The 57671-nt window shown below is 40.6% G+C and carries 47 protein-coding genes, 1 tRNA gene and 3 pseudogenes (1 of these 51 running past the window's edge); 29 read left to right on the top strand and 22 right to left on the bottom strand.

Translation table 11 applies throughout. The features are described from left to right. Positions 1-246, bottom strand: partial view of a tyrosine-type recombinase/integrase gene (locus BACCOP_RS06160; protein WP_040311884.1) — the 5' end (the start) only. It extends 636 nt beyond the left edge of the window; only the first 246 of its 882 coding nucleotides appear in the window; its start codon is at positions 244-246; the stop codon falls past the left edge of the window. A gap of 75 nt (positions 247-321) precedes the next feature. Continuing rightward, on the bottom strand, positions 322-513 hold the full coding sequence (gene rpsU / locus BACCOP_RS06155; protein ID WP_007567316.1) for a 30S ribosomal protein S21: 192 nt from the start codon (positions 511-513) through the stop codon (positions 322-324). Positions 514-683: 170 nt separating this feature from the next. Between rpsU and BACCOP_RS06150 the strand changes: the two genes are divergently transcribed. Both BACCOP_RS06150 and BACCOP_RS06145 read left to right on the top strand, forming a co-directional pair. Beyond that, on the top strand, positions 684-2462 hold the full coding sequence (locus BACCOP_RS06150; RefSeq protein ID WP_007567314.1) for an aminopeptidase P family protein: 1779 nt from the start codon (positions 684-686) through the stop codon (positions 2460-2462). A gap of 23 nt (positions 2463-2485) precedes the next feature. Continuing rightward, positions 2486-3001, top strand: coding sequence for a gamma carbonic anhydrase family protein (locus BACCOP_RS06145; RefSeq protein WP_007567313.1), 516 nt, complete (start codon positions 2486-2488; stop codon positions 2999-3001). 56 nt (positions 3002-3057) lie between these two features. Here BACCOP_RS06145 and BACCOP_RS06140 read toward each other — a convergent pair whose 3' ends face one another. Next, positions 3058-4305, bottom strand: a complete 1248-nt coding sequence (locus BACCOP_RS06140; protein ID WP_007567312.1) for a PepSY-like domain-containing protein — start codon at positions 4303-4305, stop codon at positions 3058-3060. A gap of 121 nt (positions 4306-4426) precedes the next feature. After that, entirely contained in the window at positions 4427-5179 is a 753-nt protein-coding gene (locus BACCOP_RS06135) for a response regulator transcription factor (protein ID WP_007567311.1), read from the bottom strand. Between the two features lie 109 nt (positions 5180-5288). Between BACCOP_RS06135 and BACCOP_RS06130 the strand changes: the two genes are divergently transcribed. Continuing rightward, complete coding sequence (locus tag BACCOP_RS06130) at positions 5289-5936, top strand: DUF1349 domain-containing protein (protein WP_007567310.1); 648 nt, start codon at positions 5289-5291, stop codon at positions 5934-5936. A gap of 41 nt (positions 5937-5977) precedes the next feature. Here BACCOP_RS06130 and BACCOP_RS06125 read toward each other — a convergent pair. The 4 genes and pseudogenes from BACCOP_RS06125 to BACCOP_RS06110 all read right to left on the bottom strand — a co-directional run. Then, a pseudogene (locus BACCOP_RS06125) lies at positions 5978-6391 on the bottom strand (helix-turn-helix domain-containing protein); the annotation flags it as partial. A 32-nt stretch (positions 6392-6423) separates the two neighbouring features. Continuing rightward, positions 6424-7587, bottom strand: coding sequence for an IS4 family transposase (locus tag BACCOP_RS06120; RefSeq protein ID WP_007564783.1), 1164 nt, complete (start codon positions 7585-7587; stop codon positions 6424-6426). A gap of 126 nt (positions 7588-7713) precedes the next feature. Continuing rightward, positions 7714-8022 (bottom strand): annotated as a pseudogene (locus BACCOP_RS06115) (response regulator transcription factor); the annotation flags it as partial. Positions 8023-8036: 14 nt separating this feature from the next. Next, entirely contained in the window at positions 8037-9410 is a 1374-nt protein-coding gene (locus BACCOP_RS06110; protein ID WP_007567307.1) for a sensor histidine kinase, read from the bottom strand. A gap of 107 nt (positions 9411-9517) precedes the next feature. On the opposite strand from BACCOP_RS06110, the gene BACCOP_RS06105 reads away from it, so the two are divergent. Continuing rightward, positions 9518-11803 carry an outer membrane beta-barrel family protein gene (locus tag BACCOP_RS06105; RefSeq protein ID WP_040311881.1) on the top strand — a complete coding sequence of 762 codons (2286 nt, stop codon included), beginning with the start codon at positions 9518-9520 and terminating at the stop codon, positions 11801-11803. A 163-nt stretch (positions 11804-11966) separates the two neighbouring features. On the opposite strand, the gene BACCOP_RS06100 is transcribed toward BACCOP_RS06105, so the two are convergent. Next, positions 11967-13190 (bottom strand): 3-deoxy-D-manno-octulosonic acid transferase, encoded by a 1224-nt coding sequence (locus BACCOP_RS06100; protein ID WP_007567305.1) that lies wholly within the window; start codon positions 13188-13190, stop codon positions 11967-11969. Between the two features lie 8 nt (positions 13191-13198). After that, positions 13199-14716, bottom strand: a complete 1518-nt coding sequence (gltX, locus tag BACCOP_RS06095; protein ID WP_007567304.1) for a glutamate--tRNA ligase — start codon at positions 14714-14716, stop codon at positions 13199-13201. 84 nt (positions 14717-14800) lie between these two features. Here gltX and BACCOP_RS06090 point away from each other — a divergent pair, with 84 nt between their 5' ends. Together BACCOP_RS06090 and pelA are read left to right on the top strand one after the other, a co-directional pair. Beyond that, positions 14801-16858 carry an HD family phosphohydrolase gene (locus BACCOP_RS06090; RefSeq protein ID WP_007567302.1) on the top strand — a complete coding sequence of 686 codons (2058 nt, stop codon included), beginning with the start codon at positions 14801-14803 and terminating at the stop codon, positions 16856-16858. Between the two features lie 100 nt (positions 16859-16958). Then, positions 16959-18080 (top strand): pectate lyase, encoded by a 1122-nt coding sequence (pelA, locus tag BACCOP_RS06085; RefSeq protein WP_007567300.1) that lies wholly within the window; start codon positions 16959-16961, stop codon positions 18078-18080. A gap of 249 nt (positions 18081-18329) precedes the next feature. Here pelA and BACCOP_RS06080 read toward each other — a convergent pair whose 3' ends face one another. From BACCOP_RS06080 to priA, 3 genes are read right to left on the bottom strand one after another with little or no spacing between them, the layout of a single operon-like run. Then, the gene (locus BACCOP_RS06080; RefSeq protein WP_007567298.1) at positions 18330-18800 is read right to left on the bottom strand and encodes a low molecular weight protein-tyrosine-phosphatase; all 471 of its coding nucleotides are present in this window, start codon (positions 18798-18800) and stop codon (positions 18330-18332) included. Continuing rightward, positions 18797-19513: a phosphatase gene (locus BACCOP_RS06075; RefSeq protein WP_007567296.1), complete on the bottom strand. Its 717-nt coding sequence runs from the start codon at positions 19511-19513 to the stop codon at positions 18797-18799. The genes BACCOP_RS06080 and BACCOP_RS06075 overlap by 4 nt, the downstream gene beginning before the upstream one ends. A gap of 11 nt (positions 19514-19524) precedes the next feature. Then, complete coding sequence (gene priA, locus BACCOP_RS06070; RefSeq protein WP_007567294.1) at positions 19525-21987, bottom strand: replication restart helicase PriA; 2463 nt, start codon at positions 21985-21987, stop codon at positions 19525-19527. Between the two features lie 90 nt (positions 21988-22077). Between priA and BACCOP_RS06065 the strand changes: the two genes are divergently transcribed. Beyond that, positions 22078-23055 carry a Gfo/Idh/MocA family protein gene (locus BACCOP_RS06065; RefSeq protein WP_007567292.1) on the top strand — a complete coding sequence of 326 codons (978 nt, stop codon included), beginning with the start codon at positions 22078-22080 and terminating at the stop codon, positions 23053-23055. Between the two features lie 93 nt (positions 23056-23148). On the opposite strand, the gene BACCOP_RS06060 is transcribed toward BACCOP_RS06065, so the two are convergent. Continuing rightward, complete coding sequence (locus BACCOP_RS06060) at positions 23149-23733, bottom strand: porin family protein (protein WP_007567291.1); 585 nt, start codon at positions 23731-23733, stop codon at positions 23149-23151. Between the two features lie 304 nt (positions 23734-24037). Between BACCOP_RS06060 and BACCOP_RS06055 the strand changes: the two genes are divergently transcribed. The 8 genes from BACCOP_RS06055 to BACCOP_RS06020 all read left to right on the top strand — a co-directional run bounded on the left by BACCOP_RS06055 (position 24038) and on the right by BACCOP_RS06020 (position 34610). Further along, positions 24038-24466 carry an Hsp20/alpha crystallin family protein gene (locus tag BACCOP_RS06055; RefSeq protein WP_007567289.1) on the top strand — a complete coding sequence of 143 codons (429 nt, stop codon included), beginning with the start codon at positions 24038-24040 and terminating at the stop codon, positions 24464-24466. A gap of 65 nt (positions 24467-24531) precedes the next feature. Next, positions 24532-25296, top strand: coding sequence for an arginase family protein (locus BACCOP_RS06050; RefSeq protein ID WP_007567286.1), 765 nt, complete (start codon positions 24532-24534; stop codon positions 25294-25296). A 207-nt stretch (positions 25297-25503) separates the two neighbouring features. Beyond that, positions 25504-26079: an RNA polymerase sigma factor gene (locus tag BACCOP_RS06045; protein ID WP_007567284.1), complete on the top strand. Its 576-nt coding sequence runs from the start codon at positions 25504-25506 to the stop codon at positions 26077-26079. A gap of 82 nt (positions 26080-26161) precedes the next feature. Continuing rightward, positions 26162-27154, top strand: a complete 993-nt coding sequence (locus BACCOP_RS06040; protein WP_040311865.1) for a FecR family protein — start codon at positions 26162-26164, stop codon at positions 27152-27154. Between the two features lie 166 nt (positions 27155-27320). Further along, positions 27321-30656, top strand: a complete 3336-nt coding sequence (locus BACCOP_RS06035; protein WP_007567280.1) for a TonB-dependent receptor — start codon at positions 27321-27323, stop codon at positions 30654-30656. An 18-nt stretch (positions 30657-30674) separates the two neighbouring features. Continuing rightward, a complete protein-coding gene (locus BACCOP_RS06030) occupies positions 30675-32297 on the top strand; it encodes a RagB/SusD family nutrient uptake outer membrane protein (protein ID WP_007567279.1) in 1623 nt (540 codons plus the stop codon). Positions 32298-32324: 27 nt separating this feature from the next. Next, the gene (locus BACCOP_RS06025; RefSeq protein ID WP_007567277.1) at positions 32325-33422 is read left to right on the top strand and encodes an endo-beta-N-acetylglucosaminidase family protein; all 1098 of its coding nucleotides are present in this window, start codon (positions 32325-32327) and stop codon (positions 33420-33422) included. A gap of 24 nt (positions 33423-33446) precedes the next feature. Further along, the gene (locus BACCOP_RS06020) at positions 33447-34610 is read left to right on the top strand and encodes a DUF1735 and LamG domain-containing protein (protein WP_007567275.1); all 1164 of its coding nucleotides are present in this window, start codon (positions 33447-33449) and stop codon (positions 34608-34610) included. Between the two features lie 246 nt (positions 34611-34856). On the opposite strand, the gene BACCOP_RS06015 is transcribed toward BACCOP_RS06020, so the two are convergent. Further along, a tRNA-Ile gene (locus tag BACCOP_RS06015) sits at positions 34857-34930 on the bottom strand. Positions 34931-35089: 159 nt separating this feature from the next. Here BACCOP_RS06015 and BACCOP_RS06010 point away from each other — a divergent pair. Genes BACCOP_RS06010 through BACCOP_RS06000 form a run of 3 tightly spaced genes read left to right on the top strand, consistent with a single transcriptional unit; the run spans position 35090 to position 39294 of the window. Next, complete coding sequence (locus BACCOP_RS06010; protein WP_007567272.1) at positions 35090-37717, top strand: calcium-translocating P-type ATPase, PMCA-type; 2628 nt, start codon at positions 35090-35092, stop codon at positions 37715-37717. A 27-nt stretch (positions 37718-37744) separates the two neighbouring features. Beyond that, positions 37745-38359, top strand: coding sequence for an HAD family hydrolase (locus tag BACCOP_RS06005; protein ID WP_007567271.1), 615 nt, complete (start codon positions 37745-37747; stop codon positions 38357-38359). 8 nt (positions 38360-38367) lie between these two features. Further along, on the top strand, positions 38368-39294 hold the full coding sequence (locus BACCOP_RS06000; protein ID WP_007567269.1) for a bifunctional riboflavin kinase/FAD synthetase: 927 nt from the start codon (positions 38368-38370) through the stop codon (positions 39292-39294). Positions 39295-39381: 87 nt separating this feature from the next. On the opposite strand, the gene BACCOP_RS05995 is transcribed toward BACCOP_RS06000, so the two are convergent. Next, entirely contained in the window at positions 39382-41490 is a 2109-nt protein-coding gene (locus tag BACCOP_RS05995) for a glycoside hydrolase family 97 protein (RefSeq protein WP_007567266.1), read from the bottom strand. Between the two features lie 282 nt (positions 41491-41772). Here BACCOP_RS05995 and BACCOP_RS05990 point away from each other — a divergent pair, with 282 nt between their 5' ends. From BACCOP_RS05990 to BACCOP_RS05965, 6 genes are all read left to right on the top strand, one after another. Further along, complete coding sequence (locus BACCOP_RS05990; RefSeq protein WP_007567263.1) at positions 41773-42213, top strand: DUF3836 domain-containing protein; 441 nt, start codon at positions 41773-41775, stop codon at positions 42211-42213. 16 nt (positions 42214-42229) lie between these two features. Then, positions 42230-43045, top strand: coding sequence for a CPBP family intramembrane glutamic endopeptidase (locus BACCOP_RS05985; RefSeq protein ID WP_007567261.1), 816 nt, complete (start codon positions 42230-42232; stop codon positions 43043-43045). Positions 43046-43057: 12 nt separating this feature from the next. Continuing rightward, complete coding sequence (locus tag BACCOP_RS05980; RefSeq protein WP_007567259.1) at positions 43058-43696, top strand: DUF2975 domain-containing protein; 639 nt, start codon at positions 43058-43060, stop codon at positions 43694-43696. Between the two features lie 13 nt (positions 43697-43709). Next, positions 43710-43943, top strand: coding sequence for a hypothetical protein (locus BACCOP_RS05975; RefSeq protein ID WP_022126127.1), 234 nt, complete (start codon positions 43710-43712; stop codon positions 43941-43943). Between the two features lie 5 nt (positions 43944-43948). Next, positions 43949-44158 (top strand): helix-turn-helix domain-containing protein, encoded by a 210-nt coding sequence (locus BACCOP_RS05970; RefSeq protein ID WP_022126128.1) that lies wholly within the window; start codon positions 43949-43951, stop codon positions 44156-44158. Positions 44159-44265: 107 nt separating this feature from the next. Further along, the gene (locus BACCOP_RS05965; RefSeq protein WP_007567255.1) at positions 44266-46179 is read left to right on the top strand and encodes a DEAD/DEAH box helicase; all 1914 of its coding nucleotides are present in this window, start codon (positions 44266-44268) and stop codon (positions 46177-46179) included. A gap of 81 nt (positions 46180-46260) precedes the next feature. On the opposite strand, the gene BACCOP_RS05960 is transcribed toward BACCOP_RS05965, so the two are convergent. The 3 genes from BACCOP_RS05960 to ruvB are packed head-to-tail and all read right to left on the bottom strand — an operon-like array spanning position 46261 to position 50198. Further along, on the bottom strand, positions 46261-47613 hold the full coding sequence (locus BACCOP_RS05960; protein ID WP_007567253.1) for a TIGR00341 family protein: 1353 nt from the start codon (positions 47611-47613) through the stop codon (positions 46261-46263). Positions 47614-47629: 16 nt separating this feature from the next. Next, positions 47630-49120, bottom strand: a complete 1491-nt coding sequence (locus BACCOP_RS05955; protein ID WP_007567250.1) for an oligosaccharide flippase family protein — start codon at positions 49118-49120, stop codon at positions 47630-47632. A 49-nt stretch (positions 49121-49169) separates the two neighbouring features. Then, positions 49170-50198 (bottom strand): Holliday junction branch migration DNA helicase RuvB, encoded by a 1029-nt coding sequence (ruvB, locus tag BACCOP_RS05950; RefSeq protein WP_007567249.1) that lies wholly within the window; start codon positions 50196-50198, stop codon positions 49170-49172. 93 nt (positions 50199-50291) lie between these two features. Here ruvB and BACCOP_RS05945 point away from each other — a divergent pair, with 93 nt between their 5' ends. Then, a complete protein-coding gene (locus tag BACCOP_RS05945; RefSeq protein WP_040311879.1) occupies positions 50292-51158 on the top strand; it encodes a 4Fe-4S binding protein in 867 nt (288 codons plus the stop codon). A 46-nt stretch (positions 51159-51204) separates the two neighbouring features. Further along, positions 51205-52329 (top strand): tRNA 2-thiouridine(34) synthase MnmA, encoded by a 1125-nt coding sequence (gene mnmA / locus BACCOP_RS05940; RefSeq protein WP_007567245.1) that lies wholly within the window; start codon positions 51205-51207, stop codon positions 52327-52329. A 173-nt stretch (positions 52330-52502) separates the two neighbouring features. Here the strand turns inward: mnmA and BACCOP_RS05935 are convergent, their stop codons facing one another. Genes BACCOP_RS05935 through BACCOP_RS05925 form a run of 3 tightly spaced genes read right to left on the bottom strand, consistent with a single transcriptional unit; the run spans position 52503 to position 54597 of the window. Continuing rightward, entirely contained in the window at positions 52503-53423 is a 921-nt protein-coding gene (locus BACCOP_RS05935) for a carbohydrate kinase family protein (RefSeq protein ID WP_007567243.1), read from the bottom strand. Between the two features lie 14 nt (positions 53424-53437). Continuing rightward, positions 53438-54040 carry an SIS domain-containing protein gene (locus tag BACCOP_RS05930; protein WP_007567241.1) on the bottom strand — a complete coding sequence of 201 codons (603 nt, stop codon included), beginning with the start codon at positions 54038-54040 and terminating at the stop codon, positions 53438-53440. Between the two features lie 20 nt (positions 54041-54060). Then, positions 54061-54597 (bottom strand): LOG family protein, encoded by a 537-nt coding sequence (locus tag BACCOP_RS05925; protein ID WP_007567239.1) that lies wholly within the window; start codon positions 54595-54597, stop codon positions 54061-54063. A gap of 158 nt (positions 54598-54755) precedes the next feature. Between BACCOP_RS05925 and BACCOP_RS05920 the strand changes: the two genes are divergently transcribed. The 3 genes and pseudogenes from BACCOP_RS05920 to BACCOP_RS20400 form a co-directional block, all read left to right on the top strand. Further along, on the top strand, positions 54756-55979 hold the full coding sequence (locus BACCOP_RS05920) for a M16 family metallopeptidase (protein ID WP_040311863.1): 1224 nt from the start codon (positions 54756-54758) through the stop codon (positions 55977-55979). A gap of 708 nt (positions 55980-56687) precedes the next feature. Then, positions 56688-57251 (top strand): helix-turn-helix domain-containing protein, encoded by a 564-nt coding sequence (locus BACCOP_RS19650; RefSeq protein ID WP_083779553.1) that lies wholly within the window; start codon positions 56688-56690, stop codon positions 57249-57251. 278 nt (positions 57252-57529) lie between these two features. Beyond that, a pseudogene (locus tag BACCOP_RS20400) lies at positions 57530-57671 on the top strand (IS1380 family transposase); the annotation flags it as partial.

Below are 57671 nucleotides of genomic sequence, written 5' to 3'. Positions count from 1 at the left end.
GTAGCGATAAAAAGAACGAAGTGAACTTAACTTTCGATTTACCGAAGTAGCCGTATACCCTTCTTCCATCAATGAGAGAACCCATCCACGAATCAGATCAACATCTACAACAGTAAAATCCAAGCATTCATCCACCGTTTTAAAATACTCTTCAAACTTTTCAAGATCTATACCATAACTAACAATCGTTTTATCGGAATAGTTCTTCTCAAATTGAAGATATTTCAAAAAAGAATCTTTCAGCATAAAAAGCATCGCCTTTATTATTCAGCAACGAATTTATGAAAAAGAATTCAATAATTCAAAGTTTTTACGGAATTATTATTCTTCTACTTGGTGCATTTTCTGAACGTAAACAGCACGTTCCATTTTCAGTCTTTTCAAAACAGACGGTTTGTCATACTGCTGTCTGCTTCTCAATTCTTTTACAACACCTGTTTTTTCAAATTTTCTTTTGAACTTCTTCAGCGCTTTTTCAATGTTTTCGCCTTCTTTTACTGGTACTACAATCATGTTTTTAAAATTAAAGTATGTTGTTATTAAATTATTCGATAGTCGAATTGCGGCGCAAAATTACACATACTTTCTTTATTTACAAAACTTTCCAGTATATTTTATCGAAAATAGCACAGAAATCGTACCTTTGCTTTTAATAGAAAGACTTTGATAAATATATTTTTACTATGAAGGAAGAAATAAAAAAAAGAATAATCTCTTTACGCACTTTCATGAAACGACAAGGAATTGCTGCTTTCATTATACCAAGCACAGATCCTCATTCAGGTGAATATGTACCAGAGCATTGGGAATCACGCAAATGGATTTCCGGATTTACCGGTTCTGCAGGAACTGTTGTCATTACTAAAGACAAAGGAGGATTATGGACTGACTCAAGATATTTTTTACAAGCATCAGAACAATTACAAGATACAGGTATCACCCTGTTCAAAGACCGGCTTCCAGACACCCCCACCATTGCTGAATGGTTGGGAGAAGTCCTGCACTCAGGTGATAAAGTTGGTATAGACGGCTGGGTTAATACCGTAGCAGAAGTAGAAAGTCTCCGTATTTCACTTGACTCTAAAGAGCTTCAATTGGTATCTGTTGACGATCCTTTCAATCTTTTATGGGAAGATCGCCCCCCTTTACCTCAAAGCTCACCGTTTATTTTACCTCTGGAATACAGTGGCATGTCTTGTTCCGATAAGTTGACTCTAGTAAGAGAAAGTCTCTGTCGTAATCAAGCGGATGGCATTTTAATTTCCGCCCTCGATGAAATAGCGTGGACATTAAATTTGAGAGGAAATGATGTACACTGCAACCCTGTTTTTATCAGCTATCTATTTATTACTCAAACAGATGCAACCTTATACATTTTACCAGAAAAGCTTACAGCAGAAGTCAAGGCATATCTCACACAGAATCAAATTCAGACAAAAGACTATACAGAGATAGAAAATGACCTGCTTCAATACAAGGGAAATAGTATTCAGCTTTCTCCAGAAACCAACTACACTCTCTATCAAGCTGCATCAACATCAGCCAGTATCATTAAACAGCCCTCACCAATACGTATACTGAAAGCCGTAAAAAATGAAACCGAAATCAAAGGGTTCCATCAGGCAATGGTGCGCGACGGAGTAGCAATGGTACGCTTCCTGATATGGTTGAAGGAGAACGTGCAAAGTGGTATGGAAACAGAACTTTCTGTTGACCGCAAGCTGTACGAACTACGATCCGAACAATGCCTCTTTCAGGGCATCAGCTTCGACACCATTGCCGGCTATCAGGAACATGGAGCCATTGTCCATTATGAAGCAACGCCTGAAACATCTTCCATCTTGCAAGCAAAAGGACTGCTATTACTCGACAGCGGGGCACAATACCTGGATGGAACAACAGATATAACCCGAACAATTGTACTAGGAGAAGTTTCTGATGAACAAAAAACGGATTACACACTCGTTTTAAAAGGATTCATCGCTTTATCGCAAGCAGAGTTTCCACAAGGAACGTGTGGTACACAGTTAGATGTACTTGCACGCCAGTTTATGTGGAAAGCAGGCATCAACTACGGACATGGCACAGGACATGGCGTAGGGCATTTCCTAAATGTACACGAAGGGCCTCATCAAATACGTATGAACCATATCCCCACTCCTTTACAACCAGGCATGACAATAACGAACGAGCCAGGCATCTACAAATCCGGACGGTATGGCATCCGTACAGAAAATACAATGCTTGTAGTACCCGCACGTGAAACCGAATTTGGAGTTTTCTATAAATTCGAACCACTTACATTATGTCCGATCGACAAAGAAGCTATTCGCATAGATTTATTGACTGACGAAGAGATTGAGTGGTTGAACAGCTATCACCAGAGAGTATACGATACGCTTTCTCCAATGCTTACATCCGACGAGCAGAACTGGTTGAAAGAAGCTACCGCACGCTTATAAATTCAAACGAAATAAAGATAATTATGGCACTAATAAAATCAGTCAGAGGATTCACTCCTCAAATAGGTGAAAACTGCTACCTTGCCGACAATGCTACCATCATAGGTGACGTCGTTATGGGACGAGATTGCAGTATATGGTTTAATGCAGTCTTACGAGGTGATGTCAACTCTATCCGTATCGGTGACAGAGTAAATATTCAGGACGGAACCGTATTACATACTCTTTATGAAAAATCTACTGTCGAAATAGGAAATGATGTTTCTATCGGACACAATGTCACCCTCCATGGAGCCTGCGTACACGATAATGCCCTCATCGGCATGGGTTCCACTCTCCTCGACCATGCTGTAGTAGGAGAAGGAGCTATAGTAGCTGCAGGTGCACTGGTTTTAGCAAATACTGTTATAGAGCCTCATACCCTTTGGGGTGGAGTTCCTGCTAAGTTTATAAAGAAAGTAGACCCTGAACAAAGTAAAGAGCTGAACCAAAAGATAGCAAACGGATATTTGATGTATGCTTCCTGGTTTAAGGAATAATACAAAAAGCGGAGAACAGACCAATTTATACACAGTTGCTGTTCTCCGCTTTTTACTTAACCAGCATTTTCGTCTTTTATAAATGCCCCATATGAATTAAACAACCAGCGGGTTCCATCTATCAACAAAACATGATAATTTCCTTCCTTTCTGTCTACATCTGTAATTCCGACATCTGCTGCTGTATTTTTCCAATACGAAATAATACCTGAAGGCAACAATGGTAACATCGAATCCGGCCATATCTGCCCTCCCCCATTTATGCGTAACCATTCATAATCACCATCAAACAAGAAACTGAATCCATTTGGTAAAGCAACAGATACAAGTGGATTATTACAATCATAATTCCATGAAATTTTCATCTGATAAACTTCTGTAAAATAGTTTTTCAGAAATTCCTGAATCTGGCTGATTTGAATCACAAAAGTTTTTTCACCTCCATAGGTAGAAATCGCCTTAGCAGGATGCACCTGTAAGGTATAATAATCTTTCTGGTCACGGGAAACAGAGGTAATACGTGCATTGGGTTCAGAATCCCAAATCTGTTCCATCACCTTCTGAGGCAGTAAATCAATCACAGTTTGCGGCAACTCCGGAAACAACAATTCTCCGTTTTCTTCTACAACTGTCCGATCGAATTCCCCACTAACCAAAGTCCATTCTCCTTCTTTATCAAAAAGAAGCAGATAAGTATCATCTATCCATACCCGATAAGCAGGCATAGAAGGATTCAACTGCTCCGAACCAATAATAATTCGTGTAATCTCTCTACCCGGAAATGCTTGTAAAATATAATTCTTTATCTTCTCAGACAAATATTCTTCGCCAACTTCAACAGGATATTCATATCCCAGACAACGATTCTCATAATGCTGGAAAGCCAGTTTTCTTCCGTCACTCAACTCTGCTGTCAATCCCTCCTTGATTGCATAAATGGCGGAAACTGATATCTCACCAAATTTGGCTTCCATAAAGTCGTACATCTCTCCCAGAAACTTACGCGCGAAAATCTGCATTCCTGCATTAGGGAAACAAACCTTTGTCCAACTTCCTTCGTTAGTAAAATCTACTTCTACATTATTCGACAAGAGAGCATGATACCCTCTCTCTTCCTCATTAATCCGTGAAATCTGTTCAATCATTGCTCCAGGAAACCAAGCAGACACAAACAACGAGATATCGGAAGGAACATCTTGCACAGATACAACTTCTTCAACATCGTCTCCCGAACAGGAAGTTATCCACGGAAACGTTCCACACAAAACAAGGAACAAATAACATATACAGAACAACTTCTTCATAAGCCCCTACAATTAAGTTGTTAAAGTTAAGCATTTTAGCTGACAGCAACGAATATTCCTTGTTAAAAAAGCAACAAAGTACCAAAAGGCTTTTACAATCTATGATGCAAAATAAAAACAACTATAGCAAATGTAATTCACGTGCGATGCCAAAAGCCTGAGCAGAGTTGCTTACTTGTAGTTTTTGCAGGATATTTTGCCTATGACGGCTAACGGTATGTATGCTGAGAGAAAGCTCTTCAGCTATTTCTTTACTCGACTTTCCCCTTCCTATTAATATCAGAATTTCTTTTTCACGTCTTGAAAGCAAGTCGGAACAGTCGTACGTATCAATATCTATACGACTTCCATCAGCTGAATTTACAATCATGCTTCCTATGGAAGAAACTTCAGTCAGATTATATAAACACAAGGCCAGACAAATATTCCCTGTATCCTGTGCTATGACATAAAACATACGGTGTAAAACCTGATGGTATTTTCCCACACTGTCACACATCCGAAGATACTCTTCCAGATAATAATCATTGCGCTGCTTCTCTAAAGCATTTTTAAGGAAATGCAAAAAGCGTAATTCACGAGTATGTTTCTTCACCAAATCATCGGGATGAATCCGACTGAATATTTCTTCTTCCCAGATAGATTCAATAAGATGACATTCCCCATGCAAAGCTATGCCTAAAAACTCTCCTACCTTACCATAATAAATATAACTTCGGTTAGAACCCATATCACTCAGAACTGCTATCGAATTTTCTACCTCAGCATACATCGAAGCAACCTGTTTATAATGTGTAAGATACCGGTTCAGGTTTACTTCCCCTGCAAAATCTTGTGCAAGCAGTTCGTTGTTCAATGCAGTCTTTACATTCATAACGGGAGAGAGAATAAAAATGGTTATTTATCAGTATTGGTGCTCTCAGTACAGGTAACTACCTTTGCAAAATAAAAGAAAATATTCCACATTCTAACTTTACACATTTATGAAAAAGCTCTTTTTGGCAATGCTAACCTTTATAAGTACGCAGGCTATGGCACAGACTCTGGAAAAAATGCAATGGTTCAATGAACCAGAGCAGTGGGAAATAGCAGATAATGCATTAAGTATGTATGTCACTCCACATAGTGACTATTGGCGCATTTCACATTACGGATTTACTGTCGATGACGCTCCTTTTTATTACAATACGTATGGCGGCGAGTTTGAAGTAAAAGTAAAAATCACAGGCGACTACAAAGTCCGCTTCGACCAAGCAGGTCTGATGCTGCGTATCGACAAGGAAAACTATATCAAGACCGGTATTGAGTTTGTTGACGGAAAATTCAACCTAAGTACAGTTGTTACCCACCATACAAGCGACTGGAGTGTTATTACGCTCGATAAGCCTGTACCCTATATTTGGATAAAGGCAGTCAGACGACTAGATGCCGTAGAAGTGTTCTACTCATTCGATGACAAAACTTATGTTATGATGCGGAATGCCTGGCTGCAAGACAATACACCTGTCAAAGTTGGTCTGATGGGAGCTTGTCCTGACGGTGAAGGATTTAACGTAAAATTCGAACACTTCAAAGTAACCCATCTTCCTGACCAGCGAAGAATGGAATGGCTTAAGAAAAATGCTGAATAAAAAGAATCCTACTTTGTAAAACACAAAGCAGGAGTTTCATATTATCCTCCAGGCGCAGGGCTTTCCAACATAAGTCCTACGCCTTTTATCGTTTTCAATTGCACAGTATTATCGGATGCAAGCAACTTTCGCAAACGTGAAACGAATACATCCAGACTGCGTGATGCAAAATAGTCGTCATCTGTATTCCATAAACGTTCCAAGATAGCTTCACGCTTGACAACCTTATTTTTATTCTCGCATAAAATACACAACAAAGCAGCTTCTCGTTCGGTAAGTGTCTGCTCCTTTCCCTCTGTCTGTTTCAACAAGGCATGGCCGGCTTCAAATATAAAAGAAGTTCCGAGATGGAATATTTCTTCTTCATTTACTGATCTTATTCCTTTTGTCAGCTTCAACAAAGCAAGGATATGTGCATTCAACTCCTCAGCAAGAAAGGGTTTCTTAATATCATTAGTGTCCCGTTAAAATCGGGACGAATTAAATATTAATCAAACAACCCCGGGAAAAGGGGATTTAATTGCTCTTTGACATCATTGAAATTAGTCTTATTGAACAACTCTTGTAAAGGTGTTTTATCCGTTAATGAAATGCTCAAAATCTGTAGGACCTCATAGGTCGAACGGCTTAAGTGCAAATCATGTTGGATAATAGCTACCAAACAATAAGTGATAATAGCCACACTTATCTGAATACGGACTGCGTTTTCTGTGGTGCCCCAGAACCTTTTGATTTTAAGGTGCTGCTTCAACCATTTGAAGAACAGTTCTACAAGCCATCTCTTTTTATAGAGATTAGCTACATCAAGTGCAGATATATGTTTGGCATTTGTCAGGAAGGTAAATTCACGATCATCTTCTTCATCATAGAACCTGATAATCCTGAATGATTCCGGATACTTCTTTTCAGAGGTATATCCTGATAATTTCACTTCAGCATCAGATAGTATATTCTTTGGTAGTCTGCGTTTCCATTTGCAGAACTTAAATTTAAGATTCGACTTGGCTCTTACGACAAAGAAAGAGCCAGTAAGATGAATCCGATATAGTTCCTTAAACGAATCATACGCTCTATCAAAAATATAGTATGCATTTGGTTCATAATGAATTGCAGACATTGCTGTTGAGTCATGTTTTGAAGCTGTGGTTACTGTAAAAAAAGCCGGAACCTGAGCCTCAATGTCATAAAGGACATGTGCCTTGACTCCACCTTTTTTACTTCGAAATTTAGCCCAAGGAAATGTTGCCAAACATAACGGAATGGTGGTTGAATCAAAAGCGTACTTCTTTCCTTCGATATCCAGAATATGAGTAGCTCGTTTATCACTGGCTTCTTTCATCATGAAGAATGCAAAATCTTCAAAGATTCTGTAATCCCTATTTTGGTTAGCTGATGCAAGTGTGGTTTTGGCCAAGGGTTCACGACCCAATCCCAAATGATAACACTTGGCTTGATGTGCTTCCAATGCAACAATCAGGTCGCGTAGGCTCTCACGATTGCTTAGCTGTCCGAACATCATAGCAAGAAGCTGGTTCCAGCAAGTGAAATGTTTGACGTAACGATTTCCATCGTATTTGTCCACGATTCTTCTGAATTTATTGTTGTTCAAAAACTCTACCAATTGAGCGAAAACATATTTGTCTTGATTCATTTGAAGCCATTTGATTTGGTTTCAAAGGTACAATTTCAAATCGTCGCGCTTTACAAATAGAGTATAATAAGCTATATTTCAGTTATTTCAAAGAACTATTTATCCACTTTTACGGGACAGTAATGTCTTAATATAATTATTTACACCTAGCTCATAACCTTTCACTACATCCTTTGGAGAAACACGCCCGGAAGTAAACAGAATAGGTGTTACATCATCCGTTTCACGAATTCGTCTCACCATTTCATATCCATCCATTACCGGCATCTCAATATCGGCAACAATTACATCGGGATGTGTTTCCTTCCATATTCTCAAACCAGCTTCACCGTTATCGGCTGTCATTATCTCGTAACCGCCTATCATATCCTCTAGTCCACCACGTATGATGTAGCACAGATTGGCATCATCTTCTACCAGCAATAGTCGTATCATTGTTCAATTATAATTCATTTATTTGTATTCAAACAAGTTTTATCAATAGCATCTTCTCTATTCGGAAGATATATCGTAAACTCGCTGTACTCTCCTTCAATGCTTTCCAACGTTACTCTGCCGCCATGAACTTCAGCTACACGTAAAACATAATTTAATCCTAAACCGAAACCGGCAGAACCTCCATATCGACTTCTATCCGCAGCCGAAGCACGTTCGTATTTTTCGAATATCTTACTCTGGTCTTTCAGCGGAATACCGAAACCCGTATCGTGTACCTTTATATAATATTCGTTCGAAAGCTTTCCCGACGAAAATGTAATTTCAACCTCATCACCCGAATATTTCACGGCATTGTCAATCAGATTGCTGAGTGCTTCTTTCAAAAACTCCTCATCCGCATAAACAGTATCTGCCTGCAAATTCCATTTATAGACAATATGCTTCACTGCTTTTGCCTTATACTTCTCGGCAAGGTCTTCCAGCATCGAACGAACACAGCACGTATCTTTTTCCAACTTCAACTGATGATTTTCCAGTTTAGAAAGTGTCAATACCTTGTTTGTCAGCGAAAGCAGGTGTTCTCCCTCTTCTTTCAAAATGCGGAAATAACGTGCCTTTTTCTCCGGTTGGGTATCCAGTTTTCCAGTTTCCAGTATCTGAGTACCCATCAATATAGAACTCAAAGGCGTCTTCATATCGTGAATCATAGCATAAGAAAAATCCTCACGTAACTTGGCAATCTTATCTTGACGAACGATAATGCGTATCTGATAAATGATACAAACTATAACCAAGACCATAATCAGCACAGTAGCAAGCAAAAGTAATGTCATTCGCCGGAAAATCACCCGATACGGATTGGTAATAACTCCTTGCAAAAAGCGAGTTCCGTCATGACTGATCGGCAAAGGAGAAGTTCGTAATACACCTTTGCCATGTATATCCAGTTGACTGGAAGACCTCATTACACGACCGGTTGAATCGACAATACACGACGCAACAACAGCAGGGAAGCCAATCGAATCGAGCATGTGCGCATAAATCGAATCCAAATCCACAAACGAAACATCACGATTAAAATCTTTCAGAGCAATTTCCTGAAACGAAACATGCATATAACTCATCAGCCATTGACCGGGGTTAGACATGGTCTCCATATCCTTCTCAGCATCAAAATTAACGTTCATTGTAACGGTGGAGTCTTTCTTTGTCTTAGACACGCGCAGGAAAACCTCCTGTAAAGCTGCTTCGGGAAACAGTTCCTCCCCTTTCATCCGAATACTTTCCTTGGTCAGCTTATATGTGTTGACAAGCCATACGTATTGCAGCTCAACAATAGCAATAAGTCCCACCACAGCAATCCAACGGATATGTTTTATCTCCATAAGTCGTGTATTAACGTAACATTAACCTGCCCTTAACCCAGAAAATCGGTCGGGCCCTTTACTTTCGCACTGTCAAAGATATAGAAAATAACCCAATGCAATTTGATATGAAAATCTATTTTTTAATGAGTATCTTCTTGCTGGCAGGAGGCTCAGGCAGCCTGACAGCACAAACCGTTTCGGGTAAGGTTGTCAATACAGAACAGCAACCGATAGACGGTGCAACTATCATTCTCCAGACTTCGGACTCAACTTTCGTGGATGCAACAATCTCGAATGCCGACGGAAACTTTGTATTCAATCATCAGCCGGAAGCTTATCGACTCATCTTTCAGCATCTATTATATCATACAATAGAGAAAAAAGGCAAAGAAAAAGATGCAGGTATCACGGTACTACAGGCTAAAGACTATGCGCTGGATGAGGTTATTGTACGAGGGGAACGACCGCTGGTCAAAGTAGAAGGCAGCCGCTTGACCTACGATATGCCTCAACTCACTGCCAATAAGCTGGTGACGAATGTGTATGATGCATTAAAACAACTACCGGGCGTAATGGAACAAAATGGAGTGTTGACACTAGCCGGAGCTGGAAGTATCAATATTATTTTGAACGGAAAGCCTACATCTATGAACTACGAACAGCTTGTTACATTATTAAAGGGTATGCCAGCATCACGTGTAGAACGGGCGGAAGTGATGTATAATACTCCCCCGCAATATCATGTGCGCGGTGCAGCAATCAATGTAATACTAAAAGGTTATAAACCGGGAGAAGGAGGATTACAGGGAGAGATAAACGGCAATTATGTACAGGCAAATAAAGCAGGAGAAGAAGGCGGCGTGACATTTGCCTATTTATCTCCCAAACTGGATATAGACTTTATGTACAATCTCAACAATCACTACAACCGTCAAGGTTATAAACTGATTACCCGTCACACGTTGAATGATGAAATACATAACATCAGCCAGTCTACTAACGGAGAAAATCGGCAACTGGTACATACATTCCGGCTTGGAGGAAACTATAAGTTTAATGAACAGAGCCAATTGGGGCTGAGTTATACTTCCAGTCTTAATCCCGATAAACAACAATCGGTTACCTCTTCGGATAATCATTCGACTACCTTCAACCATGCCCCTGCCGAAGAACAGATGCATAACGTAGCTTTAAACTATACTTCCGGCTTCGGTCTGACAGGGGGTGTCGACTATACGTATTTCAGGAATAAAGAGGAACAATCTTTCCGCAGCATAGAAAACAACGGACAGGAAACGACTTTTCTTAGCAACACGGCTCAATATATAAACCAATGGAAAGTATATGTCGACCACAACCATACACTTTCCAATGCGTGGGTACTGAATTACGGAACATCCTTTACATATGTAAACAACCATAATTCGCAAAGATATAATCTTGCAGCGATGAGTGGAATGAACAAAGAAAGCCGAGTTGATGAATATACTTATAATCTATATACCGGTTTCGAAAAGAACTTTGGTAGCCAATGGAGTCTGAATGCATCTGCTTCCATTGAATATTATCAAATGATGAGCTATAAAAAATGGGCAATCTACCCTACTTTGAACTTAAGTTATGTTCTTTCCCCTTCACACATCCTTCAATTTGAACTCAGTTCGAACAAGACTTATCCCGATTATTGGACGTTAAGCGGATCGACCAGTTACCTTAACAATTATCAGGAATCGGCAGGAAATTCATCACTCAAACCTTATACTGACTACTCCGCAGCTTTGACATACATTCTGAAAAGCAAATATATTTTCCAGTTCAGCTATGATTATATCAAAGATTACTTCATGCAAATGATATACCTAGACTCCAGCCGTCTGAAAGCTGTATACAATTATCAGAACTGGGACTATTCAAAAGAGTTTGCCTTTACTTCTGTTATCCTGTTCAAGGCAGGAGAATGGTGGGACAGTCGGCTGATGATATGTCTGTCTTCACTTCATCAACAGGCAAGCAACTATTATGATGCTCCTTTCGACCGTAGAATATGGAATATAGCAGGAAACTGGACCAATACGTTTACACTCAGTAAGCGCCCCAACATCAAAATGGAAATTAGTGCGACCGGTACATCCAAATCCATACAAGGAAGTTATACCATAGCGCCTGCCGCATTCATCCATACAGCCATTCGCTATACCTTTGCAGGAGATAAAGCTATGATTCAGATCAAAGGGAATGATTTATTCAATGGAAGCAACCACCTGACAACGAAAGTCCGCAATGGAAATCAGTATCTAGATATGTATCTGAACAATTATATGCGTAACGTCACCGTATCTTTCAGCTACAAATTTGGAGGATTCAAGAAAAAGGAAGTAAAGGACGTAGATCTTTCTCGTTTCAAGCACTAAAAAATCTATCTGACGAACAGAGAAAGTCCCCTTAATCTTTCCAAGTTACAGGCAAACACTGCAATAACAATTAAGAAAAAAATTATCTAAAAGGATAAAAGAAAAAACAGGCATACAAGTGAAGTTCTCACGAGTATGCCTGTTTTTCTTTTATTTACTATTACTATAAAGAAACTGTATTCATTATCTTTTCCAATGCACCGGCATTATTACGTACATAATCACCGGCATTCTTTCCAGCTTCATGCAGACAGGCCTCATCCGAAAGGAACTTGTTCATCAAACGGTCGAAGTCTTCTTTACCCTGAATTTCGAAACCTCCCTGACAAGCCTTCAGCCCTTGCGCCTCGAGGAACTTATAATTATTCGGGCCGAAAATGACAGGAATACCATATACAGCCGCCTCAAGTGTATTATGAATGCTGACTCCAAAGCCGCCTCCTACATACGAAATTTCTCCATAGCGGTATATTGACGACAACAGCCCGAAACAATCTATAATCAGACAATCAGCCTGTTTGACATTTTCTTCCGTAGCTTGTGTATAGCGTACTACCGGACGTTTCAACTTTCCGATAATTTCCTGCAAATGACTCTCGTCTATTACGTGAGGAGCAATGATCAGTTTCATTTCCGGATGCTCATTAAAATAAGGGATAAAGATATCTTCATCCGGAGCCCATGAACTTCCTGCAACAAAAGTCTTGCGATTATTTCCCTTGAAGCTTTCTACCAACGGTAATTCTTTCGCCTGACTGCAAATTTCCAGTACCCGGTCGAAACGAGTATCTCCTACTACTGTCGTACGAGTCACCCCAATACTTTCCAACAAGCGGACAGATTCTTCATTCTGTACAAAAAGATGGTCGAAACATTTCAAGACATTCTTATAACTTCCTCCATACCAGCGGAAGAAAATCTGCTGAGGACGAAAGATAGAAGAAACACTATATACCGGAATATTACGACGCTTCAGTTCACTCAGATAATTGCACCAGAACTCATACTTGATGAAAAAAGCCATATAAGGATGAGCCAGATCTATAAATTTCTTCACATTACGTGGAGAATCAAGAGGCAGATAACATACTACATCCGCCCCCTTATAATCTTTACGTACCTCATATCCCGAAGGCGAGAAAAACGTTTGCAGAATCTTATATTGCGGATATTGCTTACGAATCTGTTCTATCAGAGGACGTCCTTGCTCAAATTCACCCAGTGAAGCTGCATGAAACCACAAATATTTGGCTTGTGGATCAATCTGTTTCTTCAAGACAGCGAAAGCTTCCTTCTCGCCTTTCACCATCTTGGCTACTTTCTTATTAAAAAGTGCAGCCAGATGGACTGCACTTATATATAAAGCTATAACAAAATTATAAATCATGCCGGTTCTTATTTGAGTACCTCTACTGCACGACGCATACGTCTGACAGTTTCTTCTTTACCTAATACAGCCGAGATATCAAACATGTGAGGACCTTTTCCTTCGCCCACAAGCGTAAGGCGGAAAGCATTCATGATATTTCCCATATGGTAGCCGTGGTCTTCTATCCATTTCATAACCACTTCTTCCTGATGAGCCAGTGAAAAATCGTCGAGTGATTCAAGCAAGTCTGCAAGTTCTGTCATACGAACAGTAGAGTCTTCTTTCCAGCGTTTCTTTACAGTCTTTTCATCATATTCTGTAGGAGCTACGAAGAAGAACTTGCAAGTATCCCACAATTCCTTGATAAAGCTGACACGACCTTTCATCAGACCTACTACGGTTACAACTGTTTCCATAGGAGCTTCGATGCCATGTTCTTTCAAGATAGGCATAAACAAGCCTGCAATTTCCTCATCACTCTTCATCAGGATATATTCATGATTGAACCATTTACCCTTTTCATAATCGAACTTAGCTCCTGCTTTGCTACAACGATGCAAATCGAACAACTTAACCAGTTCGTCCAGTGACATGATTTCCTGATCATTTCCCGGATTCCATCCCAGCAAAGCCAGGAAGTTAATCACAGCTTCAGGCAAATATCCAGACTCACGGTATCCAGAAGAAACCTCACCAGTCTTCGGATCATGCCATTCCAACGGGAATACAGGGAATCCCAGACGGTCACCGTCACGCTTACTCAATTTTCCGTTTCCATCCGGTTTCAACAACAATGGCAAGTGAGCAAATTCAGGCATTGTATCTTCCCAACCGAATGCACGATACAACAAGACATGCAACGGAGCAGAAGGCAACCATTCTTCACCACGAATTACATGAGATACTTCCATCAAATGGTCATCAACAATGTTTGCCAAATGGTAAGTAGGCAATTCGTCGGCTGACTTATACAGTACTTTATCATCCAATATAGAAGAGTTGATTACAACTTCTCCACGAATGATATCGTGTACATGCACATCTTCATTCGGTTCTATTTTGAAACGTACTACATACTGTGTTCCTTCGGCAATCAGCTTATCAACTTCTTCCTTCGGCATCGTAAGCGAGTTACGCATAGAATTACGTGTAGAAGCATCGTACTGGAAATTCGGAACTTCCTTACGCTTGGCCTCCAGTTCTTCCGGTGTATCGAAAGCAATATAAGCTTTACCGTTATCAAGCAATACGTTTACATATTTCTTATAAATATCACGACGTTCAGACTGACGGTACGGACCGTAATTTCCGCCAAAGCTTACACCCTCATCGAACTTAATGCCTAACCATTTAAAAGATTCGATAATATATTCTTCTGCCCCCGGAACAAAACGGTTTGAGTCTGTATCCTCAATACGGAAAATCAAATCTCCGCCGTGCTGGCGTGCAAAGAGATAATTATACAAGGCAGTGCGCACACCACCGATATGCAATGCACCAGTCGGACTCGGTGCAAAACGAACTCTAACTTTTCTTTCTGCCATAGTGGTCTTTATCTAAAAATACGCTGCAAAATTAAGCTAAATTTCCCGTTTTTTTCTTATTTTGCACGCAAAATATCCTAACACATGAAAAGTTTCCAAGCAGAAAGACAGTTTTCATACAAGAAATTACTGTATCAATGCGCCATTTTCCTGGCAGCAGTTGCCGTCATTGTCTATTTCTTACCAAAGGAAGGTACATTCAACTATCAATTTGATATTAACAAGCCATGGAAATACGGTTTGTTACAGGCATCATTCGATTTTCCTATATACAAGGGAGACGAAGAGGTCCGCCGGGAACAAGACAGCATCATGACCAATTATCACCCCTACTTCCTTCTGTCGGAAAATACAGGTGAAAAAGCAATCAGCCAGTTTAAAAGTGATTACAACCGGAGCTTACGCAAGATAATTCCTGACCCTACATATTCGCATCATATCGAACGAATACTGAAAAACGTATACGAGAAAGGAATTATTCCAGTAGAACAGCTGGGGAACTTGCGCAAAGACAGCATGCGCAGTATTCATATCATCAATAAAAACACTTCTATCCTACAAAGTGTAAGCGAACTGTATACCACTAAGAGAGCCTACGAGGAACTGATTTATTCTGATACGTTACATTACAACAAGACACTATTGCAACGCTGTAATCTGAATAATTACCTAACTCCTAATCTCATGTATGACTCGGAGAAATCGGAAGCTGCAAAAAAAGATATCCTCTCCGGAGTATCTTGGGCTAAAGGGTTTGTAATGAACGGACAGAAAATAATCGACCGCGGCGAGATCATCGACCAGCGTACATTCGATATCTTGAGATCACTCCAAAAAGAATGGGACAAACGAGGCGAAACTATTACAGAAAAACGTCTGACTTTATTCGGACAGATTCTGTTTGTATCTATTCTTATAGGATGCTTCATGACCTATCTGGCACTGTTCCGCCGAGATTATTACCAAAAGAAAGGTAGTCTGGGGTTATTGTTCTTTCTTATTATATTCTTCCCCGTCATATCAGCTATCATGGTAGCTCATGCTTTCATGAGTGTATATATAGTGCCATTCACCATGCTTCCCATGATCATACGGATCTTCCTTGATTCACGTACGGCTTTCATGGCACATATTGTATCAATCCTGCTTTGCTCCATCTGCCTGCGAACCCCACATGAGTTTATCTTATTGCAGACAATAACCGGTATGGCCAGCATCTACAGCCTTCGCGAACTGTCTCAACGCTCACAATTGTTACGCAGCGCCCTGATTGTCGTAATAACATATACCATACTCTATTTTGCACTCGACCTGATACACGTGAACGATATTGCGCAGCTTAACACATATATGTATGTCAACTTTATCATAAACGGTATTTTGCTGCTATTTACTTATCCGTTATTGTTTATTTTGGAAAAGACTTTCGGATTTACTTCGAATGTAACCCTGGTGGAACTTTCCAACATCAACAACAAGCTGATGCGTGAGATGTCGGAAGTTGCTCCCGGAACATTCCAGCATTCTCTGCAACTTGCCAACCTGACTGCCGCCGCAGCCAACCGCATTGGCGCCAACAGCCAGCTGGTGCGTACCGGTGCCATGTATCATGACATCGGAAAGATGCTGAACCCCGCTTTCTTTACCGAGAACCAGACAGGAGTAAATCCACATGACCAGTTGAACTATAAACAAAGCGCACAAATCGTCATAAATCATGTAACAGACGGTATGAAGCTGGCTGAAAAAAATGACCTGCCCCAAGTAATCAAAGACTTTATCTGCACCCATCATGGTCAAGGACTTACAAAGTATTTCTATATATCCTATCAGAATGAGCATCCCGATGAAGAAGTGGATAAAGAAGCATTCCAATATCCAGGCCCCAATCCGTTTACCAAAGAACAAGCTATCCTGATGATGGCCGACTCAGTAGAAGCAGCTTCAAGAAGCTTAAAGGAATATACTGAAGAAAGTATTTCCGGACTTGTCGACAAGATCATAGACAGCCAGGTACAAGAAGAATACTTCAAGGAATGTCCGATAACATTTAAAGATATTGCTACAGTAAAAAGTGTCTTTAAAGAAAAGCTGAAAACTATGTACCATACCCGTATCAGCTATCCGGAACTGAAGAAATAAAAGGCATTGCACAAAAAAGACCAAGGAAAGAACAATTTTTATTATCTGTATAGGCACTTCTTTGATAATTTTGAGATGTAAAACCTAAACACATACAGATATGAAAAATACTTTCTTCAAAGCAAGCGGCAGAAATCTTCTGACGTGTGCTATTTGTGCACTAATGGCAATGCCGGCATCTTCCCAACAAGCACTTTCCCTCAAGGATTATGAATATACAACCAGAGAATGGAAACGAATTGTAAGAAACAGTCCGGACAGTTTTTTCACAACCGATGAAGCAAAGCGGATTGCCGATAATGTGCTGGCTTTTCAACGTACAACAGGAGGATGGCCTAAGAACATTCCTATTCACCGCCCGCTGGGTGGAGAGCTTCCTATCGTATTAGGAGATAAAGACAGGCGCAATGACTCCACAACCGACAATGACGCTACCATTCTGGAATTGACTTATCTGGCAAGACTTTATCAACAATCTCCCGAAGAACGTTATAAGGAAGCCTTTCTTAAAGGAGTGGAGTTTATCTTAAGCGGGCAGTATGACAACGGAGGATGGCCACAGTTCTGGCCTGAACATAGGGGATATCAAGTATATATTACATACAACGATGATGCCATGGTACAGACAATGGAAATCATCCGAAACCTTCGTGACGGAAAAGCTCCCTTCGATATACTGGTAAACGATGAAATGAAAGCACGTCTGTCCGCCGCTTTCGATAAAGGGATAGAATGTATTCTGAATACTCAAATCAGAGTAAATGGTAAACCGACCATATGGTGTCAGCAACACGACAACATAACCTTAAAACCAGCTCCGGCCCGAACATTCGAATTGCCTTCCTTCTGCACGGCAGAAAGCTGCTCACTGGTTCACCTGCTAATGGAACTCCCCGATCCGGACGAACGGGTAAAGGCAGCAGTCAATGGCGCAATGGAGTGGCTTGATTTACATAAATTATATGGCATACGTGTTGAGCGGTTCATGACTCCTGAAGGCAAGCGTGACACACACGTAGTGAAAGACGAAAAGGCCGGACCTGTATGGGCACGTTTTTACGACCTGAAAAACGAAGAACCGCTATTCTGCGACCGTGATGGAGTTCCCCGTAAATCATTTTCTGAACTTGGATATGAGCGTCGAAATGGTTACAGCTGGTACAATCAGGCTCCCGAATCACTCAATGAAGAATATCAGCACTGGAAAGAAAAATATATGTGATTTACACATACAACCAGTTCTTTAAGTGCAAGTAAAAAGCAAGTCTAATCAGCTCCTCTCCTAACTCTATTATTTTTTGTACAAATTTTCAAAAAACATCGAGAAAAGTTCAGGAAAATATGCTGATATTTCCGACAAAATATGCTGATGTTTTTCTTATACGCCGATATACATTGGTTATCAATTATTTACAAGAAGCAGTATATCGGCGTAAAGAAAAATATAAACTGGATATCTTACAATCATCAATCAGAGTTCTTGAGTCAAGCTATCGAGCAAACCTCCGCAAGCATCTTCCAGTATGTCAAGTACATTTTCAAATCCTTGAGCCCCGCCATAATAAGGATCAGGAACGTAGTCGACTACCTTCACCCGACAATAGTCGGTCATCCGGCCTATTTTCCGTTCCGTTTCCACATCAGGAGCTTTCTCCTTCAAGGCATCAATATTGCGGTCATCCATACCCAAAATCAAATCGAACTCATAAAAATCATCAGTACGGACAGGACGTGAACGGTGAGTAATGTTATACCCCCGGCGAATAGCATGTGCACGCATCCGGTCGTCGGCAAGTTCTCCTTGATGATAACTGCTGATTCCCGCTGAATCTACTTCTATCTCCTTTTCCAGTCCCGCACGTTTGATATACGTACGCATAATTTCTTCTGCCGACGATGAACGGCATATATTCCCAAGACAAACAAACAAGATTCTTTTCATACTCCGATACCTAAATATTTTTTAAACTTGCTTACGCTAGTATTCATAATCAACTCTTCCGGGAACTCAGTTTCATTTACCAGCTCCAATGCATAATCGTAGGTGGCAATATCAAACGAGATATGTGCATCACTACCCAAAATCACCGGAACATCATAGCGACGGCATAACTTCAGTATTTCCAGATTATTGCTCCGGGCGTCAACTTTGCCCCGACAGGGTTTCAGTGATGAATTATTTATCTCAAGCAACGTATGATGCTCCTTTGCCGCAAGTACAATAGGCTCGAAGTTCAACTTTGCAGTCCCGTCACCCGGATGACTAATGATATGAATATATGGATTAGACACAACCTGAACCATACCATGTGTATTCTCTTCGGGTGTCCCCCACTTATAACAAAGTGAATGAATACCGGCAATACGCAAGTCAAGAATCTTCAAATAAAACTCATCCAGATCGAGATTGCCTTCGCTGTCGAGAATATTAATTTCTGCTCCCAACAAAAGTTCTATTCCATACATCTGGCGCGGAACCACATGCAGGTTACGGAAATAAATCGGATCGCATGTACCCGGTATACCCGGTGAATGTTCAGTAATCCCTAATAATTTCAATCCCTTACCAGCTGCAGCCTGTGCCATTTCCTGCATGGAGCTAAAAGCATGACCGCTTGCTACGGTATGCGTATGTACATCCAGTTCTATTTTCATACGAATATTTTTTACATCGGATCGACATCGTAATAAACCAACAGCGAACGGAAACGTTCATCCTCAACAATGGCACGTTGCACTTGCTGAAGATATTCACGCACTTTCGACATCGAAGCCTGTTGTTCAATTTTCACTACAATCTTTTTAATAAATAAAGTCTGTATACGCGACACTGGAGGACGGTCGGGTCCCAGCACACGACTACCAAGTCCGTTTCTTAAATACCCCGCCATCAAGTCGGCAGCCTGATCGAGTACTTCCCCTTTACGATGTTTCAAATACACATAAATCAACCGGTAAAAAGGCGGATACTTAAACAAATTACGTTCTTCAATTTGTGATTGAAACAACCCTCCATAGTCATTGCTTACTACCTGAGCGATCAAAGGAAGATCGGGAGATTTGGTTTGTAGCACTACCAACCCTTGTTTGTTCTTTCTTCCAGCACGCCCGGCAACCTGTGCCATCAACTGAAAAGCCCGTTCATACGAACGGAAATCCGGATAGTTCATCATCGAATCCGCATTCAAAATACCAACAACACTCACACGGTCGAAGTCAAGTCCTTTTGAAACCATCTGTGTACCAATCAGAATATCCGTCTTGCCATCCTCAAAATCGGCAATGATCCTTTCATATGCGGTACGGGTACGCGTGGTATCCAAGTCCATACGAGCCACACGGGCATCTGGAAATATCAGTTTAATATCATCTTCTATCTTCTCGGTTCCAAATCCTCGGTTTATCAGTTCTACCCCTCCACATGCCGGACAAGACTTTGGAACTTCATAAGTATAACCACAGTAATGACAGGTCAGCTGATTCAATCCTTTATGATACGTCAGACTGACATCACAATTCTTACACTTCGGTATCCATCCACACGTACGGCATTCTATCATCGGAGCAAATCCTCTGCGGTTCTGGAAAAGTATAACCTGCTCCTTCTGTTCAAGTGCCTCACGGATTTTCTGAAGCAAGAGTGGAGAAAACTGAGCCGTCATCCGTTTCTTTCGGGCAAGTTCCTTGATATCTACCACCTCAATATGAGGAAGCAAAACATTCTGATGTCTTTCGGTAAGCTGTACCCAGCCATATTTTCCATGAACAGCATTATAATAGGTTTCGATACAAGGTGTAGCCGTACCCAACAGTGTCTTTGCTCCGAACATCGATGCCAGTACGATAGCTGCATTGCGCGCATGATAACGTGGAGCCGGATCCTGCTGTTTATAGGTATTTTCATGTTCTTCATCCACGATGACCAGTCCCAAACGCCGGAAAGGCAGAAAAACCGAAGAACGTACTCCAAGTATTACATCATAATCGTCATCAGTAAGTTGTTTACGCCATATCTCTACACGTTCAGCATCCGGAAACTTGGAGTGATAAATTCCCAGCCGGTTACCAAATACCCTTTTCAAACGTTCGGTGATTTGTGTAGTCAGTGCTATCTCCGGCAACAAATACAACACCTGCTTTCCTGCCTGAATTGCCTGCTGAATAAGATGAATATAGATTTCAGTCTTTCCGCTTGCAGTAACACCATGAAGCAAGCAGACATTTTTCTGATGAAAGTGCGTCAGGATCTCGCTATACGCCTGCTGCTGGGCACTGCTTAAAGGGTTCAAAGGTGATACACTTACTTGCTCGGCAGACAAACGTCCGATTTCGAACGAGTAAATTTCGAAAACTCCTTTTCCAATTAATCCATTAAGCACTGCATTAGTGACACCAGCCGAATCTAACAAAGCCTTACGGGAAACTTCCTTAAGTTCTTTCTTTTCTCCAGTCCAGCCGGACAGCTCTATATATTTCATGAGTAGAGCCAGCTGCTTGGGAACACGTGCCAATGCATCAAACTGATGATGAACGGCCTCTTCTGTCTGCATAGCAGCAGACAATCGCACCCTACTTTCTACACGCGGTTTATAGCTGCGTTTCAGCTCTTCTTTTACCAGAATCGCCTCTTTTTCCAATAAAGCTTTGATTACCGGCAACAAATTCTTTATTCCACTGGACTTTTCCAGTTGTGTAATACATTGCTCCGAATCGTTACCCAACAGATCAAGAATACGCTGTTCCTTCTCGGAAAGAGGTTGCAGTGCCTCAAACTCCGGATTTAAGACAACTAATGTTTCGCTTTCCAGCTTCATTCCAGAAGGTAAGGCAGCCTTGTATACATCTCCCAGCGTACAGAGATAATAATCTGCCAGCCATTGCCAGAAATCATATTGCCGTCTCAACAAAACAGGAGATTCATCGAGTACCTCCATAATGTCTTTTGTTTCATAGGCCTCAGGCGCCGTTTGGTGTACTTTGGTTACAATAGCCGTATAATACTTCTTGCTCCCGAACGGAACGACGATCCGACAGCCTGCCTTTATCTTATCCGCCAACTCATCGGGAACGGAATAAGTATATTGTCCGGCTATGGGCAAAGGCACTATGACATCCACGTACTTCTTCATGGCTGCAAAGTTACAAAAAACAGTTCTATCCCATTTGGTACGTCAGGCAAACTTTTATAGCTTTGTAAAGAAACTCTTAAATCAACCAAAATGAAGATATATAAGATAGGTATTATAGGCTGTGGAGGTATCGCCCAAAAGATGGCGGCCACACTGGAAAAGATGAAAGGAGTAGAACGATATGCCGTAGCATCGCGCAATCAGGAGAAAGCAGAAGCATTTGCGAATAAATGGGGATTCACTAAGGCATATGGCTCCTACGAAGAACTGGCAAGTGATCCTGAAGTCGACTTAATCTATATCGCAACTCCACATGCCATGCACTACGACAATGCACATATGTGTATTGAGAAAGGTAAACCCGTATTATGCGAAAAAGCTTTTACCGCCAACGCCCGTCAGGCTGAAGATCTCCTTGCTTTCGCCAAAGAAAAAGGAGTATTCATTACCGAAGCTATATGGACCCGGTATATGCCCCTTTCACTTAAAATACAAGAACTGCTGAAAGAAGGAGTAATCGGAACACCGTATACCTTGTCGGCTAACCTCAGCTATCCGATAAGCAACAAAGAAAGAATTATCCGTCCGGAACTTGCAGGAGGAGCTCTGCTCGATATTGGAGTCTATACACTAAACTTTGCTGCAATGGCTTTCGGAAGTGATATTGCTGAAACTCATTCTGTCTGCCAGAAGACACAAACGGGAGTCGACGCGCAAGAAAGTATAACACTCTTTTATAAAGATGGCAGAATGGCAACCCTGCAATCGAGTATCTATGCAAAAAGTGACAGAATGGGAGTCATTTCGGGCGACAAAGGGCATCTGATTGTAGAAAATATCAACTGCCCTGAATCGGTACGGGTTGTCGATGAAAACTATAAAACCATAGCGGTATATCATGCACCGGAACAGATCAGCGGCTACGAGTATCAGGTATATGCCTCCATCGAAGCTATTGAAAAGGGATGGCTGGAATCGCCGTACATGCCTCATGCCGAAACATTACGCATCATGAAACAAATGGACAACCTCAGAAAAGAATGGGGAGTAATATATCCATGCGACTGACAAGCAGTAGTTTATAAACACATAAAATAAAGGTGGAGAAATTCTGTTCATACAGAAGCTTTCTCCACCTTTATTTATACAGATCCTGGTATATCAAAACATGTAAGCCAATGATATCTGCCAGGTATTTCGTTTCATCTCAATAGTCATCTGATCATCTACCGATCTAGCCATTTTGCTCAGTCCAAAGTTATAATTAACTCCAGCTTGCAAATGACCGAGTAATTTTACACCAGCTCCTACATTGAACGAAGTATTGCACGACTTCATGTCGAAACTTTCAGTAAAATGTCCGCTTCCTACATTAAATCCGAACTGAGGTCCTGCTGCAATATAAGCACCCAGTGTACTTCCTAATCCTAACGTCCACTTCAGGTTAACAGGAACCTCAATGCTTTTAAAAGTCTGGCTGACTTCCTCATTGCCACTTTGAGCCTTTGCACCCGACTGATTATACAAGGCAGCGACATCAACTCCCAAACCTACAATAGGAATTGTAAACTCAGCCATCGGACCAATAAAGAATCCGGTACGATTATCTCCTTTTACAATGTCTTCCGAAAAAGTCAATTTCGAAATGTTCAGTCCCCCTTTTAGACCAAACTGAAACTGAGCCTGTGCCGGCATTGCCATAAACAAGCAAGCTACAATCATTAAGGCCGATAAAATCTTCTTCATAAATATAAAATATTAAATGTTACAAGCGCAAAAATAAGGAATAAATGATAAGAATACAAATCAGGCACTAAATATAGAATGACATCCTGTCCACTTTTGTGACCGATTGACACTATGCTATGTTTATCAAAGTTTAATTCAACTGGCTTTCTTTCAACGAAGGTTAAAATATTCTATCATAATGTCAGGCATACCAGACGGGCATACAGTTTGCACAATATCGGGTGAATCGCGAAAGCGAAAGGAGGAGCGATTCTAAGAAACAAGATTAATAAAAGAACTTAAATAATAGGAGATTACAATTATGATGCCGATTAGAAGAAATTACAATCAGAACTGGTTACCAAGTATTTTCAATGATTTCTTTGATAACGATTGGATGGAAAAAGCCAATGCAACGGCTCCAGCTATTAACGTAGTTGAAAACGACAACAGCTATAAAATAGAAGTTGCAGCTCCGGGTATGACAAAAGAAGACTTCAACATTCATCTTACCGAAGATAATCAGTTGGTAATATCAATGGAGAAAAAGAACGAAACAAAAGACGAAAAAAAGAAATATTTACGCCGCGAGTTTTCTTATTCTAAATTCGAACAGTGCATGATCCTGCCAGAAGATGTTGAAAAAGAAAAAATCAGCGCCTCTGTCGATAACGGTGTTCTTAACATTGAATTGCCAAAGATGACACAGGAAGAAAAGAAAGAAGCCAATAGAGTGATTGAAATTAAATAAACGATTCTAACCACCAAATCCCTGTTCCAGAGAAATCCGGGACAGGGATTTTTTTTATTTCCACTATGAACAAGCCAGTTGTTATTATGAACTTTACGGGAGTATATGATTACGAACCCTTCTCCCACAATAAAAAATTTACATGGCTAGACTGTACACACTTGCAAGGTGTAGAATGCTACTGTGACAAAGAGGGTGCACATGCACTGAAAAGAGTTATAGCAAACTATCCAGCAGATGGGATTCATTTCATCGACTCTGGCAACTATCATTATCTGACTAAGTTTTGGACAGATAAAATACAGCAACCTTTTTCGTTAATAGTATTCGATCACCATCCAGACATGCAGCCCCCTCTTTTCGAAGAAATGATTTCGTGCGGAAGCTGGGTAGAAGATACAATAGAATCGAACCCTTATTTACGCAAAGTAATTATCATAGGAGCATCCGAGAATCTAATCAAGCATGTTTCTCCTAAATACCGGCAAACAGTGGAATTTTATAGCGAACAAAGTCTGCAACACGAAGCTTCGTGGAAACAGTTTTCTAACGAAACAATCGATACTCCGGTATATATTTCTGTAGATAAGGATGTACTTAACCCACAGTCTGCCGTTACCAATTGGGATCAAGGCTCCCTTACATTAAATGAACTGGAGCATTTGTTATCTATTATCCTGAAACATGAAAAAATAATAGGCATAGACATTTGTGGAGAATGTTCATCTACACTCAATATATTCGAAGCAGAAAAAGGAACGCAGTTAGATAATACCGCCAATCAGGAATTACTGAACCTCTTCCTCAATTGCCAGACACGCAATCTGTGAGATACTATCAGAAGGATTATTCAAACGATCACTTTATAAAGTGACAACCATTATCAGGTCTTGCAACAACATAAACAATAAATGCTTCAAAAAACATTTGCACATACCACCAACTATAACCAACCAATATGTTCAACTAATAAAAGAAAATATTAAATTTGCATATTTATAGCACAAAAATAGACGGTTCTTAACCTTATATGATATATGATAGATGAAAAAAGATTAATATTATCTGTAAAATCCGGTTCCGAAAAAGCCTACCGATCCTTGTACGAAATGTGGGTATCAAGGCTATATCAATTTGTATATCAATACTTAAAATCGGAAGAAACAACAGATGATGTCGTACAGGAAACATTCTATCGCATATGGATTAACCGAGAAAAACTAGATGCCGAGTCATCATTCAAAGCTTATCTGTTTACAATTGCTTATCATTTATTACTTAAGGAGTTACGCCGACAGTTAAATAACACCTCAATGGAGGAGTTTATAGAATATAATGACAACATACGAACTTCAGGAGATGAAGCTGAAAAACAAATAGACTTCGATCAGTTCTGCAAAGCACTAAAACAAGCTAAAGAAAAACTTACTCCACGCCAACGTGAGATTTTTGAACTAAACAAAGAACAAAATTTATCTGTTGCAGAAATTGCAGAGCAACTATGCATAAAAGAGCAAGTAATACGTAACCAATTATCAACGGCCTTAAAAATAATACGAACCGAACTTCAGCAATATTCTTTCATATTACTCCTTTTTTTAAGCCATTTCTAATTTTTATGTTTTCTAACATAGAAATATACATGTTATATTTTACGTGTTTGTGGATATTACCAATAAACAAGGTAATAGTTTTATGGACACAAACATACAGAACAAGGTAAAAGATTTATTAGATAAATTCCGTTCGGGAGCTATATCTTCTGAGGAATTTAAAGAGTTATCGGCAAAGATAAACCAGTCATCTGAAGCTGATTTAGAGTTTCTGTTTTCTGACGAATGGGATAAATTCAACAGCTATGAGCCTTTATCACAAGATAAAATAAACTCTCTGTATAGAAAACTGAACAAGCAAAGACACATAACGCCATTCATAAAGGTGCAAAAATATTGGTTACAAATAGCAGCATCCATTCTTTTGATACTATCATGTGGCATCAGTGTTTTATACTACACTCAGCATAAAGATATTGAATATCTTGCTCAGCAAAATATAACCATAAACTCAGGTGAACATGGAACTTCATTGGTGACATTGCCCGATGGAACTCTTGTACATCTGAATGCAAAATCATCACTGTCCTACAAACAGGATTTCGGACGTGATAACCGTAAGGTAGAATTGTCGGGTGAAGGATATTTTGAAGTTAAAAAGAATACAGAGAAACAGTTCATTGTAGGCACTGAAGTAATGGATATTACAGTAACAGGAACAACATTTAATGTATATGCGTATGAGCACAAAAATTTTGTTGAAATGGCTCTTGTAGAAGGAAGTGTCAATGTTACAACAAAAGATCCCGCTCATAATACATTGAATGTAAAGCCGAACCAGAAAGTGATATACGATAAACGAACAGGGTTATTGAGCCTTGAAGAAACTTCAAATAAAATGGAAACAGCATGGCTGACCAAAGAGCTTACTTTCCGACATGAGAAGATGAAAGATGTATTCCAATGTCTGGAACGTAAATTCGGAGTAACTTTCAACATAAAGAACAAAAATATATTACAGGATGTGTATACAGGTTCTTTTAATGATGAAAATATAAGAAGCGTTCTGAATGTGTTGAAAATACACTACGGATTTGAATACACAATGGATGAAGAAACCATAACCATAGAATAACAACTAATTTAAATATTAACCTTAAAACTATGAAAAGACAGATGAAAACATGAAAAAAACATCCCCGGACAATCGGCAATCATCCGGGGAAATGGCTCAGTCCATAAGTAAAACTATGTTGGCGCATAGTAAAACCGAACTTTAAACCTAAATTTATTACGTACTTATGAAAATCAAACATCAATTTACTGATTTGCACAAAGATAGTAAAAAGCGTAGTAAGATTTGCCTTTTATGTGCATCTTTGTGTATGTTTACATTTACCGGTGGTTATGCACAAACCGGAAAAGTCAGCCTCAACCTGAATAACGCATCGGTAAAAGAACTTTTTACTGCTATTGAAAAACAAACTCCCTACCGCTTCTCATACAGAGATGTAGAAGTAAACGGTAAAACAGGCATCTCTCTGTCTGTTAAAGATGAAGAACTGAAAGACCTACTTACAAGTGAACTGGCAAAACAGAACTTATCTTATAAAGTTTCAGGTAATAAGATTGTTATTACCCCAATCAAGAAAAAATCCGATAAAAAACAGCCAACGAATATATCTGGAAAGGTTGTCGATGCAAACGGTGAACCAATTATCGGTGCTACGATAAAGGAAGAAGGTACCAGTAATGGCGCTATAACAGATTTTGACGGTAATTATTCACTCACAGTTTCAAGCCCTGATGCAATTCTGCAATTCTCTTATGTCGGTTACAAATCTGAAGAATTTATGGCCGATAAAGGTGTAATCAATGTTACTATGCGAGAAGATACAGAACGCTTGGACGAAGTGGTTGTTACAGCATTGGGTATCAAACGTGCAGAAAAAGCGTTGTCATACAATGTTCAGCAAGTAAAATCAGAAGAGCTTGTAAGAGTAAAAGACGCTAACTTCGTAAACTCACTGAATGGTAAAATTGCCGGTGTAAGCATCAACAAGAGTGCCAGTGGTGTCGGTGGTGCTACACGTGTAGTAATGCGTGGTGCAAAATCTATAGAAGGTGATAACAATGCACTCTATGTAGTAGACGGTATTCCATTGTTCAATACAAACATGGGAAATACAGACAGTGGTATCATGGGTGAAGGAAAGGCCGGAACTGAAGGTATTGCCGACTTCAACCCTGAAGATATCGAAAGTATCTCTGTATTGAGCGGTCCGTCGGCAGCAGCATTGTATGGTAGTAGTGCAGCAAACGGTGTGATCCTTATCACCACTAAAAAAGGTAAAGAAGGTAAATTGCAACTTTCATTTTCTTCTTCTACCGAATTCAGCAAAGCATACATGACTCCTGAATTCCAAAATACTTACGGTAATAAAAAGGATATGTATGAAAGCTGGGGTGAAAAACTCGCCACTCCTTCTGATTATGACCCTAAAAAAGATTTTTTCAACACAGGAACTAACTTTATCAACTCATTGACCTTAACAACCGGTACTAAACAGAACCAGACGTTTGCTTCTATCTCGTCTACCAACTCTGACGGTATCGTTCCCAACAACTCATACAACCGCTTGAACTTTACGATCCGTAATACTTCAACTTTCCTGAATGACAAGTTACAACTTGATTTAGGAGCATCGTATATCAAGCAAGATGACAAGAATATGGTTTCGCAGGGTCAATACTGGAATCCGGTTATGGCAGCCTACCTCTTTCCACGAGGAGAAAACTTTGAAGAAATCAAAACTTTCGAACGCTTTGACGACAGCCGTAAAATTCCCGTTCAGTACTGGCCGATAGCAGAATCAACTTATGCTTCGCAGAATCCATACTGGACCGCATTCCGTAACGTTTCAACCAACAATAAGAGCCGCTACATGTTCAATGTAGGATTAACTTACAAGATAACCGACTGGATTAATCTGGCTGCACGTTACAGAATGGACGATACTTATGTAAAATTCGAACGTAAGATTTATGCATCTTCCGACCAGGTTTTTGCAGAAGGTACTAAAGGACATTACGAATATAGCAATTACAATGACCGTCAGGAATATGCTGACTTCATGGTAAATATTAATAAGCAGATCAAAGACTTTAATATTTCTGCCAACCTTGGATGGAGTTATTCCAATTATTGGGCATTGGAAAGAGGATATAAAGGAACCTTACTAAAAGTTCCTAACAAATTTGCTGTTTCCAATATCGACCCGTCAAACGGCCGTACTTCAGAAAAAGGCGGTGACAGCCGTATCCGTAACCATGCTATTTTCGGCAACGTCGAACTGGGATGGAAGAGTATGCTTTACTTAACCTTGACCGGACGTAACGACTGGAACTCTCGTCTGGTAAATACCAACGAAGAATCATTCTTCTATCCGTCTATCGGTTTGTCTGGTATTATTTCGGAAATGGTACAGCTTCCTGAATTTATTTCTTATTTGAAAGTACGTGGTTCTTATACAGAAGTTGGTGCTCCAGTTTCTCGTTCTGGATTAACTCCTGGTACAGTAACAACTCCAATCGTCGGAGGTATTCCGTCGCCGACATATATTTATCCATTCACTGACTTTAAAGCTGAACGCACCAAATCTTACGAAGTGGGAGTTAGCTTACGCCTGTGGAACAAATTCAGTGCAGAAGTTACTTACTATAAATCGAATACATACAACCAGACATTCCTAGGAGATTTACCGGAATTCACCGGTTATCAGAAGATTTACCTGCAAGCAGGTAACGTAGAAAATAGAGGTTGGGAAGCTTCTTTCGGCTATAATGATAAGTTTAAAAACGGTCTGGCTGTTTCTTCTACATTTACATTCTCAAAGAATATAAATGAGATTAAGGAAATGGTGAAAGACTATCATACCGATTTGATGGAAGCTCCGATTAACATCCCGGAAGTACTGAAAGACAATGGCCGCGTTATTCTGAAAGAAGGTGGAAGTATTCACGATATTTATGCAAACACTTTCTTCAAGAAAGATAGTCAGGGATATGTTGAAGTAAAAAGTGACGGAACCTTCGGTCTGGAAAGAGGTGAGCCTGTATACTTAGGAAAGACATCTCCAGACTTTAACATGGGATGGAACAATGCCCTGTCATATAAAGGATTTGGATTCAGCTTCTTAATCAACGGACGATTTGGTGGAGTGGTTACTTCTTCTACCGAAGCTATCCTCGACCGTTTCGGTGTATCCAAACGTTCTGCAGAAGCTCGTGACGCCGGAGGTGCTCTGTTCCCAGGACAAGGCCGGGTAGATGCAAAGACATACTACCAAATGATTGGTACAGGAGGTTATGAAACTTCAGGATACTACCTGTACAGCGCAACAAATATCCGCTTGCAAGAAATGACATTCAGTTATACAATGCCAGACAAATGGTTTGCCAATGTACTGAAAGATGTTACCGTTTCTTTCATTGCTAACAATCCATGGATGTTATATTGCAAAGCTCCCTTTGACCCTGAGCTAACACCGTCAACAAGCACTTACGGACAAGGTAATGATTATTTCATGCAACCCAGCGTACGCAGCTTCGGTTTTGGCATTAAATTTAAACTATAAAAAACAAACCCTTTGATTATGAAAAAGATAAACCAATATAAATTTATAGCAGGCGTATTTGCTGTGTCACTATTGGCATCATGCAATTACGAAGAAATCAACACCAATCCATTTGAGCTGACTGATGAAGAAGGAGTCATGGACGGAGTTGCTGTAGGTGGTTTAATCACTACTATCGAACGTACAGTATTTCCAGTAGGAACACAGGCAGATGATACTGACATTATCAATCAGTATCAAACAGACTATCACTTATCGGCTGACTGCTGGAGTGGTTTCTTCGGACAGAATAATACATGGGGAGGCGGAAACAGTAACGTTACCTATTTCTTGAATGACAGCTGGATTTCCGGAACTTATAAACGTGCATATACCAACGCACTTGACCCATGGAAAAAGCTGAAAGCTGCAGCCGAGAAAAACAATACTCCTGAAGTATTTGCCTTAGCACAAATCCTGAAAATTTCAGCTTGGCACAAAGCATTGGAATGTTTCGGTCCGATGCCTTATTCACATGCAGCCGATGCTACCATGAATATCCCATTCGATTCCGAGAAAGATATTTATACAGCTATATTTAAAGATCTGACAGAAGCCATTGAAATCCTGACAGAAAAGGCAGAAAATGGTGTAGAGGTTATGAGTGAATATGATGTTGTATATGCTGGTAACTCGACCAAATGGGTAAAATATGCAAATTCTCTGCTACTCCGTCTTGCTATGCGTGTCCGCTACGCCGATGAAGCCTTATCGAAACAATATGTTTCACAGGCATTAAACCATTCCATTGGTGTCATGACTGCCAAAGACGATGAAGCACAGATGAGTACAGGAGCCGGATACACATTCCGAAACAACATCTATTGGTTGTCTGAACAATATGATGAATCTCGCATGGGTTCGTCTATGTTCTCTTACTTAATGGGATATGAAGACCCTCGATTAAGTGCTTACTTCTTGCCAGTAGACTCTAAAAGTACACAAGGAAAAGAAGCGTTCGATGGGAAACAGTATCAGGCGGTTCCTGCAGGACATCTATATGGAAAGAATGATGAATATAAGATGTTTTCTAAACCTAACATACAAGCAGCTACACCAACTTACTGGTTACGTGCTTCCGAAGTCTACTTCCTGCGAGCTGAAGCTGCTTTAATATGGGGCGGTGAATTTGGAAATGCAGAAGACTTGTATAAGCAAGGTATTGAAATGTCTTTCCAGGAAAACGGAATCAGCTCAGCCGTAGATGCTTACATGAATTCTGGTAAAACCCCGATCAAGCATGAAGTTGGTGGAAGTTATTCTTGTAGTTTTGCTGCTCCTTGCACCACAACCGTAAAATTTGAAGGTAATACGGAACAGAAACTCGAAAAAATCATGATCCAGAAATGGATTGCTCTTTTCCCTAACGGACAAGAAGCCTGGACAGAATGGAGAAGAACCGGATATCCTAAACTGAACCCTGTTATGGCAAACAGAGGTAGCAGCCAAGGAGTTACAACAGAAGGAGGTATTCGCCGAATGATTTATCCTATCAGTTTCTACCAAACAGCTGACGGACAGAAGATTTATAACGAAGCCGTTAAAATGCTAAGCAACGGACAGGACTTACCTAGTACACACTTGTGGTGGGACTGCAAATAATAACCGAATAATTAATACAGTAAAGACATGAAAACACTAAAAAAATTATTATACATCATACCTTTATTGGGAGCAATGATAACCTCTTGTACCGATGTAGAAAACATAGAAGTAGAACACATCGGTGGATATAACACTTTAGGAGACAGTGAATATTACGCTAACTTACGTGCCTATAAGGAAACAGCTAAGAACTACGGACGTCCGGTTGCTTTCGGCTGGTTCTCAAACTGGGCTCCTTCAGGTGTAATGAGAAAAGGTTACTTATCTTCAGTACCCGACAGTATGGATATCATCTCCATGTGGAGTGGTGCTCCGGGAAGATATGAAATCACTGAAGCACAGAAGGCAGACAAAGAATTTGCACAGAAAGTAAAAGGAATCAAACTGCTGGAAGTTAGCTTACTTTCTCACCTGGGAAAAGGCAGAACTCCTGAATATATCTACGATGAGATTGAAAAACAAGCAGCCGAAGAAGGATGGTCTGATTCAGAACTTGCAGCAGCAAAAAAATACGCACGCTGGGATTTCTGGGGATTCAAATCGCACAATTTCGACAATACGGAAGAATTGAATCAAGCCTTGGCCAAATACGCTAAAGCACTTTGTGATTCACTTTTTGTCAGTGAATGGGACGGCTTTGATATTGACTGGGAGCCGAGAAACGGTTTTAACGATTCAGACGGAACACTCAACCAAACAACTATTGAGTTTTTGGTTAAAGAAATGGGTAAATATATCGGTCCGAAAAGTGACCTAGAAGGCAAAGGACACAAGTTATTATGTATCGACGGAGATATCAAATATTTTTCTCCTGAAATGGAAGAGTATGTAGACTATTGGATAACACAATCTTACGGAAGCTCTTCGCCTCATCAGTATTCTCCAGGGAACATCCCAGAAAAACTAATTATCACAGAAAACTTTGAATCTTATGCAACTTCAGGAGGACGTCTATTACAACAAGCTGCCTGGATGCCAGCAGAAGGATATAAAGGAGGAGTTGGTGCCTATCGTTTTGACAATGACTATGACAATACCCCCGATTATAAATGGATGCGTCAGGCAATTCAAATCAATCAACAGGTATTCAACGAATGGAAAGCCAATCAAGGGAAAAAATAATACGAATCATGAAATTCTAAAGATATGAAACAACTATTAAAATATTTGGCGTTTTGCACCATAGCTGTATTGCTGAACAGTTGCAATGACAGTGAAAGCGACCTGCTGGAAGCAAAAGTTTACTTCGAAAGCAAAGAACATACCATTGAAGTTCTAGATGATAAACCTATCATTTATGAATTACAATCCAGAGTTTCTTCTGCATGCTCCTCTCCTGTTGAAGTATGCTATAGCATTGCAGGACAGAATGTAGTAAACGAATATAATAAGAAATACGGGACTAACTATGAAATGCTTAATGCGTCTAATGTGAAATTAGGAAGTAATACAACAAGCATACCTAGTGGAACAATTTACTCAGAAAAAGTACCTATAGAATTTTCAAATCTAGGAAATATAGAAGAAGGTAAATCTTATCTGCTCCCTGTATGTATTCAATCTTCATCCATCCCTGCTATTGCGGGAACTGACATTCTTTACTTTGTCATAACCAAGCCCGTACAGATTAAGAAAGCTGCTCAGTTCCAAAGTAATCACATTAAGATTCCTTTGGCTAGTGGAACAATATATAAGTCTGTAACTTATGAAGCACTTATCTATATTAATCAACTGCTGAGCAATAATACCATTATGGGTAATGAAGGAATTTTGATTCTTCGTATTGGTGACACAGCTTTACCAGATGGTCATAATGATTGGATTCAGATTGCAGGAACCAAACAGTATCATTCTACTCAAGCATTTGAAACAGGTAAATGGTACCACGTAGCATTCACTTATGATCAGCCTTCTGGTAAAACAGTTCTTTACATCAATGGTAGTAAAGCTGCTGAATCTACATGGGATACCCCAAGTTTCGACTTAGCTTCAGAAGGATCAGGAGGATTCTTCATCGGTAAGGTTGCCGGGTTTATGTGGGGAGAACGTCCATTCTATGGTTACATGAGTGAAGTAAGACTTTGGAATGTTGCACGCACAGAAAACCAAATTAAACAAAACATGCTGAACGTTGATCCGAATTCAGACGGTCTGGCAGCTTACTATAAGCTCAATGGAACTGATCAGTTTGAATCAGGAGGAACATGTTATGTAAAAGATGCATCACCTAATGGTATGGATGGTCTGGCAAACGGAGGAGGAAGTGCATTAAATATTATTGATTTGGAAACTCCAATAGCTATAAAATAAAAAATTACAATTCTTCATATCCTTTACTTAAGGATAAAGGAGTAAAGGAATGAAGAAAAATGCCTGCTTTTTTAACAGATTTGCTAAATATATTTGCAAGTTTGTGTAAAATCCGCCTGTATCCGCAGAGTTTGCGCATACAGGCGGTTCTTTTTTACGTTAATTCCTCACTTGATGTTGCCTCTCTGCTTACGCAAGGACATAAAAAAAGCAGTTACGAAATTCGTAACTGCCTGATATTATTTGTGGACCAGCCAGGGCTTGAACCTGGGACCTCCAGATTATGAGTCTGTTGCTCTAACCAACTGAGCTACAAGTCCGATATTAAGGTAATCCCTTAAATCCGAGTGCAAAAGTAATAGATTAGCTTGAAACTTGCAACATTTAAGAGGATTTTTTTATAAAAAAAACAAATATATATAGGCATATCAATATATATTGTATTTTTGTGCTACTTAATCAATTAATAACTAGGCATTATGTCACAAAACACAAATGAATCTCATTTGACCGGACTTACCGACCAGGAAGTCATTGCGAGCCGTGAAAAAAATGGAGTAAACCTATTAACTCCTCCCAAACGTCCTTCCATATGGAAACTTTATTTGGAGAAATTTCAGGATCCTGTTATCCGAGTATTATTAGTTGCAGCAGTTTTTTCACTTATCATTTCAATTATTGAGAATGAATATGCTGAAACAATTGGTATATTTTTTGCTATTTTTCTGGCAACTGGAATTGGATTCTATTTTGAATACGATGCCAATAAAAAATTTGATTTGCTGAATGCCGTGGGCGAAGAAACTCCCGTAACAGTAATTCGTAATGGAAAGATAAAGGAAATACCGCGTAAAGATATTGTTGTAGGAGATATCGTCATCCTAAATACCGGAGAAGAAGTTCCTGCCGATGGAATGCTGGTGGAAGCTGTTTCTTTGCAAGTCAACGAATCTACACTGACCGGAGAGTTAATGGTAAATAAAACCACCGATGAAGCCCACTTTGACGAAGAAGCAACATACCCCTCGAATTCTGTAATGCGTGGTACGACCATTACAGACGGACATGGTATCATGCGCGTAGAACGTGTTGGAGATGCTACAGAAATCGGTAAAGTAGCCCGTCAGTCTACAGAACAAAGTCAGGAACAAACACCACTGAATATTCAGCTTACCAAATTAGCAAACCTTATAGGTAAAGCAGGGTTTACAATCGCAGCACTGACCTTTATCATATTCACCAGCAAAGATTTATACCAGTATCTCACGGTAACAGAAGTTACTGACTGGCATCAATGGCTAGAAATAGCACGTATTGTCCTGAAATATTTCATGATGGCTGTCACTTTGATTGTTGTAGCTGTCCCAGAAGGATTGCCGATGAGTGTGACGCTCAGCCTTGCCCTCAACATGCGACGTATGCTGAAAACGAACAACTTAGTACGAAAAATGCATGCTTGTGAAACAATGGGTGCTATCACTGTTATCTGCACAGATAAGACAGGAACTCTTACACAAAATCTGATGCAAGTATACGAGGCACAAGTTGATGAAAGCCAGCCTGAACTGATAGCGGAAGGAATAGCTGCCAACTCTACTGCATTCCTTGAAGAAAAGGTGGAAGGAGAAAAACCTTCGGGCGTAGGAAACCCTACCGAAATAGCTCTCTTACTCTGGTTAAATGGTAAAGGACAGAACTACATGAAACTACGTGAAGAGGCTAAAGTCATTAACCAATTGACCTTTTCTACGGAACGCAAATACATGGCTACATTAGTAGATTCGCCGATTCAGAAAAAACGGATACTCTACATCAAAGGCGCCCCAGAGATTGTAATGGGCAAATGTAACCTGGATAAAGCTCAGATTGATAAGTATAACGAACAGTTGCTGGCTTACCAGAATAAAGCTATGCGTACACTTGGTATAGCATATAAAGTTATTCCGGAAAACGCTTCTGACGACTGTGCAGAACTAGTCGGCGAAGGCGGTATGACTTTCTTGGGAATCTTTGCAATCAGCGACCCGATTCGCCCAGACGTACCCGATGCTGTAAAAAAATGCCAGTCCGCTGGTATTGGAGTAAAGATTGTAACAGGAGATACTCCGGGAACAGCTACAGAAATTGCACGCCAAATTGGTCTTTGGCAACCTGAAGATACAGAGCGTAACCGTATTACCGGAGTTGAATTTGCTGCATTAAGCGATGAAGAAGCCCTTGAACGCGTACTCGATCTGAAAGTAATGAGTCGCGCACGTCCTATGGATAAGCAGCGTTTAGTACAGTTGTTACAACAAAAAGGAGCTGTCGTAGCAGTAACAGGAGATGGAACCAACGATGCTCCTGCATTAAATCACGCACAAGTAGGATTGTCAATGGGTACAGGAACATCTGTAGCAAAAGAAGCCAGTGACATCACATTGCTGGATGATTCATTCCACAGCATTGCAACTGCTGTAATGTGGGGACGTTCACTGTATAAAAATATCCAGCGCTTTATCGTATTCCAGCTTACAATCAATGTTGTTGCATTGTTAAGTGTATTGCTGGGTGCATTCTTCGGAACAGCCTTGCCACTTACCGTAACGCAAATGCTTTGGGTAAACCTGATTATGGATACATTCGCAGCTATGGCTCTTGCTTCCATCTCACCAAGTATGGATGTAATGAACGAAAAGCCTCGCCGTCGCACAGATTTCATCATCACCCCTGCTATGCGTAATAATATCTTTGGTGTAGGCTTAGGCTTCCTTGCTATTCTGATGGGATTACTGGTCTACTTCAAAAATCTCCCAGGTGGAATGGACACACATCATCTGACAGTCTTTTTCACCATCTTTGTGATGTTGCAGTTCTGGAACCTGTTCAATGCAAGTGTATTCGGCACTAGCCATTCAATCTTCAAGGATGCCAGCCATGCTTTAGGAATGCTAAGTGTCGCTATCATTATTCTTGTAGGACAGATACTCATCGTCAGCTTTGGCGGCAAAGTATTCCGTACTGAGCCTCTTCCTTTAAACGAATGGCTGTATATCATCGGAGGTACATCATTTGTTTTATGGATAGGGGAAATATGGAGAGGTATCAAACGCCTGGGAAACAAATAAATCGATGTCACAAACATTGGTTATAAAATGAATAAGCAAATAAAAAATATCATCTTCGACTGGGGAGGCGTATTGATAGACCTGAATCTAGAAGGGTGTATCAGCGCCTTCGAACAGGCGGGAGCAGTCAATGTACGCAATCTGCTGACAGGGACTAATGAACTGGGCTTTTTCCGCGATTACGAATGTGGAAATATAAGTACCCCTGAATTTCGTGCAGCCATACGTAAGTACATCAGCCAACCGCTTACCGATGAGGAAATTGATCGGATGTGGAATATGGAACTGCTTACAATTCCTGAAGAGAAGCTCCATCTGCTTGCTGAATTAAGCAAAAGCTACCGGCTATTCTTATTGAGCAATACAAATGAACTTCATTGGGAATATGGTTCCAGACAAGCTTTCTGCCATAACGGGAAGGACTATAAGACATATTTTGAACGTATTTTCCTCTCATATCGTATGCATCTGTCGAAACCTGCCCCCGCGATATTCCAAGTTGCCTTACAAGAAGCAGAGCTTCAGCCGGAAGAAACTCTGTTTATTGATGATGCGGAAGTCAATTGTCAGGCAGCTGCCTCAACAGGTATACAGGTAGCCCACTACACACCAGGAACTGATCTTGGCGATTTATTTAAATAAAATCCTACATGAAAATCATAACAGACGAGATTAAGCAGACACTTTTACCTTGCGTAGCAACTATAGGTTGTTTCGACGGACTACACCGCGGCCATCGTTTCCTCATCAAACAGGTTTGCAAAGAAGCCCGGCAAAGAAACTTCCACAGTGCTCTCATAACCTTTCCGATACATCCACGTCAGGTTATGCAAAGTAGTTACCGTCCTCAATGGCTTACTTGTCTGCCACAAAAGACAGCTCTCATCCAGCAAACGGAAGCAGATTACTGCATCATGCTACCATTTACCAAAGAACTGTCACTGCTTTCTGCACGTGAGTTCATGCAATTACTCCGAGAACGTTTTAATGTCCGTGTTTTGGTTATTGGTTATGACCATCGCTTCGGGCACAACCGCTGCGAAGGTTTCGATGATTATTGCCAATATGGAAAGGAATTGGGTATAGAAGTAATTCGCGCACAAGCATTGATAGAGGATGGAGTGTCTATCAGTTCGTCTGTCATACGCAAGGTCTTAAAAGACGGTGATATACAACATGCAAATCATTATTTAGGCTATCACTATTACCTGGATGGAACTGTCGTGGACGGATATAAAGTAGGACGCAAGTTAGGCTTTCCTACAGCTAATCTTCTCCCCTCCTGCCCCGATAAACTAATTCCCAAAGAAGGAGTATATGCTGTATATGCGTATATTGACGAAGTACGTTATGCCGGCATGCTGAATATCGGTCATCGTCCAACAGTTGACAATGGATCCAACCTAAGTATTGAAGTTCATATACTCAATTTTTCAGGCGATATTTATAATCATCATATGCGGATAGAGTTTATCGAATTTATCCGTCAAGAACAAAAATTTGATAGTCTGGAAAAGCTGATTACCCAACTGAATACAGACCGTGAAACAGTATCCCGCTTGCTACTGCACAGTTAAGGAATTATTCAGGTATTAAGACAAAAAATATCCCCGACATCTTTTTATTTAAAGAAATCGGGGATTACAAAAAACTATGATAACAAATTACAATTCCTTAATGCTGACAGCTACACCTCCACTCGGAGCAAGACGTTGTTTCAATTTTGTCTTATTAGTTACTTTCTTTGTAGAAATCACATATTCCTTTGGATTTGTACGCCAGTCAGCTGTTTTTCCATCGGCATAAATAGTTGCCTGATATTTCTTTCCAGCCGGAAGGAAACTCAAATCAATAACGGCTTCACGACTGTTTTCATCAGTAATTCCACCAATATACCATTCGTTCTTACCTTTTGCCTTACGGGCAATAGTGATATAATCACCCGGTTCTGCTTCCAGAATATATGTATTATCCCAGTCCACAGCTACATCTTTAATAAACTGAAAAGCATCTGGATATTTTTCATAATTCTGATATAAATCGGCTGCCATCTGAAGCGGACTGTACATCGTTACGTAAAGTGCAAGCTGTTTAACCAATGTAGTACCTAATTTTGCTTTGTTTGAGCCATAAACAGAAAGATCACCTTCAAAGATTCCCGGAGTATAATCCATCGGACCACCCATCAAACGGGTAAATGGCAAGATAGTCTGATGATCCGGACGGATTCCATTGAAGGACTCAAATTCCGTTCCACGTGCTGATTCTTGAGCTATCCAGTTAGGATATGTACGATACATACCAGTAGGACGTACAGCCTCGTGTGAATTAACCATAATATGATATTGTGCCGCTGTTTCTGCTACTCGATTATAATGGTTCACCATCCATTGTCCGTCATGATGTTCGCTACGCGGAATGATAGGACCTACGTAACCGGTCTTTACAGCATCATAACCATTTTCTTTCATAAAGCGGAATGCATCATGCATCTGACGTTCGTAATCGGCAACCGATGAGGTTGTTTCATGATGCATAATAATTTTTACTCCTTTTGATGCAGCATAACGCTGAAGCTCTTTCACATCAAAATCCGGATAAGCTTTAGTGAAACTATATATAAATTCCTTGGCATAAGCGTAATTGTCTTCCCAGCCTTCGTTCCATCCTTCTACCAATACTGCATCAAAACCATTTTTCGCAGCAAAATCGATATACTCTTTCACATGAGCCGTATTGGCACCATGATGTCCGTTCGGTTTCAACTTAGTATAGTCAGTTTTGCCGATTACGATATCTTGCGTATCAGTATAAGCCCATGTAGAACCTCCACCTGTAAAATACTCCCACCAAACACCAACATACTTGGTTGGCTTAATCCAGGAAGTATCTTCCAACTTGCAAGGCTCATTCAGGTTTACAATCAAATTCGAAGCCAGAATATTTCGAGCGTCATCGCTTACAATAATCGTACGCCACGGACTGGTACTACCTGTCTGAATGTATCCCTTTGTTCCGTTTTTATCGGGAGTAAGGTGTGAACTCATCAGGAAAGTCTGTGCATCCAAATTCAGGTGCATAGCTGGATAATTAACTAAGGCAGCCTCATGAATGTTGATATAAAGTCCGTCATCCGACTTCAGCATCAAGGGTGTCTGTACAGCAAGATTAGGTGAAGGCGATTTACAGGCCAAAGCCTCATCACGTGCCTTGTCTATCAACTGCGGAACCTCCGACAGTTTAGAAGTCGTTATCTGAAACTCATTAGTATCATAGTCAGCCGGAATCCAGAATGCCTTATGATCACCGGCCAACTGGAATTCTGTTACTTCTTCATTAATAGTAAAATGGCGCAATTCCTTCTGTACCGGGAACTCATAACGGAATCCTAATCCATCATCGAACAAACGGAAGCGGATATTCAGCAACCATCCCGTACCTTCTTGCTCCAAGGCAACAAACAATTCCTTATGATTATCACGAATAACACTATTCTGCCCCCATACAGGATTCCAAGTCGTATCGGAAGCATCCTCTTTTGTTTCTACAATACGGAAATTTTTGCTGAAATCGAACGATGGACGTATCTGAAAGCCCATCTTGCTTTCTTTTATTACATCCTTTCCTTTATACTTCAATGAATAAACCGGAGTTTTGTCAGCCGACAAATGAAAATCCATAACCAGATTTCCGTCGGGTGAAGTCAATGTTTGGGCTAAAGAAAATCCCACGCCAAACAGACAGATCATAACACACAGAATAAGTTTCTTCATAATATCTCTATTGATTAACGAAATTAATACTTTTGTAAATATAACAATTATCTGCTGATATACACTTACCGTACTTTTGAAAACTTCTTTATACCTTCAAAAAAGGCTTATCCAAAACATCCTTATCATAAATCAGAAAATATTTATTGTTTTTCGATAAATATTTTCTGATTTTCTTTTGTTCTTTAAAAATAATATCTACATTTGCATATCGAAAAACGATAAATATTTATCGAAAGCTAACACAGAAAAATAATTAAGAACCACAAACACGATGCAATTATGAAAAAGACATTATTAAGAAAAGCAGCTATGGCAAGCCTCTTCACCCTGATGACACTGACAGTCACAAAGGCAAACGCAAAAGGAACTTTCATTTATGGAGAAACAGACAACGGTTTGATTGTTTCTACCCTGAATGAGGACGGCAAAACACTTACTCCAAAATGGAAATACGAGTACCAGTACGACGAACAAGGACGACTGACCGAGAAGAAAGCATATCGATGGAATTTGCAACAACAGATGTGGACACCGGCCTATCTGCTCACTATTACATCGAACGACTCGATATGTATCATGGATTATGCCGAATGGAACAAACTTTTTTGTAACTTTGAGCGTAACCGCCAACAAAGTGTTTATTATGTAGACAGTTCGAATACTTTATTGACTTATTATAGCCGTTCATCCGCCTGCGGAATAAGTGAAAATAACAAATAACTAAAATTCAATTATTATGGGACGCACCATCAAATTATTGCTATACTACTTTGCCTACCAACTGGCATTCATGGGAGTTTTTCTGTGCGGATATATGATCTTCCATCATACCACAGAATTACCTCAATCTACCGACTCTACTTACATCACCCTCATCTTACTGGCACAGGTTCTATCTACAGCCGCTGTAGGTATCCATCTGATAGTGGGAAAATATGTACCACTCGACCGAAAGACTTGGGCGTATTACAATTCCGGTAAAGTTCTGATTGCCGCTATCCTATTAATTGTAGGTATGGGATTGTGGAGCAATTACCTGAACGAGCTGGCCGACTTGCCCAATAACATGCAGGAAATTTTCGCTATGATGATGCAACATCCACTGGGAGTCGTGGCAATCACCATCATGGCTCCTGTTGTAGAAGAGCTATTATTCCGCGGAGCCATCCAAGGACACCTGCTGCGCAAATGGAAGAAACCGCTTTGGGCCATCGTTGTATCGTCACTGATATTCGGTATCGTACATGGCAACTGGGTACAAGCTCCTTTCGCTTTCGTGGTAGGTCTGGCCTTAGGCTGGATTTATTATCATACAGGTAGTCTGCTTCCCGGCATATTGATGCACTTCGTCAACAATAGTACTGCTGTTTTCAGCTTTTGGCTTTCCGATGATCCGAATGCCACAATGGTTTCTACCTACGGTCCCGAAGGAGCCGCACTCATGGCTGTTGCAGGAGCGATACTTACTTTCGTATGTATCAAGTACATCCAAAAACAACTTCCACAACCTGCAACATGGAGAGAAGAACAACCCACAAGTACAATCGAATAATACCCCGAATTTATGAAACATCTCAGCATATTAGGTATATTGGCCATTTTTGCCTTAGCTCTAAATCTCTATTTTGCCATAGGCAGTAATTTTAATGATTTCAAACAAGGATTTGAAGATGGACAAAAGAGCTCTACTTACGACACACAAGCAGATTCACACGGATTTAGGGCAGAAATAAGAGTTACTCCTATCTCCACTCCAAGTGATAGTCTGAATTTACAATTACCCGGTAAAACTGTAAAAGCGCCCTATCAGGTTTCAGAAGTTACCTGTCTGATCAAAGAAACTCCGACAATGCTAATCACTATAATATTTTCAGCTTTGGGAGTCATCGTATTATCTGTTTATGGTGTCTACTGTCTGATACGTGTACTGATATGTATCACACGACAAGATATTTTTTCCCGCCGCAACATCCGATGGCTTCGCTGGATAGCTTACGGCCAGTTAGCAGTCACTTCCCTCTCGTTTTTATTAGACTGGAGCATCGAGCAGGCAGTTCTCGCGCAAGTATCCCTGCCAGGTTATCAAGTAACGGGTGTCACCCCGATACCCCTGCAATGGGAGTCAGTCATCCTGATCGTATTACTTACAGAGATTTTTGCCACAGCCGTCAAGATTAAAGAAGAAAACGATCTAACCATATAACCATATATCGCCTATGAAACCGAAAAGCAATTATTCACGCCCGATGGCGGCCATTTACATTATTATAAGTTTTCTAGCCACACTCTTCGTATTAGAATTGATTTGCTTCCTCACCTTCTATCCACTTTTGGAGAACAGGTTTCTGCGTATATTTGCAAGCTTAATATGGCTTTATGCCGGAGCTTTTGCCTATTATAAATTAACCCACCGTTATACCAAATGGTGGAAAAGACTAAACAACCAATAAACAGTATGCCGATTATAGTAAACCTTGATGTAATGATGGCGAAACGAAAGATTTCGCTGGGAGAACTTGCCGAAAAAATCGACCTTACTCCCGCCAATCTTTCCATTCTGAAAACAGGAAAAGCCAAAGCTGTCCGATTTTCTACTTTGGAGGCAATCTGCAAAGAACTCAATTGCCAGCCGGGAGATATATTAGAATACAGACCGGAAGAGTAAAGCTCTTCCGGTAAAAGGCTGTCAAATAGTAAAGAATAAACAATTCTTATAGCCGATAATCCATTAATTGTCCGTATCTTTGCAGCCGAATTAGATATTTGAAATAAATGAAGACATTTGAAGAACTCGGCGTTTCCGCAGAAATACGCCAGGCAATCGAGGAAATGGGTTATGAAAATCCCATGCCTGTACAAGAAGAAGTTATACCGTATCTGTTAGGAAACCGCAACGACGTAGTGGCTCTGGCACAAACCGGAACCGGAAAAACAGCCGCATTTGGTCTGCCGCTGATACAAAAAATCGATGTAACGAAACGAATCCCCCAAGCACTAGTGCTTTGTCCTACACGAGAGCTTTGCTTACAGATAGCAGGCGATCTGACTGATTATTCTAAATACATCACCGACTTAAAAATTCTCCCCGTATATGGAGGCTCTTCTATTGAAAGCCAGATACGTAGTCTGAAACAAGGTGTACACATTATCGTAGCTACTCCAGGACGTTTGATAGACTTAATGGAGCGTAAAGTTGCACGCCTGGAAACTATCCGCGATGTGGTAATGGATGAAGCCGATGAAATGCTGAACATGGGATTTACCGACAGCATCAACGCTATTCTGGAGCAAGTTCCAGAAGATCGTAACACCTTGATGTTTTCAGCTACCATGAGTCCGGAGATTGCCCGTATTGCTAAAACTTATTTGCATAATGCCAAAGAAATCACAATCGGGACAAAGAATGAAGGAAGCAAAAACGTACATCATATCGCCTACATCGTACATGCAAAAGATAAATACCTGGCATTAAAGCGAGTTGTCGATTATTATCCACAGATTTACGGTATTATTTTCTGCCGTACCCGTAAAGAAACTCAAGAGATTGCCGACAAGCTGATTCAGGACGGCTATAATGCCGACTCTTTACATGGTGAACTAAGTCAGGCACAACGTGACTTGGTCATGCAGAAGTTCCGTCAGCGCTATTTGCAACTGTTGGTTGCTACCGATGTAGCTGCACGTGGACTGGATGTAAATGACTTGACTCATGTCATTAATTATGCTCTTCCTGATGATACAGAAAGTTATACACATCGAAGCGGACGTACCGGACGTGCCGGAAAGACAGGTATATCTATCGCTATCATCAACCTGCGTGAGAAAGGTAAAATGCGTGAGATAGAACGCATTATCAACAAGAAATTTACAATAAGCACACTGCCTAGCGGAAAAGAGATTTGCGAACAACAGCTTATCAAGGTAATTGATGACATCGAAAAAGTTAAGGTTAACGAAGACGAAATAGAAGCTTTTCTACCAGGAATCTACCGAAAACTGGAATGGTTAAGCAAGGAAGACCTGATTAAGCGAGTGGTATCCATGGAATTTAACCGCTTCCTGGAATACTACAAAAATGCTCCGGAAATAGAACAGCCTAAAGCCAACGAAAAGAGCAATGAAGCTAAAGAACGGAAAGATCGTGGAAGCGACCGTGAAAAAGTGGCACGCAAGGCTGAAAAAGGCTATACCCGTCTGTTCCTGAATTTAGGAAAGACCGATGGCTTCTATGCCAATCAGATCATTGAGCTGATAAACCGCAACTTGAAAAAAGAGCATATTCAGATTGGTAGAATCGATCTCATGCAGAATTTCTCTTTCTTCGAAGTTGTAGAAAGTCAGGCATCGATGGTAATGAAAGCACTGAATAAGGTAACCCTGAACAAAGGTCGTAAGGTTATTGTAGAAATAGCTGGAGAAAATACGGGAAAAAGCGATAAAAGTGGTAAAAAGCGTGGTAAGGAAAGCGTAAGAGAAGAAAAAACAACCAAGAAAAAAGAAACCAAATCCGCAGAAAAGAAAAAAGATAAACCTAGCCGTGAAGAACGAGGCTATACCGCCGCACGTGGTCCTAAGAAGAAAGATGACTGGAAACAGTTCTTCCAAAATGACAATCGTCCTTTGCGTGGTGAAGAGCCGGACTTTGCAGAAGAAGGCTGGGCGAAACGAAGTAAGCGCAAAAAATAAAAATTCATACGATAAATATTTGAAAAGCCCGCCGATTGACTTGTGTGTCAAGGGCGGGCTTCTATATCAGTTATACTTCTACTATTCTACAACCAGACGAAGCTTTTTCGTTCCTGTGCGTGCCTGAAGCCATTCCAACATTTTTTCTTTCTCTTGTTTGGAAAGAGTCCGGTCGCAATCAACAAAAGCATAAGTTAAGGTATCCATACGAAGACTGTCTACACGAAGCTGAAGACTCTTTGAAACAGAAATTGTTTTTATACATGGGAAAAGAACCTTAATCTCCTGCCCCATCTTCTCATTCATCAAATTCGAACCTGTAAAATCTGGTAACAAACGATTCAGTGAGTCAAGTGCAGCCTGTTGTGACATAAGCTGTTTCTCACTATTCTTATAAAAATCCTCCATTACCATCGACTTGATATTTCCTATATCCATCGCACCGGCTCCATTAACTCCCTGAAAAACGACCAATTTTGTCTGATCCAGCTTATAATCAGCAAGTTTATTCCGCGCATTCTGTATTTGTTCCTCTGAAACTTCCTTTCCGATAAATACCACTTTAATCTCCCGTTTGTCAAATGAGATTTCACGATTCAGAATCTGGGAATCCGGGAATTGGAGTTCAGAAGTAATAAAGTTGTTAGCAGAAGAATGATAAATCGTTTCACGTACAATGTTATATGTCAGATAAACGGCCGGACACATGGTAGCAATTGCAATACCGATGATATATTTCCGGACCAACTTTTCTCTTACCTTATCAACAAACTGCTTACGCTGGAAATGCATTACCCGCACTCCTATATAAGTAGCCAGACTGATAAAAACAGAATTAATAAAATAAAGGTAAAAAGCTCCCAAGAAATAAAGCAGGTTGCCTGTTGCCAGTCCAAATCCGGCAGTACAAAGCGGAGGCATCAACGCCGTAGCAATGGCAACTCCCGGAATCACGTTTCCTTTTTCTTTTGTAGCCAATGCTACAATACCAGCCAGACCACCTACCAAAGCAATAAACACATCATAGATAGTAGGTGATGTACGCGCAAGCAGCTCCGACTGAACTTCATCAAGCGGAGTAAATGAAAAATAAATCGTTGCGGTAGTTACACTAAACAAAGTTGCCACCAGATAACTTTTCAATGAACGTTTCATCAGCTCAAAGTCATTCAACCCGACAGCAAGTCCTACTCCCATAATCGGTCCCATCAGCGGAGATATCAACATTGCACCGATAATTACCGCCGTAGAATTCACATTCAACCCAAGTGAAGCAATAAAAGTAGCAAAAATAAGTACCCACAAGTTTGTACCTTTAAACTCCACCCCATTCCGGATGGAATCAACAGTCACCTGTTCATCTTCCTTGCTACGGTTCAAGTCCAGATATTCATTAAAAAACTTCCTGATAATAAATTTTTTATCTCTTTCCATAACCTAAAACTGTGTTTTATTTAACAAAACGGTTCACAAAAGGGATTGTTTTCAAAGGTAAATCTTTTTTTAATATATAGGCGATAAACATCAACAATAATAAGGTACGGAACACTAATCTTAATCCAACATTAGATATTATAACCTCCTGCGAAAGAACAAATAAAACAGCAGCCAGTATCAGATAAACAGCCATATCCTTTAAAGGATAGCTGACCGGATATTTTTTCTGTCCGATAATATAAGACAACAAGGTTATTACTCCATAACCGGCCACTGATGCCCATGCAGAAGCGACATATCCATAAGTCGGAACCAACCATATATTCAATGCCAGAATTACCGCACATCCGATGATTGAAAAATATGCTCCCCATTGTGTTTCATCCGTCAGTTTATACCAGAAAGACAAGTTAAAATAAATACCCTTAAATATTTCTGCCCCCATTACGATAGCTACTACACTCAGTCCTTCCCAATAATCACGCGCTACCATATAACGAAGTATATCCATATAAAACATCACAGCAAGAAAAGCCAGTAAGGAGAAGATAAAGAAATACTTCATTGCTGCCGAATACATCTTACGGTTATCTCCTTCCTTGTTTTTACCAAAGACAAAGGGTTCGTAAGCATAACGGAAAGCCTGGGTAAACATAGCCATTATCATAGCCACTTTACTGGTAGCACTATATATTCCAAGCTGCACCAACCCTTCCTGACGGTCATCGAACAAGAATGGATAAATCATTTTGTCAATCGTCTGGTTCAATATGCCCACCACTCCGAAAACCAAAATCGGGAATGAATAAGAAATCATCTGTTTCAGCAGAACTTTATCCACACGATAAGAAAAACCTCTCAGTTCCGGAATGAAGAAAAACATCTGTACCAGCGACATGATCAGATTCGACACAAAGATATATCCTACCAGATATTCCGGACGGTAAAACCATGAAACCAGCTGATGGGCATGAACATCCAGCCACGGACACAACAAGAGGAAGAAAAGATTCAGGAGAATATTACCAACAATATTGAACAGCTTGATAGATGCGAACTTTATCGGACGTTTTTTGTATCGCAGATAAGCAAACGGAATACACTGAAATGAATCCAGGGCAACCACAAGTACCATCATCGCAATATAATCGGGATGATCGGGATACTCCAGCAATGAGGAAATGGGATGCAGGAACAGCATACACAGTATAACAAAAATCAGCGAAAGCCCACCTACAAAAATCAACGTATTGGCATATACCTTTTCCGGATGTTCACCCGACTTATTGGCAAAACGGAAGAATCCTGTTTCCATACCAAATGTCAGAAAGACCAAGATAAGTGCCGTATATGCATACACATTCGACACCACACCGTAACCACCTGTCGATGCTGGTATTACTGCGGTATAAAGCGGCACAAGCAGATAGTTAAGAAAACGTCCTACAATGCTGCTCAATCCATAAATAGCCGTATCTTTTGCTAACGATTTCAGTCCAGCCATAGTCTATAAAAAATAAAAGTGTGTGCCGCTGTTATGGCACACACCATAATTAATCATCAAAAAGTGTTTTTACATTATTATATATACTCCGTCCCAGATGCTTATAAGCCAGCTCCGTAACTTCTCGTCCGCGTGGAGTCCGCTTCAGAAAACCTTCCTTTATCAAGAATGGCTCGTACACTTCTTCCAACGTTCCGGGATCCTCCCCAAGTGCCGTAGCAATCGTTGTCAGTCCTACCGGACCTCCCTTGAACTTATCAATAATGGTACAAAGTATCTTATTGTCTATCTCATCCAGTCCGTAACGGTCAATATTCAGCGCTTCCAGTGCATATCGAGCTATTTCCACATCAATCCTTCCGGAACCTTTCACCTGAGCAAAATCACGTACACGACGTAACAAGGCATTGGCAATACGGGGAGTACCACGACTGCGCGAAGCAATCTCGCCTGCAGCATCTACATCACATGGAATACCCAAGATACTGGCCGAGCGCAAAATAATACGCGACAATACCGCATCATCGTAATATTCCAAATGGAGATTAATTCCGAAACGAGCACGGAGCGGAGCGGTAAGCAATCCACTGCGGGTAGTAGCTCCCACCAGCGTAAACGGATTCAAGTCCAGCTGAATGCTACGTGCCGACGGACCTTTGTCTATCATGATATCAATCCGGTAATCTTCCATTGCCGAATATAAATACTCCTCCACCACCGGGCTCAAACGATGTATTTCATCAATGAACAATACATCATTCGGTTCAAGACTTGTCAGGACACCGGCAAGATCACCCGGCTTATCAAGTACAGGACCGGAAGTTACTTTAAATCCAACCCCCAGTTCATTGGCAATAATATTGCTCAATGTTGTTTTTCCCAATCCGGGAGGACCATGAAGCAACACATGGTCAAGCGCTTCAGCACGAAGCCTGGCTGCCTTGACAAAGATACGCAGATTGTCGACTACCTTATCCTGACCACTGAAGTCACCAAACTGTAGTGGTCGGAGGGCATTCTCGAAATCCCGTTCCTTTCCTGTAGGTTTATAATCACGTATGTCGAATTGTTCTTCCATAATGATGCAAAAGTACAAATAAATCGTGTGAAGAACGATATAAAAAACTTTATCTTTGCAAGAACTACAACTAACTTTTTTACTTTAAAGCCTATGAACGAACTTAGCACCAATCATCTGGTATTTTTCTCTCCGACTCATACTTCTGCTAAAATAGCACGTGCTATTGGCGAAGGAATTGGTATGGGAAGAAGAATTGAAACCGACCTGACACTCGATGAAAGTGACTCACCTATCGAAATAAACGATTCACTTACAGTCATTGCTGCACCTGTATATGGCGGACGTGTTGCTCCGGTTGCCTTACAACGCATCAAGCGCCTGAAAGGTAACAACTCCCCGGCAATCGTCGTAGTGGTATATGGTAACCGCGACTATGAAGATGCCCTGTTGGAACTGCGTGACACAGTAGCATCATTGGGATTCACTCCTCTCTCGGCAGGAGCATTTATCGGAGAACACAGTTACAGCACAGCCGAAATGCCTGTTGCAGCCGGACGCCCCGATGCGACCGATTTACAAACAGCCCGCACATTCGGAGCCGACAGTTTAAAAAAACTGGAAAAAGCAATGCAGAATTCAGAAGCATTAAGCACACTGACTCCTTCCCTGCAAGCAGGATGCCGGTTAAAAGCTATGGGTGATAAATTGTCAATGCTGATTGGATCTTTTTTTATAAAAGGTACTTCTCCTTATAAACTGATACAGGCTTCCAAGCCATCAGCTCCAGTCTGCAATGAAGATTGCTTTGTTTGTGGAGAATGTATAGAGGTATGTCCTACCCATGCCATTCGTATCAGCGACGACGGCAGCCATATCGAAACAGATGTAAACCGCTGTATACGCTGTTGTGCCTGTGTAAAAGAATGTCCTAACGGAGCCCGTATCTATAACACTCCCTTTACAGCTATTTTACACGAAAAATTCAGCACACCACGTCAGCCTGAACTTTTTCTATAAAAAAGAAGTTAATATTTTGTCTTATACAAACGGCAGATTTTACAACATGGAAAAAGAGAAACGAATACTAGTAGGAATGAGTGGAGGAATTGACAGTTCCGCTACCTGCATTATGCTACAAGAACAAGGTTATGAAGTTGTAGGTGTGACTATGAGAACCTGGGATATACCTTCCCACTTTTCAACTCCGGAACAAGAGCAACCCGACGAAATATTAGAAGCAAAGGCTCTAGCCGAACGTCTGGGTATAGAACATCATGTTGCCGATGTCCGCGAGGAATTCCGCAATGTCATCGTACAATATTTTATCGACGAATACATGAAAGGACGCACTCCCAATCCTTGCGTCATGTGTAACCCGCTGTTTAAGGAACGCATCTTATGCGAATGGGCCGACCGTACCGGCTGTGCACAGATTGCCACAGGACATTACTGCCGACTGGAAGACAGAAAGGAGCACCGATATATAGTAACCGGTGATGATCCGACAAAAGACCAGTCATATTTTCTATGGAAACTCCCACAAGAGATATTGAAACGTATGGTGTTCCCATTAGGAGGAATGACCAAAACCGAGGTAAGGGCTTACCTCGCAGAAAAAGGCTTTGAAGCCAAAGCCAAAGGAGGAGAAAGCATGGAAGTCTGTTTCATCGATAAAGATTACCGGGACTTTTTGAGAGAACACTGTCCGGATATCGACGAACGAATCGGAACAGGATGGTTTGTCGACAGCAAAGGACTGAAGTTAGGTCAGCACAAAGGTTTCGCCTATTATACTATCGGACAGCGCAAAGGACTGGAAATCGCACTCGGACGTCCGGCGTATGTTCTGAAAATCAACCCTGCCAAAAACACAGTCATGCTGGGAGATGCCGAACAGCTGAAAGCCGAGTATATGCTTGTAGAAGATATAAATGTAATAGATTTACAGGAATTGCTGGAATGCCCCGACCTGTCCGTACGAATCCGCTACCGCAGTCGCCCTATTCCTTGTCAGGTTATCTTACTGGATGAAGGACACCTCCTTGTAAAATTCAAAGCTGAAGCTTCAGCCATCACTCCAGGACAGTCGGCTGTTTTCTATGATAAAGGCCGTGTATTAGGTGGAGGATTTATCGCTTTCCAACAAGGCATAAAGAAACTGATAGCCGAAAATGAAGAAAAATTCTAGTGTTTAACCCTTCATGTACCTGACAAAACATATCTTCCTGGAAGCATGTTTTGTCAAGTACGTGAAGGCACACGAAAAATATGCCGAGAAATCAGGAAAAACTTCTCGACATATTTTTAAAATTTGTACAAAAAATCAAGTACTTTACATGAAGTTTTTGAGAGACTTCAGCATTAGCGGTAAGACTCCGCAAATTCCTTTGATACAGAATTACTTACACTCTTACACACGTCTGCACTGAAATCCATTCCGCAGCGGATGATTGCATCCCAATCCGCTTCCGTCAGTTCGGCAAGATCAGCCCGACGGACACGATATTTCAGCAACCCGTATACCACACCTGCATTAAAATTATCGCCAGCCCCAATGGTACTTACCGCTTTCAGCGGAGTCACCGGATAGTCCTTACATACATGTTTCGTACGCAAACGGACATCACCATCAGCATCGGTACAGATAAAGTTCGGACAGTAGAATCCTACATGATTGCTGTACACCTTGTCAGCATCCGGCTGACGGAACATATTCTGAAAATCTTCTGTCGAACCCCTTAAGATATCGGCATACTCAAAGTTCTCTATAATAGTAGGCATCAACTTAATAGCCTCATTAGCATGCGTACTGCGGAAGTTGACGTCATAATATATGATTGCGCCTGCATCACGAGCACGGTCAAGCAACTCTTTTACTTTATCACGCAACACAGGAGTAATAGCAAAATAAGAACCGATCATGATAATATCATCACTCGATATTTCAGGCATATTTACTTCCAGCCTCTGGCGAGGATAATCTTTATAGAAAATATACTCGGCATCATTCCGTTCGTTCAGAAAAGCCAGCGACACCGGCGACTTTCCCTCCGGAAAGACATTCACATTTGCCGTATCAACTCCGTTTTCACGCATGTTTGCCAGAATCATCTCTCCCACACGGTCGTTTCCCGTTTCACTGATAAAGGTAACATTCTGCCCCATTCTTCCCAGTGAAATTACAGCGTTATAAACAGAGCCGCCCGGGACAGCCGCCTGTGGCTGTCCGTCGCGGAACAGAATATCAAGAATCGTTTCCCCTATACCGATAACCTTTCTCATAAGCAAAAATCTGTTTATTTACTCAACGCACGGGAACGCTCGCCCAGATAACCTCCATGATGGCGCTTGCTATATTCTTCAATAGTAAATCCTGTCTGCTTCATAGTTTCTACCACCAGTATATCTCCAATAACAGTCATGATGGTAGTAGAAGTAGTAGGAGTCATACCCAACGGACAAACCTCGTCCGGATGTCCAGTGGCAAGACAGATATCCGCAGCTTCAGCAAGCGGACTTTCCGGATTTCCGGTAATGACAATCTTCTTCAACGACGGATTCAAACGATCAGCCAAATCGGTCAGTTCCACGATTTCACGCGTTTTACCCGAATTGGATATAAGAAGCAGCAAGTCATTTTCCTGCAAAATTCCCAAATCGCCATGTTGAGCTTCACTGGGGTGAAGAAAAACAGCAGGAATACCCGTAGAACAAAAAGTAGTAGCAATGTTCATGGCAATCTGTCCGGCCTTTCCCATTCCACTGGTTACCAGCTTTCCTTTTTTGCGGTGTACTTGTTCTACAATCAGCTCAACGGCCTTCTCGTATGCATCTGTTACGGGAATATTCAATACAGCCTGTGCTTCACGCTGCAACAGTTCGTGAATAGATGAAATCATATTATGATGAGTTTAGTAAATTAATATTCGAGTAATTGTTTCAGCTCATCGAAAGTGTTGGCCACAGTGAAATAATTTTTCAGCGGGCGATGAGCGAAGTGTTGTGTTTCCAGTCCGGCAAGAAATTCAAGAATCCCGTTCCAGAAACCATTAACATTATAAAATATCACTTTCTTTTCGTGATAACCTATTGTGGCGGCAGCCATGACATGAAATATTTCATCGAGCGTTCCCACTCCACCAGGCAACGCAACAGCCACATCTGCTTCTTGCAGCATGATATCCTTACGGTCACTCAGATTGACAGCACGAAACGTCACATCAAGCAAATCGCTGACAGCTCCCCTTTCTTCCAACTTGGTAGGAACAACTCCCATTATCATAGCTCCATTTTCTTTTGCAGAGCGGGCAACAGCCTCCATAAGTCCTGTATTCGAACCTCCATAAATGAGCCACTTTCCGGTTTTACCAATCCATGCACCCAGTTCGGAAGCTTTTTCGGCATAAATCGGATCGATGTGATCGGAAGCCGAACAGAATATTGCAATTTTATTCATAATACCTTAATTTATATAATACCGCAAACGGCCAGGAACAGCCAGTGCAGTCTGTAGCGAAGAAAATCAATATACCTGCAAATATCTGTATTTTTTCAGTTACGACAATAAGTATTATTGTATTTTTGCAACGAAAATCCATGCAAAGAAGAAAACTCATGCCATACAATACTTTTATTTTGCCAAACGGACTGCGTATTATCCACGCTCCCAGCCCTACCAATGTAACATATTGCGGATTTGCCGTCGATGCCGGAACGCGTGATGAATTTACCAACGAACAAGGGATGGCTCATTTTGTAGAACACCTTATATTTAAAGGAACCCGCAAACGCCGTGCATGGCATATCCTGAATCGCATGGAAAATGTAGGAGGCGATTTGAATGCTTATACTAATAAGGAGGAAACAGTTATATACAGTGCCTTCCTGAAAGAACATTTTTCCCGCGCCGTGGAATTGCTGACAGACATTGTTTTCAACAGTATCTTTCCCGAGCAGGAAATAGCCAAGGAGGTAGAAGTCATTATCGATGAAATACAAAGTTACGAAGACAGTCCCGCAGAACTGATATTCGATGATTTTGAAGAACTGATATTTCCCAACCATCCGTTGGGACGAAACATACTAGGCAAGCCGGAACAGCTCCGCCAGTTCGGAAGTCAGGATGCACTTTACTTTACTGGAAGATATTACAAGCCTGCCAACATGGTATTCTTTGTTCAGGGGGATATCGATTTCAAACGGGTAGTTCGCACCATAGAAAAAGCTACGGCAGACATTTCTTTTTCAAACGTAGACAATTACCAACGTCAGGCGCCACATGCCTACCTGCCCAAGCAACTCACCCTACACAAAGACACCCATCAGGCACACGTAATGATTGGTGGACGCGGATACAATGCCTACGATGAACGACGAACAGGCCTCTATCTACTTAACAATATCCTAGGAGGTCCCGGAATGAACAGCCGACTGAACGTTTCACTGCGTGAAAAGCGCGGGCTTGTATACAATGTAGAATCGAACCTGACAGCTTACACTGACACCGGAACATTCTGCATTTACTTTGGTTGTGATCAGGAGGATGCCGATTACTGTACCGAACTCGTACATAAAGAACTTAAAAAGTTATGCGACCGTCCGCTTACAACCACACAACTACACGCTGCAAAAAAACAAATCATCGGACAAATCGGAGTAGCAAGTGACAACTTTGAAAACAATGCACTCGATATGGCAAAATGCTTCCTACACTATAAGCGTTACGAAGAAAAAGAAGAAGTCTTTCATCGCATAGAAGCATTGACTGCACAACAACTGCAAGACATAGCAAACGAGATGTTTTCCGAGAATTATTTGTCAATATTAGTATATAAATGAAATATCTACCTAAATATTTTTGTCTAATCATAAAATCAAAGCCAAAAATCAAACAAATATTACATTTTGACAAATAAAAATTTTTGTCAATCATACATATTTCATAAATTAGCCCCCGTTAGAGATAATAGATTATATCTATATATAAAAGTTATGGGGAACAACATTTTAATACTTGAAATCACATCAGGAATATGCTGTATACTGACAGCTATATTCTTACACTACTCAGCAATACCCAAAAGCAACAATAAAAAGAATTATCAAAAAGGGTACACGGTAGTAAAAATAGCATCTTTAATTCTAGGTATATCAGCACTATTGTTTGCCTACTTTGGAAATGTTATAGATACATATGATAAAAGAAGCTTTATACAGATAATACTTCCAGTAGAAACCCTATTGGTTTTCTGGGTATTTGTATACCCTTTGTACGATAAAAACAAACTAAAGAATTTCCTTAAGTATCAGGTATTTTACACGACAGTATTATGCACAGCAAACATCATCTACCTATTTGTTGCAAAGGGGATGTCTGGAGAATGGTTTTATTATCTGCTGGTGTCATGTTATGTCATACAATTTGCCTTTTACACAATAATATTTATACACATATCGAAAATCTGGCTAAAGAAGAAAAGCACAGAGTCAAGTAACTTTAAGAAATACCCTTTCCGTATATGGATAGCAGGATTTATCATAGGTGTAATGGGCATAGTAGCAGAAGTTTATCCAAACGAAATCTACTTACAAATATTTACATTATGCTATACGGTATTTTTCATTTCGCTCGGCATACAGTATCACAACTATAGCATTATAGCTCCAGTTGAAACAGTAAGTCAAGAAGTTACAATAGCTCCGGAAGAAACGAACAGCAAGCCTGAAACACCTAAGCCCGAGGAAAAACGCCATGGACAGGGAAATGACATTATTAAAGAAAAAATTACAATATGGGTACAGCATAAAGGGTATCTGCAATTGGGCGTCACCATACAAGATTTAAGCCGTGAAATCGGCATAAACCGTACATATTTGTCAAATTACATAAACGAAACATACCAGAGCAACTTCAACGGATGGCTAAACGACCTCCGCATTGAAGAAGCAAAGCAAAAGATCATATCATCTCCTGAAATAAACTTGAGCGACCTTGCTGAAATGGTAGGTTTTGCAGACCAGGCACATTTCAGCAAGCAGTTCAAACAGAAAGAAGGGATTCCTCCTTCCGTTTGGAAGAAAGAACATCGTGCCAAAAGTGAAAAAGACTAATATTTTACACTTTTGTCGAAAAATACACAATTATATACAAATAGACAAGCAGACACGTAGTATTTAGGCCTAGATTTGCACAATCAAATAAAAAGCGATAAATAAAAGTAAAGAACATTATCAATTATCATTCATTAATTAACCTTAATTCCGCAACATAATTGATAATTATTTTTATAAGTTCCTGAGCAACATTTTGTTGCCCAGGTTTTTGCCATGTCAGCGTTTTCACTTACCTTAGTGTTGCGAATCCAAAGACAAAGAAAACCGCAACAGGCATGGCAAAGGTAGCAATAAAATCCGAAAGACTCACTCCTTTTGGAGGCATATTTCCAATCATGGAGCAATTTACCTCCCTTCTCTCCTCTAACCATTGACTCGACAGTTGGCGTTGAGATGTCAGTCTATGGTTCATCAGGA

Source organism: Phocaeicola coprocola DSM 17136, from assembly GCF_000154845.1.
GTDB lineage: Bacteria > Bacteroidota > Bacteroidia > Bacteroidales > Bacteroidaceae > Phocaeicola > Phocaeicola coprocola.
The sequence above is the reverse complement of the archived record's forward strand: the minus strand, read 5'-3'. Positions and strand labels throughout refer to the sequence as shown.

Excerpts from the sequence above, each read along its gene's own strand:
- rpsU (WP_007567316.1), bottom strand. The coding sequence starts at position 513 with ATGATTGTAGTACCAGTAAAAGAAGGCGAAAACATTGAAAAAGCGCTG.
- BACCOP_RS06150 (WP_007567314.1), top strand. The coding sequence starts at position 684 with ATGAAGGAAGAAATAAAAAAAAGAATAATCTCTTTACGCACTTTCATG.
- BACCOP_RS06145 (WP_007567313.1), top strand. The coding sequence starts at position 2,486 with ATGGCACTAATAAAATCAGTCAGAGGATTCACTCCTCAAATAGGTGAA.
- BACCOP_RS06140 (WP_007567312.1), bottom strand. The coding sequence starts at position 4,305 with ATGAAGAAGTTGTTCTGTATATGTTATTTGTTCCTTGTTTTGTGTGGA.
- BACCOP_RS06135 (WP_007567311.1), bottom strand. The coding sequence starts at position 5,179 with ATGAATGTAAAGACTGCATTGAACAACGAACTGCTTGCACAAGATTTT.
- BACCOP_RS06130 (WP_007567310.1), top strand. The coding sequence starts at position 5,289 with ATGAAAAAGCTCTTTTTGGCAATGCTAACCTTTATAAGTACGCAGGCT.
- BACCOP_RS06120 (WP_007564783.1), bottom strand. The coding sequence starts at position 7,587 with ATGAATCAAGACAAATATGTTTTCGCTCAATTGGTAGAGTTTTTGAAC.
- BACCOP_RS06110 (WP_007567307.1), bottom strand. The coding sequence starts at position 9,410 with ATGGAGATAAAACATATCCGTTGGATTGCTGTGGTGGGACTTATTGCT.
- BACCOP_RS06105 (WP_040311881.1), top strand. The coding sequence starts at position 9,518 with ATGAAAATCTATTTTTTAATGAGTATCTTCTTGCTGGCAGGAGGCTCA.
- BACCOP_RS06100 (WP_007567305.1), bottom strand. The coding sequence starts at position 13,190 with ATGATTTATAATTTTGTTATAGCTTTATATATAAGTGCAGTCCATCTG.
- gltX (WP_007567304.1), bottom strand. The coding sequence starts at position 14,716 with ATGGCAGAAAGAAAAGTTAGAGTTCGTTTTGCACCGAGTCCGACTGGT.
- BACCOP_RS06090 (WP_007567302.1), top strand. The coding sequence starts at position 14,801 with ATGAAAAGTTTCCAAGCAGAAAGACAGTTTTCATACAAGAAATTACTG.
- pelA (WP_007567300.1), top strand. The coding sequence starts at position 16,959 with ATGAAAAATACTTTCTTCAAAGCAAGCGGCAGAAATCTTCTGACGTGT.
- BACCOP_RS06080 (WP_007567298.1), bottom strand. The coding sequence starts at position 18,800 with ATGAAAAGAATCTTGTTTGTTTGTCTTGGGAATATATGCCGTTCATCG.
- BACCOP_RS06075 (WP_007567296.1), bottom strand. The coding sequence starts at position 19,513 with ATGAAAATAGAACTGGATGTACATACGCATACCGTAGCAAGCGGTCAT.
- priA (WP_007567294.1), bottom strand. The coding sequence starts at position 21,987 with ATGAAGAAGTACGTGGATGTCATAGTGCCTTTGCCCATAGCCGGACAA.
- BACCOP_RS06065 (WP_007567292.1), top strand. The coding sequence starts at position 22,078 with ATGAAGATATATAAGATAGGTATTATAGGCTGTGGAGGTATCGCCCAA.
- BACCOP_RS06060 (WP_007567291.1), bottom strand. The coding sequence starts at position 23,733 with ATGAAGAAGATTTTATCGGCCTTAATGATTGTAGCTTGCTTGTTTATG.
- BACCOP_RS06055 (WP_007567289.1), top strand. The coding sequence starts at position 24,038 with ATGATGCCGATTAGAAGAAATTACAATCAGAACTGGTTACCAAGTATT.
- BACCOP_RS06050 (WP_007567286.1), top strand. The coding sequence starts at position 24,532 with ATGAACAAGCCAGTTGTTATTATGAACTTTACGGGAGTATATGATTAC.
- BACCOP_RS06045 (WP_007567284.1), top strand. The coding sequence starts at position 25,504 with ATGATAGATGAAAAAAGATTAATATTATCTGTAAAATCCGGTTCCGAA.
- BACCOP_RS06040 (WP_040311865.1), top strand. The coding sequence starts at position 26,162 with ATGGACACAAACATACAGAACAAGGTAAAAGATTTATTAGATAAATTC.
- BACCOP_RS06035 (WP_007567280.1), top strand. The coding sequence starts at position 27,321 with ATGAAAATCAAACATCAATTTACTGATTTGCACAAAGATAGTAAAAAG.
- BACCOP_RS06030 (WP_007567279.1), top strand. The coding sequence starts at position 30,675 with ATGAAAAAGATAAACCAATATAAATTTATAGCAGGCGTATTTGCTGTG.
- BACCOP_RS06025 (WP_007567277.1), top strand. The coding sequence starts at position 32,325 with ATGAAAACACTAAAAAAATTATTATACATCATACCTTTATTGGGAGCA.
- BACCOP_RS06020 (WP_007567275.1), top strand. The coding sequence starts at position 33,447 with ATGAAACAACTATTAAAATATTTGGCGTTTTGCACCATAGCTGTATTG.
- BACCOP_RS06010 (WP_007567272.1), top strand. The coding sequence starts at position 35,090 with ATGTCACAAAACACAAATGAATCTCATTTGACCGGACTTACCGACCAG.
- BACCOP_RS06005 (WP_007567271.1), top strand. The coding sequence starts at position 37,745 with ATGAATAAGCAAATAAAAAATATCATCTTCGACTGGGGAGGCGTATTG.
- BACCOP_RS06000 (WP_007567269.1), top strand. The coding sequence starts at position 38,368 with ATGAAAATCATAACAGACGAGATTAAGCAGACACTTTTACCTTGCGTA.
- BACCOP_RS05995 (WP_007567266.1), bottom strand. The coding sequence starts at position 41,490 with ATGAAGAAACTTATTCTGTGTGTTATGATCTGTCTGTTTGGCGTGGGA.
- BACCOP_RS05990 (WP_007567263.1), top strand. The coding sequence starts at position 41,773 with ATGAAAAAGACATTATTAAGAAAAGCAGCTATGGCAAGCCTCTTCACC.
- BACCOP_RS05985 (WP_007567261.1), top strand. The coding sequence starts at position 42,230 with ATGGGACGCACCATCAAATTATTGCTATACTACTTTGCCTACCAACTG.
- BACCOP_RS05980 (WP_007567259.1), top strand. The coding sequence starts at position 43,058 with ATGAAACATCTCAGCATATTAGGTATATTGGCCATTTTTGCCTTAGCT.
- BACCOP_RS05975 (WP_022126127.1), top strand. The coding sequence starts at position 43,710 with ATGAAACCGAAAAGCAATTATTCACGCCCGATGGCGGCCATTTACATT.
- BACCOP_RS05970 (WP_022126128.1), top strand. The coding sequence starts at position 43,949 with ATGCCGATTATAGTAAACCTTGATGTAATGATGGCGAAACGAAAGATT.
- BACCOP_RS05965 (WP_007567255.1), top strand. The coding sequence starts at position 44,266 with ATGAAGACATTTGAAGAACTCGGCGTTTCCGCAGAAATACGCCAGGCA.
- BACCOP_RS05960 (WP_007567253.1), bottom strand. The coding sequence starts at position 47,613 with ATGGAAAGAGATAAAAAATTTATTATCAGGAAGTTTTTTAATGAATAT.
- BACCOP_RS05955 (WP_007567250.1), bottom strand. The coding sequence starts at position 49,120 with ATGGCTGGACTGAAATCGTTAGCAAAAGATACGGCTATTTATGGATTG.
- ruvB (WP_007567249.1), bottom strand. The coding sequence starts at position 50,198 with ATGGAAGAACAATTCGACATACGTGATTATAAACCTACAGGAAAGGAA.
- BACCOP_RS05945 (WP_040311879.1), top strand. The coding sequence starts at position 50,292 with ATGAACGAACTTAGCACCAATCATCTGGTATTTTTCTCTCCGACTCAT.
- mnmA (WP_007567245.1), top strand. The coding sequence starts at position 51,205 with ATGGAAAAAGAGAAACGAATACTAGTAGGAATGAGTGGAGGAATTGAC.
- BACCOP_RS05935 (WP_007567243.1), bottom strand. The coding sequence starts at position 53,423 with ATGAGAAAGGTTATCGGTATAGGGGAAACGATTCTTGATATTCTGTTC.
- BACCOP_RS05930 (WP_007567241.1), bottom strand. The coding sequence starts at position 54,040 with ATGATTTCATCTATTCACGAACTGTTGCAGCGTGAAGCACAGGCTGTA.
- BACCOP_RS05925 (WP_007567239.1), bottom strand. The coding sequence starts at position 54,597 with ATGAATAAAATTGCAATATTCTGTTCGGCTTCCGATCACATCGATCCG.
- BACCOP_RS05920 (WP_040311863.1), top strand. The coding sequence starts at position 54,756 with ATGCCATACAATACTTTTATTTTGCCAAACGGACTGCGTATTATCCAC.
- BACCOP_RS19650 (WP_083779553.1), top strand. The coding sequence starts at position 56,688 with ATGGGCATAGTAGCAGAAGTTTATCCAAACGAAATCTACTTACAAATA.